44 protein-coding genes and 1 pseudogene (1 of these 45 running past the window's edge) are annotated in these 57,671 nt (G+C 41.9%); 17 read left to right on the top strand and 28 right to left on the bottom strand.

Annotated features, from left to right (window positions below; all coding sequences use genetic code 11):
* On the bottom strand, positions 1 to 349 hold the 5' portion of the coding sequence (locus tag PAT01_RS02335) for an MJ1255/VC2487 family glycosyltransferase (RefSeq protein ID WP_138577697.1). It extends 689 nt beyond the left edge of the window; 349 of the gene's 1,038 nt are visible here — the first part of the coding sequence; it begins with the start codon at positions 347 to 349; its stop codon lies beyond the left edge, outside the window.
* Entirely contained in the window at positions 346 to 885 is a 540-nt protein-coding gene (locus PAT01_RS02330) for a phosphatase PAP2 family protein (RefSeq protein WP_138577695.1), read from the bottom strand. The genes PAT01_RS02335 and PAT01_RS02330 overlap by 4 nt, the downstream gene beginning before the upstream one ends.
* A 202-nt stretch (positions 886 to 1,087) precedes the next feature.
* On the opposite strand from PAT01_RS02330, the gene rraA reads away from it, so the two are divergent.
* Both rraA and PAT01_RS02320 read left to right on the top strand, forming a co-directional pair.
* Positions 1,088 to 1,585 (top strand): ribonuclease E activity regulator RraA, encoded by a 498-nt coding sequence (gene rraA / locus PAT01_RS02325; protein ID WP_004589330.1) that lies wholly within the window; start codon positions 1,088 to 1,090, stop codon positions 1,583 to 1,585.
* A gap of 77 nt (positions 1,586 to 1,662) precedes the next feature.
* Positions 1,663 to 2,709 (top strand): formimidoylglutamase, encoded by a 1,047-nt coding sequence (locus tag PAT01_RS02320; protein ID WP_154944690.1) that lies wholly within the window; start codon positions 1,663 to 1,665, stop codon positions 2,707 to 2,709.
* Positions 2,710 to 2,911: 202 nt separating this feature from the next.
* Here the strand turns inward: PAT01_RS02320 and PAT01_RS02315 are convergent, their stop codons facing one another.
* Both PAT01_RS02315 and hutI read right to left on the bottom strand, forming a co-directional pair.
* Complete coding sequence (locus PAT01_RS02315) at positions 2,912 to 4,576, bottom strand: GGDEF domain-containing phosphodiesterase (RefSeq protein WP_154944688.1); 1,665 nt, start codon at positions 4,574 to 4,576, stop codon at positions 2,912 to 2,914.
* Positions 4,577 to 4,698: 122 nt separating this feature from the next.
* Positions 4,699 to 5,946, bottom strand: a complete 1,248-nt coding sequence (hutI, locus tag PAT01_RS02310) for an imidazolonepropionase (RefSeq protein ID WP_154944619.1) — start codon at positions 5,944 to 5,946, stop codon at positions 4,699 to 4,701.
* 111 nt (positions 5,947 to 6,057) lie between these two features.
* Here hutI and hutC point away from each other — a divergent pair, with 111 nt between their 5' ends.
* The 3 genes from hutC to hutH all read left to right on the top strand — a co-directional run bounded on the left by hutC (position 6,058) and on the right by hutH (position 10,062).
* On the top strand, positions 6,058 to 6,765 hold the full coding sequence (gene hutC, locus PAT01_RS02305) for a histidine utilization repressor (protein ID WP_154944617.1): 708 nt from the start codon (positions 6,058 to 6,060) through the stop codon (positions 6,763 to 6,765).
* Between the two features lie 67 nt (positions 6,766 to 6,832).
* Positions 6,833 to 8,506: a urocanate hydratase gene (gene hutU, locus PAT01_RS02300; RefSeq protein ID WP_154944614.1), complete on the top strand. Its 1,674-nt coding sequence runs from the start codon at positions 6,833 to 6,835 to the stop codon at positions 8,504 to 8,506.
* Positions 8,507 to 8,508: 2 nt separating this feature from the next.
* Entirely contained in the window at positions 8,509 to 10,062 is a 1,554-nt protein-coding gene (gene hutH / locus PAT01_RS02295; RefSeq protein ID WP_154944612.1) for a histidine ammonia-lyase, read from the top strand.
* On the opposite strand, the gene PAT01_RS02290 is transcribed toward hutH, so the two are convergent.
* Positions 10,040 to 10,810, bottom strand: coding sequence for a Rossmann-fold NAD(P)-binding domain-containing protein (locus PAT01_RS02290; protein WP_029773385.1), 771 nt, complete (start codon positions 10,808 to 10,810; stop codon positions 10,040 to 10,042). The genes hutH and PAT01_RS02290 overlap by 23 nt on opposite strands.
* Before the next feature lie 116 nt (positions 10,811 to 10,926).
* Between PAT01_RS02290 and PAT01_RS02285 the strand changes: the two genes are divergently transcribed.
* From PAT01_RS02285 to PAT01_RS02270, 4 genes are all read left to right on the top strand, one after another.
* Positions 10,927 to 12,954, top strand: coding sequence for a methyl-accepting chemotaxis protein (locus PAT01_RS02285; RefSeq protein ID WP_154944610.1), 2,028 nt, complete (start codon positions 10,927 to 10,929; stop codon positions 12,952 to 12,954).
* 431 nt (positions 12,955 to 13,385) lie between these two features.
* Entirely contained in the window at positions 13,386 to 16,094 is a 2,709-nt protein-coding gene (gene secA / locus PAT01_RS02280; RefSeq protein WP_064386276.1) for a preprotein translocase subunit SecA, read from the top strand.
* 60 nt (positions 16,095 to 16,154) lie between these two features.
* Positions 16,155 to 16,553, top strand: a complete 399-nt coding sequence (gene mutT, locus PAT01_RS02275) for an 8-oxo-dGTP diphosphatase MutT (RefSeq protein ID WP_154944608.1) — start codon at positions 16,155 to 16,157, stop codon at positions 16,551 to 16,553.
* Positions 16,554 to 16,558: 5 nt separating this feature from the next.
* Positions 16,559 to 17,626: a phosphotransferase enzyme family protein gene (locus PAT01_RS02270; protein WP_154944607.1), complete on the top strand. Its 1,068-nt coding sequence runs from the start codon at positions 16,559 to 16,561 to the stop codon at positions 17,624 to 17,626.
* A gap of 154 nt (positions 17,627 to 17,780) precedes the next feature.
* On the opposite strand, the gene PAT01_RS02265 is transcribed toward PAT01_RS02270, so the two are convergent.
* The 3 genes from PAT01_RS02265 to pmbA all read right to left on the bottom strand — a co-directional run bounded on the left by PAT01_RS02265 (position 17,781) and on the right by pmbA (position 22,056).
* The gene (locus tag PAT01_RS02265) at positions 17,781 to 19,856 is read right to left on the bottom strand and encodes a M13 family metallopeptidase (protein WP_154944605.1); all 2,076 of its coding nucleotides are present in this window, start codon (positions 19,854 to 19,856) and stop codon (positions 17,781 to 17,783) included.
* A gap of 250 nt (positions 19,857 to 20,106) precedes the next feature.
* Positions 20,107 to 20,589, bottom strand: coding sequence for a DciA family protein (locus PAT01_RS02260; protein WP_004589317.1), 483 nt, complete (start codon positions 20,587 to 20,589; stop codon positions 20,107 to 20,109).
* Positions 20,590 to 20,706: 117 nt separating this feature from the next.
* The gene (gene pmbA / locus PAT01_RS02255; RefSeq protein WP_154944603.1) at positions 20,707 to 22,056 is read right to left on the bottom strand and encodes a metalloprotease PmbA; all 1,350 of its coding nucleotides are present in this window, start codon (positions 22,054 to 22,056) and stop codon (positions 20,707 to 20,709) included.
* Positions 22,057 to 22,200: 144 nt separating this feature from the next.
* On the opposite strand from pmbA, the gene yjgA reads away from it, so the two are divergent.
* Both yjgA and hemN read left to right on the top strand, forming a co-directional pair.
* Positions 22,201 to 22,734, top strand: a complete 534-nt coding sequence (yjgA, locus tag PAT01_RS02250) for a ribosome biogenesis factor YjgA (protein WP_154944601.1) — start codon at positions 22,201 to 22,203, stop codon at positions 22,732 to 22,734.
* 112 nt (positions 22,735 to 22,846) lie between these two features.
* Complete coding sequence (gene hemN, locus PAT01_RS02245) at positions 22,847 to 24,220, top strand: oxygen-independent coproporphyrinogen III oxidase (RefSeq protein ID WP_154944599.1); 1,374 nt, start codon at positions 22,847 to 22,849, stop codon at positions 24,218 to 24,220.
* A gap of 107 nt (positions 24,221 to 24,327) precedes the next feature.
* Here hemN and PAT01_RS02240 read toward each other — a convergent pair whose 3' ends face one another.
* The 3 genes from PAT01_RS02240 to PAT01_RS02230 all read right to left on the bottom strand — a co-directional run bounded on the left by PAT01_RS02240 (position 24,328) and on the right by PAT01_RS02230 (position 26,820).
* Positions 24,328 to 24,843 carry a DUF2489 domain-containing protein gene (locus PAT01_RS02240; protein WP_004589313.1) on the bottom strand — a complete coding sequence of 172 codons (516 nt, stop codon included), beginning with the start codon at positions 24,841 to 24,843 and terminating at the stop codon, positions 24,328 to 24,330.
* 12 nt (positions 24,844 to 24,855) lie between these two features.
* Entirely contained in the window at positions 24,856 to 25,446 is a 591-nt protein-coding gene (gene yihI, locus PAT01_RS02235; protein ID WP_154944597.1) for a Der GTPase-activating protein YihI, read from the bottom strand.
* A 741-nt stretch (positions 25,447 to 26,187) separates the two neighbouring features.
* Positions 26,188 to 26,820 (bottom strand): c-type cytochrome, encoded by a 633-nt coding sequence (locus tag PAT01_RS02230; RefSeq protein WP_004589311.1) that lies wholly within the window; start codon positions 26,818 to 26,820, stop codon positions 26,188 to 26,190.
* Between the two features lie 280 nt (positions 26,821 to 27,100).
* Here PAT01_RS02230 and yihA point away from each other — a divergent pair, with 280 nt between their 5' ends.
* Entirely contained in the window at positions 27,101 to 27,760 is a 660-nt protein-coding gene (yihA, locus tag PAT01_RS02225) for a ribosome biogenesis GTP-binding protein YihA/YsxC (protein WP_154944595.1), read from the top strand.
* Between the two features lie 10 nt (positions 27,761 to 27,770).
* Here yihA and PAT01_RS02220 read toward each other — a convergent pair.
* The 3 genes and pseudogenes from PAT01_RS02220 to polA form a co-directional block, all read right to left on the bottom strand.
* A pseudogene (locus tag PAT01_RS02220) lies at positions 27,771 to 28,288 on the bottom strand (DUF1285 domain-containing protein).
* A complete protein-coding gene (locus tag PAT01_RS02215) occupies positions 28,285 to 28,872 on the bottom strand; it encodes a YceI family protein (protein ID WP_024032161.1) in 588 nt (195 codons plus the stop codon). The pseudogene PAT01_RS02220 and the gene PAT01_RS02215 overlap by 4 nt, the downstream one beginning before the upstream one ends.
* Positions 28,873 to 29,578: 706 nt before the next feature.
* Positions 29,579 to 32,308: a DNA polymerase I gene (gene polA / locus PAT01_RS02210; protein WP_154944593.1), complete on the bottom strand. Its 2,730-nt coding sequence runs from the start codon at positions 32,306 to 32,308 to the stop codon at positions 29,579 to 29,581.
* A 524-nt stretch (positions 32,309 to 32,832) separates the two neighbouring features.
* On the opposite strand from polA, the gene elbB reads away from it, so the two are divergent.
* The 3 genes from elbB to PAT01_RS02195 all read left to right on the top strand — a co-directional run bounded on the left by elbB (position 32,833) and on the right by PAT01_RS02195 (position 36,834).
* Positions 32,833 to 33,480: an isoprenoid biosynthesis glyoxalase ElbB gene (elbB, locus tag PAT01_RS02205; RefSeq protein WP_154944591.1), complete on the top strand. Its 648-nt coding sequence runs from the start codon at positions 32,833 to 32,835 to the stop codon at positions 33,478 to 33,480.
* Between the two features lie 203 nt (positions 33,481 to 33,683).
* Positions 33,684 to 34,079, top strand: a complete 396-nt coding sequence (locus PAT01_RS02200; protein ID WP_004589305.1) for a c-type cytochrome — start codon at positions 33,684 to 33,686, stop codon at positions 34,077 to 34,079.
* A 181-nt stretch (positions 34,080 to 34,260) separates the two neighbouring features.
* Complete coding sequence (locus PAT01_RS02195) at positions 34,261 to 36,834, top strand: sensor domain-containing diguanylate cyclase (RefSeq protein WP_154944589.1); 2,574 nt, start codon at positions 34,261 to 34,263, stop codon at positions 36,832 to 36,834.
* Here PAT01_RS02195 and rep read toward each other — a convergent pair.
* Positions 36,827 to 38,845 carry a DNA helicase Rep gene (rep, locus tag PAT01_RS02190; protein ID WP_004589303.1) on the bottom strand — a complete coding sequence of 673 codons (2,019 nt, stop codon included), beginning with the start codon at positions 38,843 to 38,845 and terminating at the stop codon, positions 36,827 to 36,829. The two genes, PAT01_RS02195 and rep, sit on opposite strands and share 8 nt — an antisense overlap.
* 161 nt (positions 38,846 to 39,006) lie before the next feature.
* On the opposite strand from rep, the gene ubiK reads away from it, so the two are divergent.
* Positions 39,007 to 39,270 (top strand): ubiquinone biosynthesis accessory factor UbiK, encoded by a 264-nt coding sequence (gene ubiK, locus PAT01_RS02185; protein ID WP_004589302.1) that lies wholly within the window; start codon positions 39,007 to 39,009, stop codon positions 39,268 to 39,270.
* 80 nt (positions 39,271 to 39,350) lie between these two features.
* On the opposite strand, the gene PAT01_RS02180 is transcribed toward ubiK, so the two are convergent.
* The 8 genes from PAT01_RS02180 to ilvG all read right to left on the bottom strand — a co-directional run bounded on the left by PAT01_RS02180 (position 39,351) and on the right by ilvG (position 48,506).
* Positions 39,351 to 39,998 (bottom strand): Rossmann-fold NAD(P)-binding domain-containing protein, encoded by a 648-nt coding sequence (locus tag PAT01_RS02180; protein WP_138577675.1) that lies wholly within the window; start codon positions 39,996 to 39,998, stop codon positions 39,351 to 39,353.
* A gap of 8 nt (positions 39,999 to 40,006) precedes the next feature.
* Positions 40,007 to 40,666 carry a carbonate dehydratase gene (can, locus tag PAT01_RS02175; protein WP_024032154.1) on the bottom strand — a complete coding sequence of 220 codons (660 nt, stop codon included), beginning with the start codon at positions 40,664 to 40,666 and terminating at the stop codon, positions 40,007 to 40,009.
* A 64-nt stretch (positions 40,667 to 40,730) separates the two neighbouring features.
* Complete coding sequence (locus PAT01_RS02170; RefSeq protein WP_138577673.1) at positions 40,731 to 41,906, bottom strand: methyltransferase; 1,176 nt, start codon at positions 41,904 to 41,906, stop codon at positions 40,731 to 40,733.
* Between the two features lie 62 nt (positions 41,907 to 41,968).
* A complete protein-coding gene (locus PAT01_RS02165; protein WP_039972499.1) occupies positions 41,969 to 42,955 on the bottom strand; it encodes an ABC transporter substrate-binding protein in 987 nt (328 codons plus the stop codon).
* A gap of 144 nt (positions 42,956 to 43,099) precedes the next feature.
* A complete protein-coding gene (ilvA, locus tag PAT01_RS02160; RefSeq protein ID WP_138577671.1) occupies positions 43,100 to 44,653 on the bottom strand; it encodes a threonine ammonia-lyase, biosynthetic in 1,554 nt (517 codons plus the stop codon).
* 2 nt (positions 44,654 to 44,655) lie between these two features.
* Complete coding sequence (ilvD, locus tag PAT01_RS02155; RefSeq protein WP_154944587.1) at positions 44,656 to 46,512, bottom strand: dihydroxy-acid dehydratase; 1,857 nt, start codon at positions 46,510 to 46,512, stop codon at positions 44,656 to 44,658.
* Between the two features lie 105 nt (positions 46,513 to 46,617).
* Positions 46,618 to 46,860 (bottom strand): acetolactate synthase 2 small subunit, encoded by a 243-nt coding sequence (gene ilvM / locus PAT01_RS02150; protein WP_004589295.1) that lies wholly within the window; start codon positions 46,858 to 46,860, stop codon positions 46,618 to 46,620.
* Complete coding sequence (gene ilvG / locus PAT01_RS02145; protein WP_004589294.1) at positions 46,857 to 48,506, bottom strand: acetolactate synthase 2 catalytic subunit; 1,650 nt, start codon at positions 48,504 to 48,506, stop codon at positions 46,857 to 46,859. Before ilvG ends, ilvM begins: the two co-directional genes overlap by 4 nt.
* 866 nt (positions 48,507 to 49,372) lie before the next feature.
* Between ilvG and PAT01_RS02140 the strand changes: the two genes are divergently transcribed.
* Positions 49,373 to 50,251, top strand: coding sequence for a TraB/GumN family protein (locus PAT01_RS02140; RefSeq protein ID WP_004589293.1), 879 nt, complete (start codon positions 49,373 to 49,375; stop codon positions 50,249 to 50,251).
* A 36-nt stretch (positions 50,252 to 50,287) separates the two neighbouring features.
* Here the strand turns inward: PAT01_RS02140 and PAT01_RS02135 are convergent, their stop codons facing one another.
* From PAT01_RS02135 to PAT01_RS02115, 5 genes are all read right to left on the bottom strand, one after another.
* Positions 50,288 to 51,700: an ATP-binding cassette domain-containing protein gene (locus PAT01_RS02135; RefSeq protein WP_154944585.1), complete on the bottom strand. Its 1,413-nt coding sequence runs from the start codon at positions 51,698 to 51,700 to the stop codon at positions 50,288 to 50,290.
* A gap of 77 nt (positions 51,701 to 51,777) precedes the next feature.
* The gene (locus PAT01_RS02130) at positions 51,778 to 53,502 is read right to left on the bottom strand and encodes a response regulator (protein WP_154944583.1); all 1,725 of its coding nucleotides are present in this window, start codon (positions 53,500 to 53,502) and stop codon (positions 51,778 to 51,780) included.
* 158 nt (positions 53,503 to 53,660) lie between these two features.
* Complete coding sequence (locus PAT01_RS02125) at positions 53,661 to 55,994, bottom strand: fatty acid cis/trans isomerase (protein ID WP_154944581.1); 2,334 nt, start codon at positions 55,992 to 55,994, stop codon at positions 53,661 to 53,663.
* The gene (locus tag PAT01_RS02120; RefSeq protein ID WP_029774302.1) at positions 55,991 to 56,356 is read right to left on the bottom strand and encodes a hypothetical protein; all 366 of its coding nucleotides are present in this window, start codon (positions 56,354 to 56,356) and stop codon (positions 55,991 to 55,993) included. Before PAT01_RS02120 ends, PAT01_RS02125 begins: the two co-directional genes overlap by 4 nt.
* Positions 56,357 to 56,474: 118 nt before the next feature.
* Complete coding sequence (locus tag PAT01_RS02115; RefSeq protein ID WP_154944579.1) at positions 56,475 to 57,272, bottom strand: VOC family protein; 798 nt, start codon at positions 57,270 to 57,272, stop codon at positions 56,475 to 56,477.
* Positions 57,273 to 57,671: the final 399 nt, after the last annotated feature.

Genomic DNA, 57,671 nt, shown 5'->3' with positions numbered 1-57,671 from the left:
CTACAGGCACGCCTGCACGCTTTGCCGCCCAGGCTGAAATAGGCTCAAAGTCATTTAAGACAAAATCGTATTTTTTTACATTAAATGATTTTATATCGTTAACTAACTTACACACACGGGCATTTTTTAATGTTTGATAGCTTTTTACTTGGCCGTTTTTAGTGCTAAACGATAACCCACGAAACGTTTTGTAATCAGCAAAGTCCTGCATATCAAAGTAGTCTTTTTCAGGGCGTCCTGAAAAAACGTAATCTACATCTATACCTAACTCTTTAAAACAGCTTGCCATAACACGGGCGCGCGTAATGTGGCCATTACCTGTGCCTTGTATGCCGTATAATATCTTCATACAGGCACCACCAAAGCTAGCGCAAATAAACCACATGAACTGCCAATAACGGCGCCTATTATTATATCTGCCGGAAAATGTACGCCTAATACTACGCGAGAAACCGCCACCCCCGATGCCCAACTAAACCAAAGCCACGCATACTCTGCAAAAAAGTGACTCAATATTACCGCAACTAAAAATGCTGCTGCACTGTGCCCAGAAGGCAAACTAAATTTGTCACTAGGCACAATATACGCATTACTGACTAAGCAATCACAGGGGCGGATTCGGCCGAAGCTACGTTTTGCTAAAAAATAAATAGGCCTTTCAATTGCAAACCCCAGTAACACCGATATTGGCAATAACTGATGCTGATCATTGGCACTTAGCCACCAAACAGCGCCACACATAAGTAAATATAAACCACCATTACCACTTTTAGATAAACCAAGCGCAGCCGTTTTCAGCCATTTGGGTGAATTATAATTAAACAGAGTTAAAAAGAGTTGTTCATCCATTTGAGCCATTTTTTTAAGCACGTTATTGTCGTTCATTATTCACCCTTAGCTGCACAATATCTAACCACAGTTAAAGCTTAGTGGCAGAAAATAACAATTGAGTGACGCTTTTAAGACACTATTGTTGCCATTTCTAATTTCGGCATTTTTTGAATAAATTTACTGCTATTAAGTCGTTGTTATTGCATATAAGGAGGGTATACTGAGGGTAACTTATGTACCCTTTGAGGATAAAATAATGGATTACAGCACTTCTGACTTATGTGACTTTTTTGCCGATGTGGTTGACGTGCTTGAACCGATGTTCATCAACTTTGGTGGTCGACACACGTTTGGCGGCCGAATTAAAACGGTTAAATGTTTTGAAAATAATGAACTGATCCGTGAAATACTCTCACAAGACGGTACTGATCAAGTACTACTTATCGATGGTGGTGGCTCAACACGACGCGCCCTTATCGACATTGAACTTGCAGAGCTTGCGCTTGATAACAACTGGAACGGCATTATTGTATTTGGTGCTGTGCGTCATGTAGATGAGTTAGAAGAAATTGATTTAGGTATTCAAGCGATTGCTTCAATTCCTGTTGCCGCCGACAGCGAAGGCGCTGGTGAAGATGGTATTGGCGTTAACTTTGCTGGTGTGTCGTTTTTTGATGACGATTTTATCTATGCAGATAGTACTGGCATTGTATTATCAGCAGAAGAACTTGAACTAGAAGTTATCGAAGAATAAAGTAACAAGCAGTGCTCAATAGAGCACTGCTTACGCCACCACGAATAACTTTTGCTGCTCAATACGGATTCAACACAGTGCACCCTACCTTAAAAGTGTATGATGAAAACGCCGTTAAACCCTACTGCTCCACACGCGTTAACGAAACGAAAACCTGGCAGTCTGTTGCCCTATTAGACACCCATGTAAATGTACAACAAGCCCTTAACGATGCAGCGCAATTTGGTATTCGCTACGTATTAATTGGTATATGTGAAGATATAGGCCCTCGCGCTAACTTAGGCAATGGCGGCTCACACCAAGCTTGGCCCGCTTTTTTACAATACTTTTTGAACCAACCAGTTAACCAGTTTAACGCGACCCAGCAGGTATTGCTGTTAGGCGAAATTGACGTTGATGATGTAATGGCGCAAGCGCAAGGCTTAAATAACCAGCATGCTGAAGAGCTGGCTCAACTACGCAAACTATGCGCAACAATAGATGAGCGAGTAGAGGCGGTATTAACGTTTATATTTAATGCGGGCCTTGAGCCTATTATTATCGGCGGTGGGCACAATAATAGCTTTGGCATACTCAGTGCTTTAAGCAAACATAGTGGGGCCTCAGTTAACGCTATAAATTTTGATCCCCATGCAGATTTACGGCCTTGCGAAGGTCGCCACAGCGGCAATGGTTTTAGCTATGCTTTGAAGAAAAATGCATTGCAGCAATATCATATTATTGGCCTGCATGAGCAAAAAAATAACCAAGCCATTTTTGACTTAATCGCACAAAATCAATGTAGTTATCACAGCTATCAAGCTATTAATATACGCCGAGAAATATCACTAACCGATGCCGTACAGCACGCCTTAGCAACGTTTAATAATGCGCCACTTGGCATTGAACTCGACTTAGACAGTATTTCATTTTTACCGGCTAGCGCGTATACATGCTGCGGCTTTAGCGTTAGTGATGCTGAGCATTATGTGTATTTAACAGCAAAACACAGCACCGCCCGCTACCTACATTTGTGTGAAGCTGCACCGCTAAATCACCCAGCTGGGTTAACAGCAGGTATGCAAAGCTGTGGGCAAATTATTAGTGCATTAGTTAATGCCTACTTACATGCAAAAACGCGTTAATTTTAATTAGCTTAATTAACCGCTGCATATTTAAGGCCACCAAATTGCCTTACTAGCTTAGCTAAAAATGGTGAGTTAATTGAGCTTACTATTGGCAGGTGTATAACTCACTTTTGCACGCTATATGCTCATAAGTGAGTAATTCTATCGCAGCTAATTGCAGAATTTTCCTTACAAAATAATTATTGCAGCTGGGCATAACTTATTGTGTTTGGTGGGCCTGCCACTGCTTTAGCCAACTCATTAAGCCAATGCTGCTTAACGGGTGGCCAAAATAATAACCTTGTGCTGCGTGCGCTTTTAAACTTTTTACAAACTTTAATTGGTCTAAGGTTTCAACGCCCTCAAAAATAACCTTGGTATTTTGTTGGTTATGCATTTCAACCATACCGCCTACTAGGCTGCGTATATTATTTTGATTGCTAAAATCTGCAGTAAGCGATGGCGCTACCTTAATGTATTCAACAGCTAGATTTGGCAGCTTAGAAAGAACAATGGGGTTATCGCCTAACCCATCAACGCATATTTTTAAGCCTATATTATTTAATCGGGCAATCATCGCACGGCCCTTATTATCTAAATCTGTGAATATATGCAGCGGGCATTCGACAATTAAATCTCCGTGTTGTAAGTTGTGCTCACTCACCACACTATCTACAAACTCAACAAACTCTTCGTTAAGCATTTCGGGGCCAAATAAGTTAATGCTCAGCGGTATAGCAATTCCCTCGATGCGAAGTGCCATGGCAAGCTCTGCAGCTCGCTCTATAACAAATTTAGCCAGTGGGTAAGCTAAACCCGCAATATGAATATCATCAATAAATCGGTGGGCAGATAAAATACCTTGTTGAGGGTGCTGCCAACGCAACAGAAGCTCTAAAAACTCAATTTGGCCGTCGTCATTGCGGATAATAGGCTGAAAATAAAGCTCAAGCTCGCTTACAAAATCAATATTAGCCAGCTCTTTTAAACGGGCTTGCTGCTCAAGTTGCTCAACCATCATTTGTTGATGGTACACAACCACTGCTTTTTTAGGCTGACTATCAAGGGCTAAGTATGCACACGATACTAAGTTATCAAAGTTAGCGTCTTGCTCATCGCAATTAACGTAACTCGCCCTTGCTTTTACCTCTACGGTACAATTAGCAACGTTAAACGGTTTAAGTGTTGCGCCAATAATTTGCTCAATGATGTGCTCATGGCTATGTTTGTGCACAGCTAAGCTGCAAATAAAGGCAAAGTTAAGACCGCCTAAATGCGCCAATTTTTCTTGGCTACCTAAATCAATCACATTGTCGTTATTTAGTAAGTCTTTTATTCTGTTGGCTGATTGTGCCAACAACAAATCCCCAAAATCTCTGCCTATGTGCTGATTAACTTGCTCAAACCCTTCTAGACGAATAATCACCAGTGCTGCTTCTAGCTGTTTTTCTTTACACCAGCTGTAATAGCCCTGGCGTAACTGCTGTTTATCTGCAAATGCAGCAAGAGGAGAGTCATCTTGGTACGGCTCAGGCTCATTAATGTTATGCGAATCTTCAACTTTAGGCTCTTCTTCCTCGCTCATTAGCCCTACAACCGCTAGCAGAATAATAGCCACCACCACCCAAAATAGGGGCACGTCCATGAGTAAATGCGCTGAAAACAACACCACAAATAGCAACCCTGAAACGGCGCTTGTGATAATCATGCTCCAACTATTACGCTCAAACGCTTGCCATAAATGAAAGCAAAAACCAAAAGCGAGCAATATTGCTAACCAAGCAGCCCCGCTACTTAAAATGGCTAAACCGACAGCGCCTGTACATAAGTAACTAAATTTAATACTGGTATTTTTAACCGCAAATAACGTAGCGACCATCGCCATTAACAGCGCGCCGCTAAAAAATATTGGAAAGTTACTGTCAGTCAAAATACTCAAGCTTACGCCACTCCATTAGCAATAAAATTTAATAAAAGCATGTTAAATATGGACAAAAATAATACAAACTAATTAATTCTACCCAAAATCCATAGATTTAACAGTTTATTTACGCCAAATTGGTAACTTAATTGTGCAGGGTGACCTATTTGCCAGTGCGCAATATCAGCCCTTGCTCCAACCTTTAGCACGCCTCTGTCTTTTAAACCTAGTGCCTGCGCTGCATTGCGGGTTACTCCCGCAAGGGCCTGCTCAGGGGTGAGCCTAAATAAAGTACATGCCATGTTCATCATTAAATGCACAGAACATAAAGGCGAGGTGCCTGGGTTAAAGTCACTGGCAATAGCAATAGGCACATTGTATTTTTGCAGCAAATCGATGGGAGGAAGCTGTGTTTCTCGTAAAAAATAAAAAGCCCCAGGTAATAAAACAGCCACAGTGCCAGCCTCTGCCATGGCTTTTACGCCGTTTTCATCAAGGTACTCAATATGATCAGCTGAAAGGCCTTTATACTCAGCCACCAGCTGTGCGCCCTGCTGATTAGAAAGCTGCTCAGCATGGCATTTTACCGGCAAGTTATGTTTTGTAGCTGCATCAAACACTTGTTTTGTTTGTGCAAGACTAAAGCCTACATTTTCACAAAATACATCCACAGCATCGGCAAGGTTATTAGCCACTACCTGCTCAAGCATCTGCGTACATACTAAATCAATGTATTCATCTGCACGGCCTTTGTATTCAGGGGGTAGCGCATGAGCACCTAAAAACGTGGTTTTAATATCAATAGGGTGATGCTCATTAAGCAAACGCGCCACTTCTAAAATTTTTATTTCGTTTTCAACATCAAGCCCGTATCCCGACTTTATCTCAGCAGTCGTTACGCCCTCGGCAAGTAAAGTGTTTAAGCGATCTTTTGCATCAACAAATAACTGCTCATGATCTGCCGCGCGAGTGGCCTTAACGGTACTGGCTATACCGCCGCCTTGCGCAGCTATTTGTTCATAGCTTACACCTTGTAAGCGCTGCTCAAATTCCTCAGCTCGGGAGCCTGCAAATATTAAATGTGTATGGCAATCAATAAGCCCAGGCGTTATCCATTGCCCTTTAATACTTAATGTAGGGGTAGCAAAGGCATCAAAACTGGGTAAGTTTGATTGCTCACCTAACCATACAATTTCGCCGTTTTTAATCGCCAGTGCCGCATTTTCTATAGCCCCATAAGGTGCATCAATTGTGCTATCCATGGTTGCTATGTTGGCATCAGTCAGTAATAAGTCGAGATCTTCTAAGGCGTAACCCGTTGTTTTATTTTGCATACTTAGCTCCCTAATGCGCTTAAAATACAGTCTAACAATACACCTTGTATATACAAGATAATTATGCCATCTTTATTAAATAGTTTATTTTAAGTACAGCTAATAATAGTAATGACCACACCTAAATTTGCACAAATTAAACAATTTATTGTCGATAAAATAAAAAATGGCGCATGGCAAGAAAACCAACGTGTCCCTTCAGAAAATGAGCTTAGCAGCCAATTTTCTGTAAGCCGTATGACCGCACGACGTGCACTGAGCGAATTAACAGATGCCGGTATTTTAACGCGCAGCCAAGGGTTAGGTACGTTTGTAGCCAGTTTTAAATCGCAGTCGTCACTACTTGAAATTAAAAACATAGCCGATGAAGTAAAAGAACGTAACGGGCAATACAGCTGTAGTGTGCAGGTGCTTGAATCAATCAATGCGGTAGCACCCATAGCCATTGCGCTTGGCGTTGAAGTAGATAGCGTGGTGTATCGCAGTGTGCTTGTACACAATGAGAACGACAAACCACTGCAAGTTGAAGAGCGATTTGTAAACCCAGCTTTAGCCGCGGGTTATTTACAACAAGACTTTAGCGCCCTCACCCCGCATGAATACTTATCGAGGGTAGCGCCGCTCACACAAGCGCGCCACACAGTGGAAGCGGTTATGCCCAACTCGCAAATGTGCCAATGGCTTAACCTGTATAACGAAGAGCCCTGCTTACAGGTTATTCGTCGTACTTGGTCTACAAAAGGCATAGTAAGCTTTGCTCGCTTAGTATCACCGGGCAGTAAATACCGTTTGGGCGGGCACTTAACATTTAAAAAATAATAACAACGTAACGCTCAAGGGCGTTTTTTTGTAGCTGACCATCTTGTATATACAACAGGAGAAATTCATGAACAACCGGCTCGACACACACCGAGAAATCCGCGCGCCTCATGGCGATAAAATTAGCGCTAAAAGTTGGCAAACAGAAGCCGCTAAACGCATGTTAATGAACAATTTAGACCCTGATGTGGCAGAGCACCCTCACGCGTTAGTGGTATATGGCGGTATTGGCCGTGCGGCAAGAGACTGGCCAAGCTTTGATAAAATAATTGAAACCCTTGATAGGCTCGAAAACGACGAAACCCTGCTTGTGCAATCGGGTAAGCCCGTGGGCGTATTTAAAACACACGAAAACGCGCCGCGCGTTCTCATTGCTAATTCTAACCTGGTGCCACATTGGGCAAATTGGGAGCACTTTAATGAGCTCGATAAAAAAGGCTTAATGATGTATGGGCAAATGACCGCGGGCTCTTGGATTTATATTGGCTCACAAGGCATAGTGCAAGGCACTTACGAAACCTTTGTAGCAATGGCAAAACAACACTTTGGCGGTAATGCAAAAGGTAAATGGGTTTTAACAGCAGGCCTTGGCGGTATGGGAGGTGCCCAACCACTCGCCGCGACGATGGCAGGTTTTAGCGCATTAGTTGTGGAATGCGACGAAACCCGTATCGATTTTCGAATTAAAACCGGCTACGTTGATGTAAAAGCCACGACACTTGAGCACGCGCTTGAGCTAGTTACCGATGCTTGCATTAAAGGCAAGGCGTTATCGGTAGGCTTATTAGGTAACGCTGCCGATATTTTTACTGCACTGGCAAACAGTAATATTACCCCTGATATAGTGACCGACCAAACCTCAGCGCACGACCCACTCAACGGCTACCTACCGCAAGGTTGGAGCATGCAACACGCAGCAAAAATGCGAGAACAAAACCCACAGGCAGTGGTTAAAACCGCTAAACAATCTATGGCGGTGCAAGTAAAAGCCATGCTAGCACTTCAAAAAGCCGGTGCTGCCACTACCGACTATGGCAATAACATTCGCCAAATGGCATTTGAAGAAGGCGTTACCAACGCATTTGATTTTCCGGGCTTTGTGCCTGCTTATATCCGTCCGTTATTCTGTGAAGGAATTGGCCCATTTAGATGGGTTGCGCTTTCGGGCGACCCCGAAGACATTTATAAAACCGATGCAAAAGTGAAAGAGCTTATCCCAGAAGATACTCACTTACATAACTGGCTTGATATGGCGCGTGAGCGCATTCAATTTCAGGGTTTGCCAGCGCGTATATGCTGGGTTGGTTTAAAAAACCGAGCTCGCCTTGCACTGGCCTTTAACGACATGGTTAAAAATGGCGAGCTTAAAGCGCCGGTTGTAATTGGTCGCGATCATCTCGACTCTGGCTCTGTAGCAAGCCCCAACCGTGAAACCGAAAGTATGCAAGATGGTTCAGACGCCGTTTCTGACTGGCCGTTACTTAATGCTTTGCTTAATACTGCGGGTGGCGCAACGTGGGTGTCGCTGCACCATGGCGGCGGAGTGGGCATGGGCTTTAGCCAGCACGCAGGCGTGGTTATTGTTGCTGATGGTAGTGAACAAGCCGCGCAACGCATCGCTCGTGTGCTTTGGAACGACCCTGCTACCGGCGTTATGCGCCATGCTGATGCAGGCTACGACATCGCTAAAAATTGCGCGCAAGAGCACCATCTAGATCTCCCTATGCTAAACAAGGAATAGTCATGATTTCACACACTCTCACACCAGGGCAGTTAGATTTAAGCACCCTAAGAAAAATTAATGACTCTGCTGTCACACTTAACTTAGTCGATGGCGCCAGTACACAAATAGCGGCCAGTGCACAAACTGTTCAAAACGTAATAAACAAACGCCAAACGGTGTACGGTATTAACACCGGCTTTGGCTTATTAGCCAATACAAAAATAGCAGATGACGAGCTTGAGCTACTGCAGCGCAGTATTGTGCTTTCGCATGCTGCCGGTATTGGGGAGTTCATGGACGACAGCACTGTAAGACTAATGATGACCTTAAAAGTAAACTCTTTGTCTCGGGGCTACTCAGGGATACGCCTAGAGGTGATCGCATTTTTTATGCAACTACTGGGCAGTGAAGTGTACCCGTGCGTGCCACAAAAAGGGTCTGTGGGTGCTTCGGGCGATTTAGCGCCTCTTGCTCATATGTGCCTTCCACTATTAGGTGAAGGCAACATGCGCCACAAAGGTGAAATTATAAGTGCTGCTCAAGGGCTGAAAATTGCCAATCTTTCACCTCTTACATTAGGCGCAAAAGAAGGGCTGGCACTGTTAAATGGTACACAAGCCTCTACCGCGTTTGCGTTACAAGGGCTTTTCAAAGCAGAAGATTTATATGCACAAAGCTGTGTTATAGGCTCTATTAGCATGGAAGCCGCAATGGGTAGCCGTGCGCCCTTTGATGCACGCATTCACGAAATACGGGGGCAACGCGGCCAAATTGATACGGCCAGTGTATTTAGAGAGCTACTTAGTACTGAATCACAAATTAGCCAATCTCACGTAAACTGCGAAAAAGTGCAAGACCCTTACTGCCTTCGCTGCCAACCTCAGGTACTCGGCGCGTGTTTAACACAAATACGCCACGCCGCAGAAGTGTTGTTATGTGAATCAAACGGCGTTACCGATAACCCGCTGGTATTTGCCGATGTGGGCGATATTATATCTGGTGGTAACTTTCATGCAGAGCCCGTTGCTATGGCAGCTGATAACTTAGCCATTGCGATTGCCGAAATAGGCGCGCTGGCAGAGCGAAGAATCGCGCTACTTATTGATTCAAACCTCTCTACACTGCCACCTTTTTTAGTTGAAAACGGCGGAGTTAACTCAGGTTTTATGATTGCACAAGTAACCGCAGCTGCGCTTGCCTCCGAGAACAAATCGCTTGCTCATCCCGCCTCGGTAGACAGCCTGCCAACATCAGCAAATCAAGAAGATCATGTCTCTATGGCAACCTTTGCAGCAAGGCGCTTAAAGGAAATGGCCAATAACACCCGCGGGGTATTAGCAATTGAATGGCTTGGAGCTGCTCAAGGGCTTGAGTTTAGAGCCCCACTTAAACCTTCACCGCAAGTAGAAAAAGCAAAAGCTCTGCTGCGCGAGCATGTAAGTTACTACGATAAAGACCGCTACTTTGCCCCCGATATAGACGCAACCAATACGCTTTTAGCACAAGGGGCATTGTGCGACTTTATTCACCACAACCCACTACCATCGCATTTTAAATTCCATGCTGATAGCTAAAGCCTAACGCTTCAATTGCTGAGCCAAGTACTTTGCGCTCAGCACTTTCATTACTGGTAAAGGTTGGCATTTCGCCGCCATGCTCTGCACACTTTTGTGCATAATAATTCGCTTTAGTTGGGTGCGATGGATTTACCACGTTATAAATATTTTGCCCCGAATTATAGTTTTCTATTACCGCAAAAATGGCGTTTATCACATCTTGTTGATGCACCATATTAACCACCTGCTGGCTCGATGAATTTAATTCTTTACCAGCAACAAAGCGCCCCGGCTCGCGGTTAGGCCCTAATAACCCTGCTAAACGCAGTACTTTACCATCTTGCTCAAGCACCTTTTCTTCGCCATCGTATAGTTTTATTTGTCGCTCATTGGTACAACTTATTTCACTGCTTTCAGTGTAAACACCCGGCTCTTGGTCGTACACACCGGTAGATGAGCACAAAATAAAGCCCTTTGCATTTAATTGTTTAGAAAGTGAAAGTGCAGCGCTTAGTGTTTCTGGGTAGTTACTTTCACTGTGTCTGCTTCGTGGGGGGATTGCACACACCCAGTAAGCATCGTGTAAATCTATTTGGTGTATTAGTTGCCCATCAATCAAGACAAATTGACGCTGAAAATCGTCTGTGTGCTGATCACTTCTATGCGTACCTTGTACCTGCCAACCCGCCTGTTTAGCTTGTAGGCACAAAGTATGACCCAACCAGCCTGCGCCTAATACTACTAATTTATTAGCTTTTGTTTCCATTTTTGCATAACCCTTCATTTTAAACGCATAATTAGTGCTTTTTATCTAACTTCATAGAGATTTAAAGTAAGATATGATTAGATACAACCTACTAAAAAACAATAATACGTGCACTTATGCTAAATAATTTATCATTACGGAAGAAAATATTATTATTGATTGGTGGCACCATCACCATTTTGCTAATTATTGCTTCAACATTTTTTGTAAATCACATCGCTAACCTTTCCAGAGTAAACATTGAGCGCGAAGCTCAAAGCTACCTACAAAGCGAACAACTTTCAATGCAAAGCTACTTTGCAAAGTATGGCAAGCTGGTTTCTACGTTTGTTAATAACCCGCATTTAGTTAATTTTTTTGAAAATTGGGATACTCGCGATCAGCCGATTAAAAATGCCCCCGGCTACAACGAAGTTAATCAAGACTTTGTACGCATTAGCTCAAATGACGAAAATGTACTGTCGGCGTTTTTCGCATCAGCAACCACCGGTGAATACTTTAAAGAAAACGAGCGTACCAGTCATTACAATGGCCAACCTTACTACGCCTATAAACGTGGTTGGTGGCAAGAAGCCCTGCAAATTAATAAACTTTACGTAGGCCCTATATCGGTCGATTTAACCACTGGGGTTGCCTCAGCAGTTGTACAACAGCCGGTATACAACGCACAGCGTAAACTTATTGGTATGGGCGGCGTTGATTTACAGCTTAATAAAATCAACGATATGGTTGAAGGTATTCGCTTTAACGGCCAAGGCTATGGCTTTTTACTTGATGGCAATCAAAAGGTTGTACACTTTTCAAATGCTACCGGCCATAAGCTGTCTAACACCGACGAAGGCCCTAAAGGTAAAGAAGGGCTAGATGGCCTTGAAAGCCAGTTTAATAATACTTCAGGCTTTACAGAGCTTAACGCACAAATGCGTAATAACCTCGAAGGCAGTCAATTGGTGACCTTAAAAGGAGAAGAGTATTATGTGGTGTACCATCGCTTACAACTAGAGCAACCTTATCTAGATTGGTATGTAGGTATACTGATCCCAACCAGCATGATTGAAGCCCCCGTTAATGAGGCGGTTACCACCACAATCACCGCAGTGGTGATTATTTTAGTGATCATTCTAGCGATGATATTATGGGCAACCCACATGATCTCGCAGCCTATTACCACCTTAACTAATATAATGCGTGATATTGCATCGGGCGAAGGCGATTTAACTCAAAAGATTAATATTACCAGCCAGGATGAGGTCGGCCAGCTTGCCAATCACATGAATACATTCATTGATAAGCTGCGCGCCATGATGTTAGAAACAGCCGCACAAGCTGAGCAGTTAACCAATGCCGCAGCGCAACTTAAAAACGTGTCTGCTCAAACCAACACCGAAATACAGCAAGAAAAACAACAAGTAGACAGCGTTAGTGCCGCCGTGACCGAAATGGCCAGCACTGTACTTGAAATATCGCGTAACGCACAGCATACCAACAGCGCCGCCGAAGAAGTACAAGCCATTACTGCCGAAGGGGCTGACCGCTCAACTCAAGCACAACGTGTGATGACCGAACTTGCGCTACACATAGGTGAAGCATCTAAAGTGGTAGCAGGACTTGAACAAGAAAGTAATAACATTGGTGCATTGGTGGATGTAATTAACTCCATTGCCGATCAAACCAACTTACTTGCTCTAAATGCCGCCATTGAAGCTGCGCGAGCAGGTGAGCATGGCCGTGGTTTTGCGGTAGTTGCCGATGAAGTACGTTCACTGGCAAGCCGTACGCAAGAATCAACAGACGATATCCGTAATATGATTTCTCGCTTACAGCAAATTGCCCAACAAGCGTCGGTAATGATGCTACAAGGGCAAGAGCAAACTGAAGGCTCAGTATCGCAAACAAAAGAAGTGCTAAGTTCATTACAAAACATTGCTCAGTCGGTAACTAAAGTGCAAGACCAAAGCCACCAAATTGCCACTTCAACTGAGCAACAAACCGTTGTCGCAGAGGACATTAATACTAGCCTTGCAGCAATTAATGGCTTAGTAAACAGCACCGCAGATCACGCACACATTTTAGCAGATGAAGCGCGCGATTTAAGCGACCTTGCTGTTGCCTTAAACAAAACGGTTAATCAGTTTAAGCTTTAAATACACAGCGTAATAAGGTGGGTAACTAAGTATGAAATTAACCCACCTAGGGCGTGTTGAGCTTTGTGGATTGAATGAATTTCAATCACCCAAGGCCTGCATGCCCTAGCACTCTTGTTTTTAAATTTTTTAACACCATATCTTCACAACTTGCTGCTATTTTTTAGCGTAATTAAATCAGTTAAAGTGGTTTTTACGCATCAGATCAAATTTTTCTGTTTTTAATACACATCTTTTAGTTGAGATAGTTTGTTGTTTGGCAGAGTCTGGTATAGTAGCACACGTATTAAACAGTGCTTTGAGGCTCTTTAATACAAAATTGCTAATTAATATGTTCTACAGGTTATGTAAAAGTACATATTAATTACCAATTGTAAAAAATGGGTTAGCCGACACTCGGTTAACAAAGAATACATTGTAACGGTTTTATCATGATATCTAATTTATTTACCAAGATTTTTGGTAGTCGCAATGACCGCACTATTAAAAACCTAAGAAAGACGGTCGCGCTAATTAATGCGCTAGAAACGCAATTAGAAGCGCTTTCTGATGAAGATTTAAGAGCTAAGACAGCTGAGTTTAGAGAACGTTACGATAACGGACAAAGCCTTGACGACATTCTACCAGAAGCATTTGCTGTGGTACGCGAAGCGTCAAAGCGTGTAAATGGCATGCGTCACTTTGACGTACAGCTATTAGGCGGCATGGTTTTACATCAAGGTCGTATTGCAGAAATGCGCACCGGTGAAGGTAAAACCCTCACAGCCACACTTCCAGCCTACTTAAATGGCTTAACAGGCAAAGGCGTGCACGTAATTACCGTGAACGACTACCTTGCTAAACGTGATGCTGAAACAAACCGCGAGTTATTTGAGTTCTTGGGCCTAACTGTGGGCTGTAACGTACCTGGCATGATGCCACAACAGAAAAAACAAGCTTACAGTGCCGATATTACTTACGGTACTAATAACGAGTTTGGTTTTGACTACCTACGTGACAACATGGCATTTAGCATTGATGAGCGCGTACAGCGTCCATTGTTTTATGCGGTAGTGGATGAAGTGGATTCAATCTTAATTGATGAAGCGCGTACGCCACTTATTATCTCAGGCCCAGCTGAAGATAGCTCTGAGCTATACATCGAAATCAATAAAATTGTGCCGCTTTTAGAGCTTCAAGAAAAAGAAGACGAAGAAGGCATTGAAGGCGATGGCGATTACACAATCGACGAAAAGTCTAAGCAAGTTCATTTAACTGAGCGCGGTCAAATTAAAGTAGAAGACCTACTTACTGAACGTGGCTTAATTGAAGAAGGCGACTCGCTTTACTCAGCCGGTAGCATTACCTTACTGAGCCACGTGTATGCCGCACTTCGTGCCCACAAGCTTTATCAAAAAGATGTTGATTACGTTGTTAAAGAAAACGAAGTTATCATTATCGATGAGCACACAGGACGCTCAATGGAAGGTCGTCGTTGGTCTGAAGGTTTACACCAAGCTGTTGAAGCTAAAGAAGGTGTAAAAATTCAAAACGAAAACCAAACACTGGCTTCAATCACTTTCCAAAACTACTTCCGTTTATACGAAACCTTAGCCGGTATGACAGGTACAGCCGATACTGAGGCATTTGAGTTTCAATCTATTTACGGCCTAGACACGGTTGTTATGCCAACTAATAAGCCGATGATCCGTGATGATCGTGCCGATTTAGTTTACCTAACACAAGAAGAAAAATACGAAGCTATTTTAGCCGATATTAAAGATTGCCAAGAGCGCGGACAGCCTGTGCTTGTAGGTACTATTTCGATTGAAAGCTCTGAGTATTTATCGCAGTTTTTACGCAAAGAAAAAATTAAGCACAACGTACTTAATGCTAAATTCCACGCGCAAGAAGCTGACATCGTATCGGATGCTGGCTTACCAGGTACTGTAACAATTGCAACCAACATGGCCGGTCGCGGTACCGATATTGTGCTTGGTGGTAACTGGAACAGCGAAGTTGAAAAACTAGAAAACCCAACAGATGAGCAAATTGCTGAAATTAAAGCGGCGTGGAAGATTCGCCACGATGCAGTAATTGACGCTGGCGGTTTACACATTATTGGTACTGAGCGTCATGAATCGCGCCGTATAGATAACCAATTACGTGGCCGTGCTGGTCGTCAGGGTGATGCCGGCTCTAGCCGTTTTTACTTATCGATGGATGATGCGCTAATGCGTATATTTGCCGGCGAGCGCATGACTAACATGATGCGTAAACTAGGCATGCAACGCGGCGAAGCCATTGAGCACCCTTGGGTTAACCGTGCAATTGAAAACGCTCAGCGTAAAGTAGAAGCACGTAACTTTGATGTACGTAAACAATTACTTGAGTACGATGATGTAGCAAACGATCAACGTCGTGTTGTTTACTCTCAACGTAACGAACTGCTTGAAGAAGGCGATATTTCAGAAACCATTACAGCAATCCGTGGTGATGTACTTGCCGGTGTTATTGATCAATACATTGCACCACAAAGCCTTGCTGAAATGTGGGATATCCCAGGCCTTGAAGAGCGCTTAAAACAAGACTTCCTGATTGAGCTGCCTATCACGCAGTGGTTAGCTGATGACAATAAACTATACGAAGAAAAACTTCGTGAGCGTATTGAGCAAGCGGTTGAGCAAGCTTACAAGCAAAAAGAAGAGCAAGTTGGCGACTCTGTACTACGTCAGTTTGAAAAAGCGATTATGCTTCAAAGTCTTGATCAGCACTGGAAAGATCACCTTGCTGCAATGGATCATTTACGCCAAGGTATTCACTTACGTGGCTATGCACAAAAGAATCCTAAGCAAGAATACAAGCGCGAGTCGTTTGAGCTATTCACCGAAATGCTTGAAAACTTAAAAGTTGATGTAGTGGGCATTTTAAGTAAAGTACAAGTTCGTGCCGAAGAAGATGTTGAAAAAGTAGAAGAGCAACACCGTAAAAGTGAAAATGCCCCTCGCGAGTACCAACACGAAGAAGCTGAACATGTAGGCGGTGAAGCACCTCAAAGCGCAACTGTAATGGCAAGAACAGCGCCTAAAGTTGGCCGTAACGATCCGTGTCCGTGTGGATCAGGACAAAAGTTTAAGCAATGTTGTGGTAAATTAAAGTAACGACGCATTGTATGTAATTAAAAAGCGACGCTAGCGTCGCTTTTTTTATGGAGAAAAAACATGACAACAAAAATTGTAAATGTAGCGGTAGGCGTAATAAAAAAAAATAACGCCACCTTTATCTGCAAGCGTGCTGATGAGCAACATCAAGGTGGCTTATGGGAATTTCCAGGCGGGAAAGTAGAAGCTGGCGAGAGCGTATTTGCTGCACTTAAGCGTGAATTAAGTGAAGAAGTTGGCATTACTATTCATAGCTCTAGCCAACTTATGGTAATTGAACATGACTATGGCGATAAATGTGTAAAACTTGATATTCACGTTGTGAGTAACTTTAGCGGTGAAGCACATGGCGCCGAAGGGCAACCAAGTGAATGGGTCGCTATTAATCAGCTTAGTAACTATGAGTTCCCTGCTGCTAACGCCGAGATTATCGAAAAAATACAAGCGCGATACGCCTAAAGTACATGAATACAGCAATACAAAATAAATTAAGTGAGCTATTAGCGCTAAACCCTGAGCTTACTCAGGTGAGCTCTTTAGGCAGCGGACATATAAACACCACGTGGCTGTTAACTAATGCTGCGCAGCAATTTGTTGTTCAAAAGCTCAATACTCATGTATTTAAAAAGCCAGCACAACTGGTCAATAACGCCCAGTTAATTGAGCAGCACCTAAGCGCTAAACAACAAGCAAATACTTACCCGCTCGACATTGTTAAGCATATAAGTACTTGCCAAGGTGAATACCTTATTACAATTAACAACGCGTACTATCGCGTGCTTAATTTTATTAGCCAAAGTATTAGCGAAGATGTGGTTACAGAGCCCCATCACGCACAGCAAGCCGCATTTGCATTTGGCACCTTTACACGTGCCTTGCTCGATTTTGACGCATCAAGTCTCTACCCTGTTATTACTGACTTTCATAACTTAGCTATGCGCTTTGAGCAGCTTAATACAGCTATTAGCACCGCCACTAAAGAGCGGCTCCAGCAGTGTAAAAACGACATTGACTACTGCATTGCACAACAGCATTTAGTAAAAGAACTCGCTGACGTAACAGCCGATTTGCCCACCCGGGTGTGCCACAACGACACTAAAATAAATAATATGCTGTATTGCAGCAATACATATAAAGCAAAAGCAGTTATCGATTTAGATACGTGTATGGCAGGCTTTTTATTGTATGACTTTGGAGACATGGTGCGCACATTTTGCTGCGCTGAGCCAGAAGATTCGATTAATCTTGATAAAGTGGTTATTCGCAAAGAGGTATTTACTGCGCTTGTTAAAGGCTACCTTGCCCCCCTTAAATCGGCTATTAGCAACAAAGAGCAAGCAAGTTTGCTGCTTGGCGCTAAAGTTATGCCGTTAATGCTCAATGTGCGGTTTTTAACTGATTACTTAAATAACGACGTGTACTTTAAAACCACCCATGCAGAACATAATTTAGAACGTGCGCAAAACCAGCTTGCTTTGTATAAAAATATTTTAAGTAATCAAAGCTGGATGCATAAAACACTCATGCAGTAGCCCTGAATTAAGTATTATTGCGCATTGGTATTAGTACTCAGTATTTAAATATAAAAAAGCCAGTAAGCTAAACACTTACTGGCTTTTATTTATCAACCTAAATGCGGGGTAATTTATCTCTTAACCAGATTCAGGTTAACTAACAGGCTATCAATTACCAAATTTTTACGCGGTCTTCTGGTTTGATATACATTTTGTCGCCTTCTTTTACGTCAAACGCTTGGTAAAACTCAGGCATGTTCGACAAGATACCGATAACACGGTAGTGACTTGGTGAATGCGGGTCTGTCATTAAGCGGTTACGTAGCTCTTCATCGCGGTACTTACGACGCCAAATTTGTGACCAACCCATAAAGAAACGCTGATCGCCGGTGTAGCCATCAATAACGGGCGCTTTGTTCTCACCTAACGATAATTGATACGCCTTATAAGCCACCGTTAAACCACCTAGGTCGCCAATGTTTTCGCCAAGGGTAAGCTCGCCGTTAACACCCGCATCTTCAAATGGTTTATATTCGTTGTATTGCGCTACTAACGCGCCGGTACGCTCTTCAAACTGTTTAAGGTCAGACTCACTCCACCAGTTACGTAAGTTACCGTCACCATCGTATTTAGCACCTTGGTCGTCAAAACCGTGACCTAGCTCGTGGCCAATTACTGCGCCAATTGCACCGTAGTTTACAGCGTCATCGGCTTCTAAATTAAAGAACGGTGGCTGTAAAATAGCAGCTGGGAATACAATTTCGTTATTTACAGGATTGTAGTAAGCATTAACTGTTTGTGGCGTCATGTGCCACTCAGAGCGGTCCGCTGGCTTGCCTAATTTAGCAATCATGTCGCTATAAGCCCACTGGCTGTAACGTATGTAGTTACCCACTAATTCATCAGGGTTAATGCTCAGCTGTGAGTAGTCTTTCCACTTATCTGGGTAGCCAATTTTTGGGGTAAATTTGTTTAGCTTTTCTTGGGCTGCAAGCTTGGTTTCAGGGCTCATCCACTCAAGGTTTTCAATAGCAACGCCGTAACCTTTAATAACGTTATCTACCAGCTCTTCCATACGTGCTTTTGCTTCAGGCGGGAAGTTATCTTTTACGTATACTTTACCTAAAATTTCGCCAAGTACGCTGTTAGATGCATCAACCGCTTTTTTCCAAAGTGGCGCTTGCTCTTTTACGCCGCGTAATGTGGTGCTATAAAAATCAAATTTAAGATCAACCAAGTCAGTGCTCAGTAACTGCGCGTAACCACTTACAAAATGAAACTTTAAGTAGTTTTTCCACGTTGCTAAATCTGTTTCTTTGTACACATCAGCAAACCCTTCTAAGTAGCTTGGCTGACGTACAATAATGTCTGAGGTATCTACCCCAGCACTTTTGAAAAATGCTGCTAAATCAAAGTCGCCTGTTAGCTTATTTGCCTCAGCTACGGTCATTTTATTGTATGACTTAGTTGCATCACGGCTTTGTACTCTACTCCATTGCGCCTCAGCTAAAGCGCTTTCAAATGCGATAACGTTTTTCGCGGCATCAGCGGCATTTTCAACGCCTGATTTAGCTAAAATATCTGTTATGTATTGCTCGTAAGATGCGCGAATTTTAGTAAATTTTTCATCATCTTTTAAGTAATAGTCACGATCAGGTAAGCCAAGTCCAGATTGCGATAAGTACAGCGCGTATTCACTTGAATTTTTAGCGTCGTTATTTACAAACCAGCCAAATGGTAAGCTAGCGCCTTGCTGCTGAATTTTAGCCATTAAAGGAGCAAGATCAGCTTTTGAATCTAGGCTATCAATGGTATTAAGTGAAGGTTGTAAAGGTGTAATACCTAACTCATCACGTGTATCTTTATCCATGTAGCTTTTGTAAAAAGCGCCAATTTTGTACTCATCGCTGCCTTTTTTAGCACTGCTATTATTAGCGGCACTTTCAAGCGCTGTTTTCATCGCTTTTTGCGACTCGTCGTATAACTGTGTAAACGAGCCGTAGTTCGACTTATCGCCAGGGATCTCTGTTTTAGCAAGCCACTGTCCATTCACATGGTAATAAAAGTCATCTTGTGCACGAACCGACTCATCCATATTGGCAAGGTTTACACCTAGCTCAAGCGTTTTTTCTGCCGGTGCTGTAACAGCAGCGGTCTCGGCCACTTGCGTTTCTTGTTGTTTTTCACCGCAACCTACTAGGCCCAGTGCAAGTGCGATACTTGCAGCGGTAATAGTTACTTTTTTCATAATTATTCCGTTTGTTAGTAAAGAATAAAATATCTATTTCATTAAACTATTGCATGCCAGAGAAAAAATAAAAGCGCCCTGCAATGCTTTCACTTAATGAAATTAATATTTAGGCGGTTAAAACAACACGCCGAATTTGTATGATAAACCCCATTAAAGAAACAATAAAATAGAATATGTAACAAAGTATTTTCTATGAGACGAGGTAACAAAATAGCCCTACCAACAACCATAATCGCACTTTTGGGAGTTATTTTTTACCATGGCGAGCAAGGCGCTCTAGCTTTTCTTTCAGCGAAGGTGGCGCTGATGCGGCAATGGCATTAAGGTAATCTGAAGTTTGCTGGCTCATTTTTCTTGAATTACCAGGTGCTTTACCTGCGGGGCCGGGTTTATCTGCAGTTGGGCTTAAGCGCGCTGTTGCTTGAGGGTTTGCAACAATTTTAATTTGTCCGAGCTCTGCCATGCCCGCCGCTCTAAAATGCGACTGCATATCCATTTTTAAATAATTAAGTTTAAGGGCAATTGCCGCCGATACAGCTTCAATCATCAACGTGCCATCGCGGTAATTACTCACACGGCATTTTTCAGCAAGCTTTGGGCCTAAAAACTCTTTAAGCAACACCTGTTGCTTATCAAGCGCTTGGCTTTTACCTGCATAGGCCGATAAGCGATTATTAAGGCCTGCCATAATGTCAGTCAGGGGTTTTGGTGCGTACCTATCTTTAGCCATTCAACACCTCAAAAATTTAAATAAAGCAAGTTTAAGCCAAGCGTTTAAATGCTCGGCTTAAATATGTGCTTTTATATTATACCAATTCGCTTAATTACGTATTATTGCAAATTGCTATTATGCGCCTGCTATTTGCATTTGCTCTATAAGTACTGAGCCGGTTTGAATGCCGCCTCTGCGCTCAATATCGCCCCCTATGGCCGAAATACCTTTAAACATGTCTTTTAAATTTCCGGCAATGGTAATTTCACTAACAGGGTACTGAATTTCACCGTTTTCTATCCAAAAACCAGCCGCTCCACGCGAGTAGTCACCCGTAACGGTGTTTACGCCTTGCCCCATCAGCTCGGTAACTAATAAGCCTGTTCCCATGGTTTTTAATAAAGCCGATAAATCGTTGTGCGTTTGCTCAACTAACCAGTTATGAATACCGCCTGCATGGCCTGTTGGAGCCATATTTAGTTTACGCGCTGCATAACTTGCTAATAAGTACGTTTGCAGCTCACCGCCTTGAATAATTTCACGGTCAATCGTTTTTGCCCCTTCGCTATCAAAAGGCGACGACGCTAATCCTTTTAATATATGAGGACGCTCAGCAATATTAACGTTCTTACTAAATACTTGAGTGCCTAAGCTGTCGAGTAAAAAGCTCGATTTACGATAAAGCGCCCCGCCGCCAATTGCCGACACTAAATGGCCAAACAATGAATTGGCAATATCGGCTCTAAAAATAACAGGGACTTTCATAGTACCCAGCTTTTGGCTATTTAGTTTAGCCAGAGTTTCGGTGGCGGCTTCTAGGCCTACCGCAGCAGCGTCGTTAAGTCCGCCCTGATCGCGAGCAACAGTATAAGCAGAGTCGCGCTGCATGTGCTCGCCTTCTTTGCCTATTACCATAGTGCTAATGCTGTGGCGCGTACGTGGAAAACCAGCAATTAAACCATGGCTATTACCATACACACGTAAGCCTTGGTGCGATGAAAAACTTGCACCATCTGAATTAACAATGCGCTCATCAGCATTTAAAGCGGCTTGCTCTGCAGCGTGACATAGCTCAATACCTTGCTCAGGGCTTACATCCCACGGGTGATATAAATCAAGGTCCTTAGGGGCAAACTCGAGTAATTCTTTATCGGCAATACCATTAAAAGGGTCATCTGAGGTAAATTTGGCAATATCAATGGCTTTTTCTACTACCGTGCGCAGTGTTTTTGGGTTTAGATCAGCAGTAGACGCCGAGCCTTTATTATTCCCTACATAAACACTGATACCTAAACCACCATCTTGGTTAAACTCTATGGTTTCTACTTCACCCATGCGTGTGCTTACCGATAAACCCGATGTACTAGACATAGCAGCTTCTGCGGCAGTGGCACCCAATTTTTTAGCATGCTCGAGCACTTCAGCTACGGCATCTTTTACTTGAGAGATTTGAGAATAAATTGGATCGTGTTGTTGGCTTTTCATAAATTAAGTCCTGAGCCTTAAGGCAATATTGCACGCATTTCTTATCTTTAAATGCTAACACACTCACTGCACCACATCAGCTAATATTAATCACTAAAAGAATCGCGTATAATGGCAAAAGTTATTTTTACTTAAGAGCACCCCATGGCGAAGAAAAAAGGCAAGCCTGCTGAAATTGAAGAAGAAATTATTTACGTATCAAAAAGTGAACTAAAGCGCGACGCGCAAGAGTTTCATCAGTTAGGTTCTGAAATTGCTAAAATGGGGAAAAAGCAACGCGAACGCTTACCACTCAATGACGATTTGAAAGCAGCCATGGTAGTTGCTGATAAAATCAGTAATAAGAGCGATGCGTACCGCCGCCACTTAAATTACATTGCTAAAACGCTACGCACAGTAGAAAACGTTGAAGAAATTAAAGCCATTATTGACGTAATGCTTAATAAAAATAACCAAGCTGAGGTTTTAATTAAAAAAATTGAGCAATTACGTACCGACTTAATTGAGCAAGGCGATGATTTAATTAACGAAACTATTGAGCAATACCCGACCCTTGAGCGCCAAAAAATGCGCCAATTGGTACGCAACGCCGCTAAAGAAGTTAAAGCTGAAAAGCCAGGCAAGGGCTATAAAGAATTGTTTCAATACTTAAAAGATGCCCACAACATGACGTATTAACAAAAAATACTCTTTTAAAAAGGTGCTTAGGCACCTTTTTTGTTGTAGATCAAAACCCCTCCCTTAAAAGCTTTTTATACTCAACACCTCATTAATACATAAGGTGCGCGTGATGATAAAGCTTCCAAAATGGGATCAAACTCTTATAAATAAGTATAACGTGTCAGGGCCGCGCTATACCTCCTACCCCACCGCTTTATCTTTAAGCGAGGGGTATCAGCAACAAGACCTTGTTAGCGCTATAAAATCATCCTCTAGTCGCTCACTTTCTTTGTATATTCACATCCCATTTTGCAGTGAGCTTTGCTATTACTGCGGATGTAACAAGGTGATCACACGCCATCAGTCTAAAGCCGATGTGTATTTAGATTATTTAACAAAAGAAATAGCAGCACATGCCCCTTTATTTAAACACTACACAGTGGAGCAATTGCATTTAGGGGGTGGTACGCCAACCTTTTTAACTGTAAAGCAAATGACGCGCTTAATTAACTTATTAGAGCAGCACTTTCACTTTACCCGCAACACTGAGCGAGGCATTGAAATAGACCCACGCTCCCTTGCTAAAGATATGCTTATACACTTACGGGTTTTAGGCTTTAACCGCGTATCCTTTGGTATTCAAGATTTTAACGATGAGGTACAACAAGCGGTTAACCGTACACAGCAAGTAGATACCGTTAAAGCACTGATAACCCAAGCCCGCGAGCTTGGCTTTAAGTCTATAAATGCAGATATGATCTATGGCCTACCTAAACAAACACCCCAAAGCTTTGAAAAAACAATAGCGCAATTAATTGCCTTAAGCCCAGATAGAGTCTCTGTATTTAATTACGCGCATTTACCAGAGCGCTTTGCTGCGCAACGTAAAATAAAAGAGGCTGACTTACCCAGTGCCCACGACAAGCTAACCATGTTTAAAAACACCTTGGCGCAAATGACCTTTGCAGGCTATCAGTTTATTGGTATGGATCATTTTGCAAAAGCCGACAACGAACTTGCAGTCGCGCAAAATAAAGGGCAGTTACATCGTAACTTTCAGGGCTATACCACCCACGGTAATTGCGACTTATTAGGTTTAGGGGTCTCGTCTATTTCGCAAATTGGCACGACCATTTTACAAAACCAAAAAGTGCTTAAGCATTATTATCACGAAATAGAAACGCAAGCCGGCAGTGCTATACATAAAGGAATGCATTTAACGCACGATGATGTAATACGCGCAGAGGCTATTAAATCACTTATTTGCCAGTTTGAATTAGACACACACGCATTTGCGAAAAAGCATTCTATACATTTTAATGAGTATTTTGCGGATGCGCTGTTGGCGCTAAAGCCTTTAATAGACGATGACATGGTGCATATAAACGATAAGGTAATACGCGTCACGCCTCGCGGAAATCTATTTATTCGTATTATATGTATGTGCTTTGATGCTCACTTACAAAAGCAAATAAGTAAAACCCGTTTCTCACGAGTGATTTAATTAGTGCTATAGCAATTCGCTTATCACGTTTGAGGTGGTAAAAACGTGTCGATAAGCAGGCATAAAAAAAGCAGACCTGAGTCTGCTTTTTGTATTTTCTATAGGGTTTAATTAAACACGATGTTTTCGCTGCCCGGCGCAGCTTTAAACTCAACAATGATTTTGTCGCAATCTGCTTTAATCTCATCACTAAAGTTTTCTTCAGCTCGCCAACGTGCTGTATCTTGCTTAAAAATCTCTTTTTTAGAGTATTTTTTGCGTGCATCGTGAGTCGGCATTTCTTTCACAACGTTATACATTTTATAAATGCCTGGGTACGCTAGCGTTAAATCTCGCTCATCTTCAAAAGCGTACTGAGACATTAAAACCCAAATTCGTAAACAGCCTTCAGAGTACTCACATTGCTCTTCAGCCATTGCACGAGCAATTAGATGAATGCTATCTGCAAGTTTAGCGTTACGCTTTAAGCGCGACTGCTTAAGCTTTTGCTGTTGCTCTGCTTGCTTTTGCGCAATTAACTTTTTTTGCGCGTTAAGCTTATAGAGCAACTGACCTGCATAAAATGCTAAGCCAGCAATAATAACAGCACCTACAAACAAGGCTACAATCACTGCGGTACTCATTAAGCGCCCTTACTATTTGTCGTCATCATCTAGCCACTCATTGGCTAAATCATCTGAAAGGTACTTATCGAAATCTGAGTTACCGTCGCTTTCGAAGTTATCTTCAAAATCATCTTCAAACTCGTCTTCATCTTCGATACCTAGTAACTTACAAAGTACTTGGTGGCGAGCAATACGGCTATTAAAGTACTTCGCATCTTTACCCGTCAGCATTTCACCTTGCTCATGGCGCTCAACGAGCTTAAGTAAACGCTCATCGTTTTCAAGCGCTTCTAGCTCTTGCTCAGGCGTAAGCTCTGGCTCTGTAACCTTTTTAAGCTCAACTGTTGGCTTTAAGTTACGCTTCATTTCTACTTGCGGCTGTGGTGCACTAGCCACTAAAGGCACGGCTTTTTTACTGCCGACGCGCTTATCTTTTGGCGCTGAGTTTGCTTTTTTAGTATCGCTATCTAATAGCTCAGGTGCATTACGAGAACCAGGCTTAGCGCCCTTTGGCTTTTTAACTCGTTGCTCTTTTAACGCACGCATTTCTTTAAGCTTATCTTGGCTTAAACGAACAGGGCCGTTTGAAGGAATTTTGCGTGATTTTTTCTTTCTACTCATATCTTGATCATCTCACTTAAGAGGTTTTGAGCGAGGCACATAACATGAGCATCGCAGTGCTGGCCTAGCCAGAAGAATTCGATTTGCGCATTAAAGCTTGGGTTGCTCGTTGAATTAGCGCATTAGCTTATTGCTAAACGGTGGGTATTGTAACAGGACAAATAAAAAGGCGGTAGAGAAAACATCTCTACCGCCTACTAATCTGAGCGCCATTATCTGGACACTTCTCCCTTCGACTTTTTTTAGTCTTTATTATTTTTATTATTATCAGTCCGTATTGTTATTATTTTAACCTTCCTTGTTACATTCCATTTTGTTTTTATTATTAAACTTCCTTGAGATTTTATTATTTACGGTCATCCTGACGCTTTCTTGTTATTTCCTTTTGTAGCACCTTCAATGTGCTATTCAGTCGTGTCGCGCCATTTTCCTTTAGCATAATCCATGTTGTTATTGTTGTTTTGCGACAGTGGTTAATTTACCCGTTAATATTTTTGTTACAACTGGTTTATATAATTTTTCTTACATAGAGCGCATATAAAAAACAAAAAACTTATAACAAACATAAATTTAACTGTAAAAATATTTTTAAAATAAGTTATTTCTTACAAAACAGCATGGCAAATGTCTCACAAACTAAAGGGTGATATCGTTAAAATGTGGACACAAAAAAAGCAGCGTAAGCTGCTTTTTAATCATATTACATAGTATTACACTAGCTAATACTAAATAAATACGACTTTAGTGTAAGCCACCTAAGTATTGAGATAGTACTTCAATATCTTTATCAGTTAGCTTTTTCGCTATATCTTGCATCATACCGTTATGGTCGTTTTTACGGGTTCCATCACGAAACTTCTCTAGCTGAGCTTTAATGTACTCTGGGTGCTGAAAAGAAATTTTAGGAAACTTAGCAAGAGACGAACCATTGCCTCGCGGACCATGACACGCCGCACAAGCCGGAATACCACGTTCAGCATCGCCTGCTTTGTAAAGCATTTGACCAACTTCAACCACGTCTTTAGGGGTGGCGCCTTCAGTCATGTTCAATGAAGAAAAATAAGCAGATAGGTCTTTCATGTCTTGTTCGCTAAGTGGCATAGCCATCGCGCTCATTACAGGATCCATACGGCCTTCTTTACCGCCTGAAGTCATACCTAATTTTAAATCCTTAAGTTGTTTAAGGATGTAATCTGGGTGCTGGCCTGCAAGTTTAGGGTAAATATTAACCGGTGCATTACCGTCTGGGCCGTGACAAGCCGCACACGTTGCTGATTTTTCTTTACCTGCGTTTACATCGCCATCAAATGCTGTTGCGTTGCTTGCTGACAACGCACCAAGCAATATTGTTAAAGATAGTGCTATTTTTTTCATGGTGAATTCTCTGTTTCCGACCCTGTATCATCTACAATATGGATGTTGTAATTCATGTATTCTACACGATAAAAAATTCTCTGGCACGTTTTCTACTCATATTAAGCTTATAATTTATAGGGTTTTGACCTAGATTAACCTTTAAGCAGCTTTAATAGTGCCATTTATAGAGTTTTTAGGTGTTTAAATACGCTTTTTAATACATCCTTTATAGTATAAAATACGCGCCCTGAGTGAATTTAGCTCAATAAGATTAACTTTTACGTTTTTAGGAGAGCCTGTGCTCAAATCTCGTATCAAATATAATACTGCGTCTTTTGTAACAAGCGCGCCAGACATCACTAAATTACCTGCTGATACGGGAATTGAAGTCGCGTTTGCAGGTCGCTCTAATGCAGGTAAGTCAAGTGCTCTTAATGCACTGACAGATCAAAAACTTGCTCGTACCAGTAAAACGCCAGGTCGTACGCAGTTAATCAACACCTTTGAATTAGGTCAAGTAGATGATATGCGCTTAATCGACTTACCCGGTTATGGTTTTGCTAAAGTACCTATTGAAATGAAAAAGAAGTGGCAAAAGTCACTGGGTGAGTACCTACAAAAACGTCAAAGTTTAAAAGGTATTGTTATATTAATGGATATTCGCCACCCATTAAAAGATTTAGACAAAGATCTAATTAACTGGGCTATTGGCAGCGAAATCCCAGTACTGGCGCTTTTAACTAAAGCCGATAAGCTCAAGCAAGGTGCGCGTAAAGCACAAGTACTGCAAGTACGCCGTGAATTAAGTGAACTAGACGGTGATATTACTGTACACGCTTTTTCATCACTTAAGGGAACAGGTTTACCGGAAGTCGCTAAAAAGCTAGATGAGTGGTATTTAGGGCCAATTGTGGCTGTTGCACCACCGCAAAGCGATGAAGACAGCTCAGACGCTTAAAAATAAGCACCTACGAAAGATAAAACTTTCCCCCTGCTGATTTTATAAAATAGCCGCGCTCATCAGCGTCGGCTATTTCAGCCCACTGATAAAACACACTCCGTGATACCCGCGCGCTACACCCATAAGGTAATTGCAAATAAGGCACCGCTGCATTTTTATAGTTTTTTATATAAAGAGGCTGCTCAGCACTGATTAACCATTGCCGTGCTAAATTATCTACACAACACATAACCTGCCCTTGCGCTGTGCTTTCAATATGCCAGCTTACGATAACGAAAGGCGCATCTTGCACCTCTATCGCTATTTTTTCGATGGGTGTTTTTAAATAAAACTGCTCACCTTCTTTGCATAAAAACTGGCAAACAGTTTTACCATCGCAGGACGAGTAATTTCGCTGCCATCGTAAAACCACTGCCCTTGCTCGTTAATCATAATCGGCAGCTCACCACACTGGGCAGGCTGCCAACTATCAAACGGTTTGCTAGGCTCGCTTAATTGCTTACTAAGCGCCGTTAACGAGATCACTGTTTTTTAAGTGTTAGCGCAAAAGTAACTGGTACGGCTGTAGCAACGGCAGGTAAACCAGCTAATTGCTGTAGCTTTTTAACGCCTTCGGTCACACCAAAATCTTGGCTATTTACAATCACAGGCGTAAACGACGACACGCTTAAATCGCCATTTTCGGCACTGCTAACAAGTACATTTATTTTTAATGGCTTTTTATTACCATGAAAATCAAGCTGTGCATCAACCTCTTTTAATACATGCTGGCCCGGCTTTTTAATATTACTTAATTGCTTTTTTAAATCCGCAGTTAAAACTGCATGAGGAAACTTAGCCGCTTCAAATACAAATTGAGTTAAACGTTCATTGCGAATAGGGATCAGTGTTTCTGCAGAGGTTAAGTCTATATTTACACTAAAAGCACCACTGTCTGAAAGTGTTCCTTCTAGGTTAGTAAAATGATGTGCCTCAGCAATCGAGTCTTTTTTAATAGAAACAAAACTTAATTGGCTCTTGTCATTGACTAGCTGCCAATCTGCATGAGCGGCATTAGACAAAGCGACACTTGATAACGATAAACCGATAATGGCTAACGTTTTAAACATAACGCACTCCTAAAATAAAATGAGAATAATAGCGCTTTCGATACTATCACCTGAAATAGGGGCAAACCACCTCAAATTAAAGACGGCGCTAAATTACTTAGCCCGTACTGTTATTAAAAAATTAATAATGATGTAGCAGCCTATAACTTAGGCTTTTTTGGGGCATAGCGCAACATCCACGCTAATAATTGCGTGAGATAGACTTGCCTACGTTTGCATTATAACTGCTTTATACATATACCCGTTTGAAGGCGCGCAAGGTATGGCACAAAAAATAATAAACATAAATGAGCATAAAGTGTGAATAGTAAAAAAGCGCTTAGAGGAGCCATTTAGCTTTAAAGGGCAATCTAATGAGGAAGAAAAAGCAGCCTGCTTAAAACAAGCAGGCCGATATAGCAAACTGGGGAGAAGCTATCAATTTGTTGCACCTTTTCAGATGCATCATCAACAGGATGTCCTACAGGATGAGGACGCGCGCACTTTAGCAAAAGCGCGCATAAAAATACAATGATATTCCGCCAAAATAGTTCGAATTGACGAACATATAACTATTTAATACAAATAGTTGCTTAAATTAACCTACTTTTAACTAAACTTTATTTACGCGTAGAAATACTTATATCTATTCGCTTAATTGAGTGAGTTATTTAGAGGCAATAAAAAAGCGCCTTGCGGCGCTTTTAAAATGTAAGCATGTTTTAGGTTAGTGGGCTTGTTCCCAGTTTTCACCTTCGTCAGCTTCTACAATTAAAGGGACATCTAAGCTAGCCGCTTGCGACATTAGCTCACAAATCTGCTTTGTGTATGCTTGCGCACAATCGGTTTTAATCTCAAACACCAATTCATCGTGTACTTGCATTAGTAACTTAATGGTATTGGGAGCTTGTTGATTAACCCAGCTATGCACGCTCAGCATTGCTTTCTTAATAATATCAGCGGCTGTGCCTTGCATTGGTGCATTGATTGCTGCACGTTCGGCGCCTTTACGGCGAGTTCCATTACGTGCATTAATTTCGGGTAAGTGTAAACGACGCCCAAAAATAGTTTCTACGTACCCGTTCTCGGCGGCTTTTTCGCGGGTTGTTTCCATGTACTCAAGTACCCCAGGGAAACGCTCAAAGTATTTATCTATGTAGTGCTGCGCTTCGTGGCGTGGTACATCAAGCTGACGCGCTAAACCAAAGGCTGACATGCCGTAAATTAACCCAAAGTTTACTGCTTTAGCTTTACGACGCATATCTGTGGTTACATCCTCTAGCTCAACCCCAAATACCTCAGCAGCGGTTGCACTGTGTACATCTAACCCATTAGCAAAGGCATTTAGTAGCCCTTTGTCTTGTGATAAATGCGCCATAATACGCAGCTCAATTTGACTGTAATCGGCAGCCACAATTTTATAGCCTTGTGCCGCTACAAATGCCTCACGTATACGGCGTCCTTCTTCAGAACGAATAGGGATATTTTGTAAGTTAGGATCGGTAGAACTCAAACGCCCTGTGGCCGTAACAGCTTGATGATAAGAAGTATGCACGCGCTGTGTTTTCTCATTAACCATTAGTGGTAATTTATCGGTGTAGGTTGATTTAAGCTTAGATAAACCACGGTGCTCAATAATCACCTTAGGCAATGGGTAGTCATGGGCAAGTTCTTGTAGCACTTCTTCAGCCGTTGAAGGTGCACCTTTAGGTGTTTTTTTAATGACTGGCAGCTCAAGTTTTTCAAATAAAAGTACTTGCAGCTGCTTTGGCGAGCTTAGGTTGAATGGTTCGCCAGCTATCTCAAACGCTTCTTTTTCAAGTTCAAGTAAACGCTCGCCTAAACGCTGGCTGTGCGCCGCCAGCATGTTGCTATCAATTGCTACGCCGGTACGTTCAATATCAGAAATAACATTCACTAATGGCATTTCTATTGTTTCAAATACTGACTTTAACTTCTCATCAGCTTCTAATTTTGGCCAAAGTACTTGGTGTAAACGCAGTGTAATATCGGCATCTTCTGCTGCGTAAGGCGCAGCTTGCTCAAGCTCAATTTGATTAAAGGTAAGCTGCTTTTTCCCTTTGCCGGCTATATCTTCAAAGCTAATGTTTTTATGGCCTAAGTATTTAAGCGCTAATGAATCCATGTCATGGCGAGTGCCCACGCTATTAAATACGTACGACTCAAGCATAGTATCAAACTTAATGCCATTGAGCTCATAGCCTGCATTAGCCAGTACGCTCTTGTCGTATTTTAGGTTTTGCCCTACTTTAGCTTTGTTAGCATCGGCGAGGATTGGCCCAAGCTTTTGCATTACATATTCAAGGCTTAATTGCTCTGGTGCACCCGGGTAGTCGTGTGCAATTGGTAAGTAAGCTGCTTCGCCTGCTTTTACAGCAAAGCTCATACCTACTAACTGCGCTTGCATGTAATCAAGACTGGTTGTTTCGGTATCAAAGGCAAATAACTCAGCGCTATTTAGCTGCTCAATAAGCGTATCAAATTGTGATTCGGTTAAGATAGTTTCGTAATGTGCATCTTCTACTTTTGGCAGTTCATTTGCCTCAGTAGGGAGCGCTTTTTCTGCATCTTTTGGGTTATCAAGCAGCTCAGCTAACCAACGGCGGAACTCACACTCACCATACAGTGCAATAAGCTCATCTTTATTTGGCTCTTGTACTTTAAAGGTATCTAGGTCTGACTCTACCTCAACATCACATTTAATGGTGGCAAGTTCATAACTAAGTGGTAAATGATCAAGGGCGTTTGCAAGCTTCTCACCAATCTTGCCTTTAATGTCGCCAGCATTATCAATTACACCTTGAAGCGATCCATATTTTTGTAGCCATTTAACAGCTGTTTTAGGTCCACAGCCTTCAACACCTGGGATGTTGTCAACCTTATCACCCATTAGCGCTAAATAGTCGATGATTAGCTCAGGACCCACACCAAATTTTTCAACAACGGTTTGAGGATCTGAAATGCTGTCGGTCATGGTATTGATTAGCGTAACATGTTCATTAACTAGCTGAGCCATGTCTTTATCGCCTGTAGAAACCAATACATGGCGCTTTTGCTCAGTTGCTATTCGCGAAAACGTACCAATAACATCGTCGGCTTCAACCCCTTCAATACTAATTAGCGGAAAGCCCATCGCTTTAATAATACTGTGCAGTGGCGCTATTTGCGTTCGTAAATCGTCAGGCATAGGCGGACGGTTAGCTTTATACTCGCTATACATGTCGTTTCTGAACGTTTTGCCTTTGGCGTCAAACACCACCACCATGTGGCTCGGATCATATTGTTTGATCAAACTTTTAAGCATGTTTACCACGCCATAAATAGCGCCAGTTGCTTCACCTTTAGAGTTGGTTAAATGCGGTGGAGAATGATAAGCACGAAATAAATATGAAGAGCCATCAACTAAAATTAGCGGGTTTTCGGGGATCTGAGCCATGGTGAATTTGGATCCTAAATACAAAAAAGTAATATTATTACAAGCATGCCATAAGGTTGTGAATAAAACGACAGTGAATTACGCTTAGTAGCCATAATTATTGCGGAGCAACCTGTGGATAACTTTGTAGATAACAGCCACAAGCTATTCCTCCAATGCATAATAAAATGCTTAGAAAAATAAATAACTGCTTGTTTTGTTTAAAAAAGATAATACGAGGTTCTTTTTTTATTATTTTAAAACCAATGTGGAAAAAGGTTTTCTAACTGATACATCCGCTGTTAGTCACTTTAGTTATTTGTATCCATTTAAATAACCGGAGGAGTATTCTAGCATAATGGATCAAAGATCATAGCGATCCTTTATAATTTTTTTTACGAGCGCACTGGCAAAAATGGCATAAACCGCAATACAACTTGCACTGCGAATACTTTTTAAACTAAAAAATTATTTTAGTGTGTGTTTTGGCCCGTGTTAAACTTCATCCAAACGACTTATTTAAAATACTTGAGGAGCACAAAAGCATGAAAAAGATAGCTGTAATATTAGCCGGCTGTGGTGTGTACGATGGCAATGAAATAAACGAAGCAGTATTAACACTGCTGCACATAGCTAAAAACGGTGCTGCATATCAATGTTTTGCTCCTGATATAGAACAACTTCACACTATTAATCACCTCACCGGTGAAGAAATGCCAAGCAACCGTAATGTACTCACTGAGGCAGCACGCATTGCCCGTGGTGATATAAAATCATTAAGCGAATTAAAGGCATCTGAATTTGATGCGTTAATAGTACCAGGGGGATTTGGCGCCGCTAAAAACTTATGTGATTTTGCCGTTAAAGGCGCTGATGCGCAGATAAACGACCTAGTATTAGAGGCCTGTAAACAATTTGCTAATGCACAAAAAGCCGCTGGCTACATGTGTATTGCGCCGGCTTTAATTCCGTTTATATATCCCAATGCTACTTTAACCATAGGTAATGATGAACAGACCGCAAGCGCTTTAACCCAGCTAGGCTCTACACACGCAGCCTGTGCGGTTGATGATATTGTGATTGATGAGGACAATAAACTCGTTACCACCCCTGCTTATATGCTGGCGCAGTCTATTTTAGATGCCGATGCGGGGATCGAAAAACTGGTTAAAAACGTACTAGCATTAGCTTAAATAGTGATTTACTAAGCCACCGATTATAAATGTTTGTTAACTGAAACATGCAATTTTATTGCGTTAACGCAAAAATTAGTCAGTTTTATTGATAAAAACACCAGTGGGCGTTTTATAAATTGTTACACAAAGGTATAATCGGTTTAATTTCCGTCATCTATAATCGTGATTGATCACGTTCAAATCGAAGTGAGCAAGGCAAAATGAAAAAACTATCAGCTGCAGCATTATTAGTGCTAGCAACCACCGCATACGCACAGCCATATGATAACTCTATGACTGAAGATGCGATTAAAAAACGTTTAGCACCAGTTGGCGCTGTTTATCTTGAAGGCGAGAAAGCTGCTGCAGCCGCAGCTCCTACTGGCCCTCGCTCTGGTGAGCAAGTGTACCAAGGCGCATGTTTTGCCTGTCACGGTACTGGCGCACTAGGTGCACCTAAATCAGCTGATGACTGGGCACCGCGTATCGCTAAAGGTAAAGATGTACTGCTTGATCACGCTATCAACGGTTTTAATGCGATGCCGCCAAAAGGAACATGTATGGATTGTTCTGATGATGAGATTAGCGCAGCTATTGATTTCATGACATCTAAATAATTTAATTAAACCCCTGATAAATAGGGTGATTAATTTAAAAAGGCCTATTTTTATAATAGGCCTTTTTTATTTCTAAAATAATCTTTTTAGTTGCTATTTTAGGGCATTAGTTACTTGACGGTCGCAACTAAAAGTGAAATTATACGTTTAATAAACATACAATAATAAAATAATATGATTCATGTCATCGGAAGATAAGCCCGCGGCACCGAGTAAACTAGCGCACCAAAATAAACGTCTTAAAGCGCTATTAGAAAAGTATAAGCAATCTCACCACTTACAAAATGCCCTGATCCAGCTATCAGAGCAAGCAAGCTCTGTTGCCGAATTAACCTTACTTTACCCCGCTATCCATGACATTTTACAAGCATACCTACCTAGTAAAAGCTTTTACGTGGTGCTTGCTAATCAATATACTCATGCCTTGGAACTTTCTTATTTTTGCGATGAAAAAGATGGTATATCAGTCGCCCTCAATCAAGATAATAGTTTTGAAGAAGGCGCTACAGGCTACGTTTATAAGCTTGGCAAAACCACCTGCTTTACCAAACAAGAGATGCAAAGCGCTGCACAAAACGGCTTGTTTAAAGCACTAGGCTCACCTGCTGAGTACTGGGTTGGTGTTCCTATCTATCAAGAGCAAAACATTATTGGCGTACTTGCTGCGCAAAGTTACGATAAACACCAAGATTACAGCAGCCAGCAAGTGCACTTACTCGAGGTAATGTCTTTATACTTAGCCACAGCCATAGAGCGAGTTAAAAAAAGAGAGCTGCTCGAATCTGAAGTGAAAATTCGTACCCGTGCGCTCACGCAAAGTAATGATGCGCTAAACCTAGAAATTGAACAACGAAAACGCGCACTACAACGCCAACAAATTCTGTTTAAAATATCGGAGTTGGCAACGCAAGCGCAAAACTTAGATGATGCCTATGTAAAAATTCATCAAATAATAAAAACCATTACATACGCAGAAAACTTATACATTGCACTTTATAACAAAGAGACTGGTTGGATTAGCTTCCCGTACTGTGTGGATGAATTTAAAGACAACACCGAGCCGAGGCCGTTTGCAAAAGGTTATAGTGAACTGGTTATTAGCAGCGAGCAGACCCAACTTATACACCCTAGTAGAGCCAAAGAGCTATTAGAAAGTGGTGATGTACAACGAAATAAGCCAGTACCAGAGGAGCAAATGGCCACCAGCTGGCTAGGGGCACCGCTTAAAACATCGCAAGGAGTTATCGGCTTAATTGCATGCCAAGCGTATAATAACAATCATATTTTTAGCAAAGACGACTGCGAGCTTATTACGTTTGTATCACACCAAATTGCCACGGTTTTACAAACAAAATTAGCCACTCAAGCACTTAAATCTAGCCACCAAGAGTTAGAGTATCGAGTTAACGAAAAAACAAAAGAGCTGCAGCAAGCTAACCTACATTTACAAATGCAAATTGATGAGCGTAAAAAAGTAGAGCAACAGCTTTATCATGATGCGCATCACGACTCATTAACGGGCCTGCCTAACCGCAGCTTGTTTTTAACCCAGCTAGAAAAAACACTGCAGCATTACCATCGTTTTCCTGATCATCACTTTGCTGTTTTATTTATTGATTTAGATAAGTTTAAAGATATAAACGATCAACTAGGTCACCATGCCGGCGATCAATTTTTAATAAGTGTGGCTGATTTATTTTCGCATTGTATTCGCGAACACGATTTACTCGCTCGCCTTGGTGGTGATGAATTTGTAATTTTGCTTACCCACTTAACAGAGCTACAACAAGCAGAAGATGTAGCTGATCGCATTATTAATATAATGAAAAAGCCATTTTGCAGTAAAGGTACCTGCATTCAAAGTGGTGCAAGTATTGGTATAACGTACTCAAATTCAAGTTATCAGCATACCGATGAAATTATTCGCGATGCCGATGCTGCTATGTATTATGCTAAAAATGCGGGGCGCGACCGCTATGAGCTGTTCCACCCGTTATTAACACAAACACTAACAAGCGCAGAATCTCCAGCACAGCACCATCTTGATTCACTTCCGATGAGTTTTAGAAGTGCAGATATTATAAACCTTGATGAACAACAGCAATCAGAGTCACTGTTTGAAGCCTTTGGTGAACACCCTGTATTAGGCTATACCAGTTTTGAAGTACTGAAAAAGTTTGCAACCGATAAAGAGCAGCACCTCCAAGTTGAATTAGAACTATTACAACACGCCTATTCCCATGCCTTAGCGGCAAATGTAGCCATGGTATTATTGCCATGCTCAGGGTTACTGTTAGAAGCGCTTGAATTCAATTTATTTACTGAGGTATTAAGTAAGCTGCAAGGGCAAAGCCAACTGTGTTTATTGTTTGACGACCAAGAAATACGTTACGCCTGTGCAACTCAGCTAGAAAACCTTAAAAAGCTCTCGCAGCTTGGCTACAGCATTGGCTTAAATAACTTTGCAAAAGACCGCTGTGAGCTAAATGCACTGACCGACATTACCTTCGATTATGTACTACTTAGCTCAACCTTTAGTAAACGCGTACTGCAACAAGAAAGCTTTAACTTGCAATTACAAGGTGTACTGGCAATCACTCAGCTAAAAGGCATAAAAGTTATTGCCAAAGGCCCTTCTATACTCAACTTTAGAGCCTTGCTAGATAAATACGGACTAAACTTATTTGTTGCTAAGCAGCAAGGCTTATCGGAGCCAGTAGCGGCTAATAACAACGCCGCACAGTCTATTAACTAGGTTTTTTCAGCATCGCCCTTAAGTTAGCGACCCGTGCTTGGCCTTTTTCCATGCGCTCAGCTTGCGAGCTTGGGGCTTTTTTGTTTTCAAACGCTAGGTCATCTTGCGGTAACTCTTGCACAAAGCGACTTAGCTCTGTTTGTGAGGTTTCGCCAAACTGACGACGTATTTTTGCATACGTTAGTGTCAGCTCTTGCTGGGCCCGTGTGATCCCTACGTATGCTAAACGGCGCTCTTCATCTACGTTTTCTTCGTCAATACTTACTTGGTGTGGCAATAACCCCTCTTCCATCCCAACCATAAATACGTACGGGTATTCTAAGCCTTTAGATGCATGCAAAGTAAGTAACTGTACCGCATCAGACTCATCTTCTTCCTCGTTACGCTCTAGCATATCGCGAAGCGTTAATTTGCTGACCACTTCAGGTAAGGTCATCGGTTCGTTATCGGCATCTCCGGTGAGCATATCGGTGATCCAACGATACAGCTCAGAGACGTTTTTCATGCGCATTTCTGCCGCTTTGGCACTTGGCGATGACTCATATAAATACGCTTCGTAGTTAATATTACGTACCAAGTCTTTTACCGCTTCGAGTGTATCGCTTCGCACTGCATTATCTGAAAGCTCAACAACCCAACGTGCAAACCCCGAAAGCGCATTTAAGCCACGCCCTTTAAGGCGGTAGCCTAGGTCGTTATCAAAACAGGTGGCAAATAAGCTTTGGTGTTTTTCGTTTGCAAGTGTGCCTAGCTTTTCAAGTGTAACGGTGCCTATTTCACGGCGCGGCGTATTAACTATGCGTAAAAAGGCGTTATCGTCGTCTTGGTTAACCAACAAGCGTAAATACGCCATAATATCTTTAATTTCTGAGCGCGAAAAAAACGACATTCCGCCACTAATTTTATAGGGAATGCGGTTACTCATTAATGATTTTTCAAAACCGCGTGCCTGGTGATTACCACGATACAAAATAGCGTAATCTTTATAGCTGGTGCGCTTCATAAATTTATGAGAAATTATTTCAGCAACAACTCGCTCGCACTCATGCTCTTCATCCCTACAGCCAATCACTTTAATCGGCTCACCGTAACCAAGCTCACTAAATAGCTTTTTTTCGATATCGTGCGGGTTATTGGCAATTAAAATATTTGCAGCTTTTAGAATGCGCTGGGCACTACGGTAGTTTTGCTCAAGCTTTATGAGCCTAAGCCCGGGGTAATCTTTACTTAACAGTACCAAGTTTTGGGGGCGGGCTCCGCGCCATGAATAAATAGATTGGTCATCATCCCCTACCACAGTAAAACGCGCTCGCTCGCCTACTAATAACTTAACAAGCTGGTACTGGCTGGTATTGGTATCTTGATATTCATCCACCAGCAAATACCTAAATCGTTGCTGCCAACGCTCTCGTGAGGTGGCATTACTACTCAGTAATAAGGTGGGGATCATTATTAAATCGTCAAAATCCAGTGCGTTATATGCTCGCAGCTGGTTTTGATAACGCGCGTAAAGCTGCGCAAATAACGCCTTTTGCGCATCACGTGCTTCGCGTATGGCTTGCTCTGGTAAAATTAATTCATTTTTCCAGCTGCCTATTTGCATTTTCAATAGATTAAGTAGGTCTTTGTCTTTTTTAAGCTCGTCTTCGGTTAAATCACCTAACAGCTGGTTAGTATCTTGGTCATCAAACAGTGAAAAACCTTCTTTAAAGCCAAGCGTTTTGAGCTCTTTTTTAATTATTTCAAGCCCTAGGGTATGAAAGGTTGATACCCACAGCCCTTTCGCTTCTTGCTTATTAAGCGTTTGTAATACACGCTCGCGCATCTCTTTGGCCGCTTTATTCGTAAACGTTACCGCAGCAATATTACGTGCTTTGTACTCGCACTTTTGCACCAAATAAGCAATTTTGTTAGTGATTACGCGCGTTTTACCTGAGCCTGCACCCGCGAGTACTAAACACGGACCACTAATATATTTTACTGCTTCATCTTGTTTTGGATTGAGTTTCATAACGACCATGGAGTTTTAAAAGGCAGCTAATTTTACCGTAACCACAGATACAGGCATAGCCATTAGATTAATTAATTCCATTGTGGTGATCATGTATTAAATACCTTAGGTATAAGGTAATATTAGTCATTATCATTTTAGGGCAACAGCAAGGGACGATTATGATCAATCCAGCAAAACTTGAAGAAATTGCTAAGCAAATCACCAACAACATGCCGCAAGGTGTAAAAAACCTAGCAGATACACTGGAAGGTAAAACCAAACAAGTTTTACAAAATAAGCTGGCTGAAATGGACTTTGTTAGCCGCGAAGAATTTGATGTGCAAAGCCAAGTACTTATTCGTACTCGTGAAAAACTCACAGAGCTTGAAGCAAAAGTTGTGTTACTAGAGCAACAACTAAATGCTAAAAATAACGCCGAGTAGCACGTATTTACGTATGTATACTCAGCCACAAAAAAAGCAGCCAAGGCTGCTTTTTTGCTTTTAGTTTTAACATTTACCCACTATGTATTAAAAAGTGCCTCTAATACATAGTATTGCAGTGGTTGTTGCTGCGCCAAACTTACAGCGCACATTTTTAGCGCCACTTGCTTACCCCTAATGGGTTTATAACGTTTTAAAAAAGGAAGTTGAGTAATAACAGGTAACACAAATGCGCCTATTTGCTCAGCTATTCGCGTATCGTTTCGCTCACCTATTAATAAAGACGGCTGGAATATACTTACTTTTGCAAAGCCCAGCGTTTTTATGTGCTGCTCAAGCTCGCCTTTCATTTTTAAGTAAGGGCTGATGCTGTGTGCATTAGCGCCGCTTGATGACACCAAGCAATAATGACTCACTGCATTGTTAGCCGCCATTTGCGCCGCAATAAACTGATAATCAAAATCAACTTTACGCTGCGCCGCGGTTGAGCCAGCCTGCTTTTTAGTAGTGCCCAAACACGAAAAAAACACATCCCCTTTAAATAACGCGCAGTAGTTGGTTAAACAATCAAAATCAATAACCTGATTAGTGAGCTTAGTATGTTCAACGTCCAGCTTACGGCGAGTTATAGCAATCACATGGCCAAACGCAGGGCTTTGCAGTAAAAGCGTTAATAGCTCACTCCCCACAACCCCTGTTGCCCCTATGATTATCGCCGTTTTAGTCATTGTTTAAATTACTCGCAACCGGCTTTAGCGAGTACATGTGCAACGGCTTTTTTATACACATCGCCTTCTTCATCAGCGCAGGTTACAACCGATGATAAGTCGTGCAAGTGGCCGTTCTCTAATCCATATACCCAACCATGAATTGTGAGCTCTTGCCCTTTATCCCATGCATCTTGAACTATGTTTGTTCTGCACACGTTGCGTACTTGCTCAATAACGTTTAGCTCTATTAAGCGGCTTAAACGCTGTTGCTCATCCATTGCATTAAGCTGCTCTAAGTGTTTTTCTTTTACATCGCCAACATGGCGTAACCAATTATCAATAAAACCAAATTTGGCGTTATTTAATACCGCTTGTACACCGCCACAGCCATAGTGGCCAACCACCATAATATGTTTTACTTTAAGCACCTCTACCGCGTATTGCATTACCGATAAACAGTTATGGTCAGTATGTACCACCACATTAGCTACATTACGGTGTACAAATAATTCACCCGGCAGTAAATCAACAATTTGGTTGGCAGGAACACGGGAGTCTGAGCAGCCAATCCACAAGTACTCTGGGTTTTGTTGCATTGATAATATTTTAAAAAACTCAGGGTTGGCTTCGGTTGTACGTGCAGCCCAACGTTTGTTGTTTTCGAATAAATTTTTTAGCTTTCTCATTGCATCTCTTATTTAGGACGGGATAGAAATTACACCCCAGAAAAGACAAATAATGAGCGCCTTTTTAGTTGGTGTTTGCAAGAATTAAAATATTGCGAGGAGTTAATTGTTTCTCACAAAAGGTGGTAACTGAAACGTGATAACCTTGCTGTTGCAAATATAAAGCACGATCGAGCACAAGCCAAACTTCTATTGCTCTTCTAAACACATGTCGAACCAGTTCGATTCGCTCTGTTACTTTTTTACGCGCCTTACCAATTAATAAAAACTTATCGTAATCAGTATCTTGAGGGATACTTATAGACTTTTTATCCCCCGCCCAAGCGCAAAACTGTGCAAACGTATCAGAGAACACGGCTTTGTTAACTGAAGGCACACTCACGTAATAATGTTCATGAGTGAGTGACTTTCGAAGTGCGTCAAACCCTAAGCGCCATTCCACCTCAGTTTTTCGTATTTTAGCTACACGTGAAGGGGCTGTAACTGTTTCTTGCAGCGCCAATTTTAAATCGCGGTGCGTTAAATTAAGCTTACTAGCAAGGGCAAGCTCACTCATTGCCTGATAACGACTATCGGTAAATAAGTGATAACAGCACGGCGAAAAACTAATACGTTTTACCCTAGCGGCGCTGGCGTGTTGCATAAATGTTTGGTGCAGTGCGCCACATGCATGCAGTGCCACCGCATGTGTGTCGGTATTAAAAAAATGGCGAGTTTCATCTTCAAGTACATTAGCTTGGCTAAATTTCATCGCTAAACCTTGCTTGCGTGCACTGTGCTCTCCTTGCTCGCAAAGGTGCCCTTGTAGCTCAACACTGTGTACGCTTTGCGCGCCGTTATAAGCAAGCATTCGGCCTAAATGCCCTTTACCTGCGCACCATTCAAGTACAGGCTGTGTATTACTCGTTAATGCTGAAACAAAGTCTTGCAGTTGCTCAAACTTACGCCCTTTAATACCGTTACTTATCCAAAACGGGTATTCACTACGTTGCTGCTGGCTTTTTGGTAAATTACACAGCTCAGGTAGCTGCTCTACCCCGGCGATAAATGGGCTAAAAAATTGATAAAGCTGTTGCTGATCGTTATCAAGCCTTGCGACATCTGCATCTGATAAGTTATTTAACGCCGCTTGTAGCTCAGGCCACGGTAATTCATCAAAATCAAATGCTGTACATTGCCAATATTCGCGGGTATTCATTAGCACTGCATCGAGTGCTGCAAACTGCTCAGCTAGGTTCATAACAACTTAAAATAGTAAAAAGACGTTTAATTATACCAGTTGCGCAGAGCAGCATTAAGCGGTTATTTTTTTCCAAGTATTAAACGCAAATAAAGGGGGATCGAAATAATACTCACAATAAAGGCGGCTATTAGCATCCACGACAGTTGTAATCGCTCTGGCTCTTGGTATTTATAAACAAACCCAGCTTTGTGCTCGTCAAATTGCGTTTGCTTAATACCATAATAATCTGCAATTAAGCGCCACTTGGCCATCGACATATTCCCTAAATGGGTCGTAGGCGGCATTATGTAGTCTTTCAATACTTCGGCTTCATAGGCTAGCTGATGAAAACTTTTGTTTGGCGCATACACTTGCTGAGTAATTGCAATGGCTTCATCCATATTCATCATCGCATAGCGCCAACCTTTTAAGCTCGCTTGGTAAAACTTTTCGACCGTTTGCGGGTGCTTTTTAAGCATTGATTCGCTGGTAAATAACACATCACCATACACATCCATGCCATAGCGCTGTGGGCATATAAGGCGGTGCGATACCCCTTGCTGAGTCATAAAGTAAGGCTGAGTGGTGACATACACTTGCATTGCATCAAGTTTGTTTTCTTGCCACGCTTGTAGCGCAGGCTCATCGCCTTCGTATACTTCTAAGGTAGCAATATCAATACCGCTGCGTTTAAGCATAACTAGCAGCTCGGTACTGTCTTTTTTACTCACTTCGGTAATACGTTTAGCGGTAAAATCGCGAGGATGAAAAATATCAGAGCTGTCTTTTACCATCCAACAGTACGGGGAAAACTGTAAAATAGCCGCCATTGCTACAAACGGTTGGCCGTTTACTCTTTGTTGTAAAATACCCGAATGCGCTACGCCAAACTGGGCTTCTCCACTTGCTACAGGCGTGAAAGTGTCAGGCATTTTAGGATTGGCTTCGCGTATGGTTACATCAAGTCCGGCGTCTTTGTAGTAGCCTTTTTGCTGAGCCATGTAATAGCCGGCGAACTGAAACTGGTGGGTCCATTTTAGTTGTAAAGTGACTGATTCTTGAGCCATTAGTTGGCTGCAAAAAAGCAAAATTACAAATATTAATCCTTTAATAAGCAACTGGGTGTTCCAAATAGTAGTCATTAGCTGTAACTATATTTAAAACACACGATAAAGCAAGCATGCAAACGTGCATACTTGCTTATAAAAACCCTAAGCTGAGGCTAAATTGTCAACGTTTGGGCTTTGTGGCTGAGAGGTTAAAAACTGCGTAAAACACGGGTTATGTGTTTCATCTTGTACACTGTAACCTAAGCGATTTAAGTGCTCGTTAAACATATCAAATTGGCTTGGCTCAATAGCAAAGCCCGCCAGTACATTTCCGATAGACCCCCCATGATTGCGATAATGAAATAAAGTAATATTCCAATTGCTACCTAGGGTATCTAAAAAGCGCGCAAGGGCTCCTGGGTATTCCGGAAATTCAAACCGTAATAACCTTTCGTGTAACTGCTCCGGTGCTTTACCCCCTACCATATAACGTACGTGTAATTTAGCGAGTTCGTTATCTGATAAATCGTAAAATTGGTAGTCGTTGTTAGTTAGGTCTTGTTTTAGCTCGTTGAGTTCTTGCTCACCCTGGCGCAGGGCAATACCTACAAATATTTGCGCTTCACCTGGTCCTGCATAACGGTAGTTAAACTCAGTAATAGCCCGACCACCTAAAGAGGTGCAAAACTGCTTAAAGCTGCCTTTTTCTTCTTTAATGGTCACCGCAAGTAGCGCTTCGTTTTTTTCACCTAGCGCAGTACGCTCAGCCACATAACGTAAGCGATCAAAGTTTAAGTTAGCACCCGAAAGCACCGCTGCTAAATGCAGCCCTTTTAAGCCCGATTGCTGGCTCCACTTTTTAAGCCCTGCGGTTGCAAGTGCACCTGAGGGCTCTGAAATCGCGCGAGTAGAGACAAAAATATCTTGCATGGCGGCACAAATTTCATCGCCACTGACAGTTACAACTTCATCGCAAAATTTTTGCGCTAAGCGAAATGTTTCGCTGCCAATAACTTTAACCGCTACGCCATCGGCAAAACTGCCAACACGGTCAAGCTCAACAGGCTCGCCCGCTTTAAGCGCGGCTTGTAAACATGCACTTTCGTCAGCTTCTACGCCAATGACTTTTATATCAGGGCGTAATGATTTGATATAAACCGCCATACCAGCAAGTAAGCCACCACCGCCAACAGGGATAAATACCGCATCAAGCTCGTTGAGTTGCTGCATAAGCTCGCGAGCCACTGTGCCTTGCCCCACAATTACGTCAGGGTCATCAAAAGGCGGTACAAATACGCCATTGCGTTGCTCTGTTAGTTCAAGTGCATGTGCTTTTGCAGCATCAAAATGATGGCCATGTAAAACCACTTCACCGCCCAGCGCACGTACCGCACTTACTTTTATTTCAGGCGTGGTAACTGGCATAACAATAGTGGCTTTATGGCCAAGATGTGAAGCACTAAGCGCCACACCTTGTGCATGGTTACCCGCAGATGCCGTAATAACAACAGACCCTTTTGGTAACTTGTTTAATTTATTATAAGCACCGCGTAACTTAAACGAATACACGGGCTGTTGATCTTCACGCTTTAACCAAACATGGTTGCCTAATTTATCACTGAGGTCGCGCATTTCGCTGACCTCAGTTACTTTAGCTAGCGGTTCCATATTGGCCTGAATAATAGCGCGAAAATAATCGAGCTCTTGAGAAACCATAATTAGCTAAGCTCCTCCAGTTTGGCTAAATCACGTACTGCGCCCTTATCGGCACTGGTTGCAAGTAATGCATACGCTTTTAATGCCGACGATACATAGCGGTCACGATCAAGCGGCTTATACGCTTGCTTACCACGCGCTAATTGCTTTTGTTTACGTGCTTCTAGCTCTTCATCACTTAATGCAAGGGTGATTTCACGTGTTGCGATATCAATGATAATTTTGTCGCCATTTTCAACATACGCAATAGCACCGCCACTTGCCGCCTCTGGCGATATGTGGCCAATTGATAAACCAGAAGTGCCGCCCGAGAAACGACCATCGGTGATCAAGGCACATTTTTCAGCAAGGCCTTTTGATTTTAAGTAGCTCGTTGGGTAAAGCATTTCTTGCATACCTGGGCCGCCTTTAGGGCCTTCGTAGCGAATAACCACAACATCACCGGCTTTTACTTCGTCGTTTAAAATGCCTTCTACTGAATCATCTTGTGATTCGTACACCACGGCAGTGCCTTCAAAATGCAGCATTTCGTCAACTACACCTGCACTTTTAACAATACAGCCATCAACCGCTAAGTTACCTGAAAGCACAGCTAAGCCACCATCTTGTCTAAAGGCATGCTCAACACTACGGATACAACCATGCTTTCGGTCGTTATCGCCTTCATCCCAACGGCACTCTTGGCTCATTGCTTTTGTAGTACGAATACCGGCAGGGCCTGCACGGTAAAACTTTTGTGCTGCTTCGTTTGTAGGGTCAGTCGCATCCCACTTTTTAACAAGCTCACCCATCGTCATACCCGCTACGTGGTTTACCGATAAATCAACTAAACCTGCTTTACCTAGCTCACGTACAATTGCCATCATGCCACCAGCGCGATGCACATCTTCTATGTGGTACTCAGGTGTAGCTGGGGCCACTTTACATAAAAATGGTGTTTTGCGAGATAGCTCATCAATGTGCGACATATCAAAATCTACACCGGCTTCTTGTGCCGCTGCTAATAAATGCAATACAGTATTAGATGAACCACCCATAGCAATATCAACCACCATAGAGTTCATAAAGGCTGTTTTGTTTGCAATTGCACGCGGTAACACGTCGTGGTTGTCTTTTTGGTAGTACTCGCGACACAAGTCAACAATGCGAGCGCCGGCTTCTACATACAGTTGCTTACGATCTTTATGAGTTGCAAGCGTTGTGCCGTTACCCGGTAGTGCAAGGCCAATAGCCTCTAATAAACAGTTCATTGAGTTGGCAGTAAACATACCCGAACACGAGCCACAGGTAGGACACGCAGAGCGCTCTACTTGCTCTGAATCAGCATCACTTACTGTTTCATCAGCGCCTTTTACCATGGCATCAACTAAATCTAGTTTAATATCGATGTTAGCAAGTTTGGTTTTACCCGCTTCCATTGGCCCGCCCGATACAAAAATAACCGGTATATTTAAACGTAGCGCTGCAAGCATCATCCCTGGGGTGATTTTGTCACAGTTAGAAATACAGATCATCGCATCAGCGCAGTGGCCGTTAACCATGTACTCAACAGAGTCTGCAATTAAGTCGCGAGAAGGCAGTGAGTAAAGCATACCACCGTGGCCCATTGCGATACCGTCATCAATTGCGATGGTGTTAAATTCTTTTGGAACGCCGCCCGCTTGCGTGATTGTTTCCGCCATTAGCTCACTAAGCTGATTAAGGTGTACATGCCCTGGTACAAATTGCGTAAACGAGTTAACTACAGCAATAATAGGTTTACCAAAGTCGGTGTCGGTCATGCCTGTTGCGCGCCATAATGCACGTGCGCCTGCGCGTTTACGTCCTTCAGTTGTTGTTGCACTTCTTAATTTAGCCATAGTTACCTCTGTTTTGCCGCTGTGTAAGCGGGCATTCCTCATTCTAAAAATTGTTGAGTTACTGATGGTTATATTCAGTAACGCGTAAATGTGTTTCGTTAGCAGTTACACTGCTTGTTGCTGTAAATTTTCTAAGCTGATTTCTTTCACGTCTACCAACTTATTTAGCTGGCTGGTTAATAGATGAATAGGCTTATCGCTATCAACCGTCATTGCTATCGTATATTGAGCTTCATCTGTATTAAGCTGAAAATGCGTAAGGTCAAAACCACGGTGACGCACAACACGTAAAAAGCGCTCCACCGCAATACTTTGGTTTTTCAATGCAATAGTTAAGCTGTGTTTCATTGTGCTTTCTCCGTAATCATTTCGTCATTTGCAGCCCCTGGTGGTACAAGCGGCCATACGTTTTCTTTATCATCTATACAGGCATGTAAAATATACGGCCCTTCGCTGTTTACCAGTGCAGTGATTGCATCGTCTACTTCGTTGGCTTTAGTAATAGTTTGCCCAGGAATACCAAATACCGCCGCTAACTGAACAAAATCAGGGTTATCTGAAAGATTGGTTTCAGAGTAACGCCCTTCAAAAAACAGTTCCTGCCATTGACGAACCATACCTAAGCGTTGGTTATCTAATATTAGTATTTTTACTGGTAAATTGTTACGACGTATAGTGGCAAGCTCTTGAATGTTCATCATGATTGAGCCATCACCCGACACCGTTATTACAAAATCATCTGGGCGTGCTACCTGTGCGCCAATAGCCGCTGGTAAACCAAAGCCCATAGTGCCTGCGCCACCACTACTTAAGTGATTACTTGGGTGGTTAAATTTCATATGTTGCGCCACCCACATTTGGTGCTGGCCTACATCGCAGCACACCACGCCTGTTTTTGGCATACGCTGGCTTAACTGGTTCAATAAATACGGGGCAAATACTTTTTCGCCTGGGTAGTCGTAACGCCATGCGTGTTTTTCGCTCATGAGCTTATTTGTATCGCACCATGCTTTAGGTGTTACAACACACTCAAGTGCGGGTAATGAGGTTTTTAGATCAGCAATTAAGGACGCTTTAGCAGGTTTGCGTTTACCTACTTCGGCCGCGTCAATGTCTAAGTGAATTACTTTTGCTTTGGCTGCAAATTTGGCTAAGTTGCCCGTTACGCGGTCATCAAAGCGCGCGCCTATACATACAAGTACATCACACTCTTGTACTGCTATGTTAGCCGCTTGTGTGCCGTGCATGCCTAACATTCCTAAGTAGTGCTCGTAATCTGGTAACACACTGCCTAGCGCTTTTAATGTTGATACCGCTGGCATTTGTGTTTTGTTTAAAAACTGCATTAACTCATTTTGCGCATCGGCGGCTTGTACGCCACCACCTACATACGCTACTGGCTGCTTTGCTTCAGTTAATAACTGGTTTGCAATGGCTACTTGGTTTAAATCAAGTTGTGGTAAATATTCATCAGCAGCTAACCAAGGTTTAAAAGGTACTTGCGCCATTTGAATATCTTTTGGAATATCTACAAGCACAGGGCCTGGGCGACCACTTTGAGCTAAGTGCATGGCTTCTTGTAATATTTCAGCTAAGTCTTCTGGGCGCTCTACCATGTAGCTATGTTTAGTACACGACAGTGACATACCTAGTACATCGACTTCTTGAAATGCATCTGAGCCAATAGCGGCAGTCGGTACTTGGCCTGTAATTGCTAATAATGGCACTGAGTCCATCATTGCATCGGCAAGAGCTGTTATTAAGTTAGTAGCGCCAGGGCCTGAGGTAGCAAAACAAACGCCTAATTTGCCTGTGCTGCGAGCATAACCCACTGCGGCAAAGCCAGCACCTTGCTCGTGGCGAGTAAGGTAATGCTTTACAGGCGCGCCATACAGCGCATCGTAAATGGGCATAATAGCTCCGCCAGGGTAGCCAAATACTTCATTTACGCCGTGCTTGGCTAATAAATCGATTGTTAGTTCTGCGCCTGTCATTAATTAATCCTCATTCCTCAGTGACAACCCAATTACCTACTTACTTAAAAAACTTATAGCTAATACCAATCCGCAATAATACTTAATTATTTTTAGGGGGCTAAAAGTGTCGCTATCTGCGTTAAAAAATTCTCATTTAGAACAACTAAATAGCGAATTTTTTGCCTAGCTATCAACACGTTTATCTATCCTCAAAATAGATCACTTAATTAAGCGAATTGGTATAAAATCTTTAAAACTTTGTGCTTAAAACTAAAAAGCCCTCCGAACGGTTAGGTGCGGAGGGCTTTTTAATGCTTAAGTTTATAGCACTACGAAGCCCTCGCGGGAATAATCACCACGATAATAATCAGGACTAGGTTAAGTGCATTTGTAAGCATGTAATTAATACCAAAATGTGTTCATTTGTTACGAAGTAATACTCTTCGCTCTGTATATGTATTTGTACCGCGCTGAGGCGAGTAAGTCAACACCAAACTTAATTCAACAAAAGAGCAAAAAGCGACTTTAAACGGATTTTAAATTCACAATAAAAGGCTTAAATGAAAAATTTATACCTTAATTTGCAGCAAGTAAATTCACTAGCCCCATAATAGCCATATAGGGCTTGATTAATTTTTGATACATTGTAGTACAAATAACAGCGCAGCACGGTAAATAACTTAAAACTTTGCTAATTAGGCAGGTTTACTCCGCAAGCCCTATTACGCACCACTCAATTACACTCACCCTATTTAAATAAGGTGCCCTAGTGCAACTAAACTCATAAGCGCATTTAAAAGTGTTGAATATAACCAAATAGGTTTATTAAAGCGCTTTAATTTAAGCTAGTATTTAGGCAACTCAATTAGATTTAAGGACAAGCCATGCAAGCCCTCTCTCGAATTAGTCAGTTCTTTATACTGGCACTTTTTATAGCAACTAGTTTTAATAGTGTCGCAGCGCCGGCATTATTTAAAGTAGAAAAAAACGGTACTAGCTCTTACTTGTTTGGCACGGTTCACGTAGGCGATGCCAGCATGAAAGGCTTACCAGAAAAAGTAACTAAGGCTATAGATCAAAGCGAGCAAGTTGTTGTTGAAGTAGATATTAGTAAACTCACGCCTTTGCAAATGCAGCAGCGTTCAATGCCCTTTATGATGCTTAAAGATGGCAAAACATTACAAACAGAACTCTCAAAACAAAACTACAATAAGCTTAAAGATTACTTTGCTAAAAAATCGATTGATATAGCTATGTTTAATGGCCTCAAACCTTGGGCTGTAATGGTAACCATGATGCAAATTGAATTTCAAAATGCAGGGTTTTCTGACCAAACAGGTATAGACAAGCAAGTACTTGCTTACGCTAAAAAGCAAAATATCACGATTGGAGAGTTAGAAACGCTAGAGCAGCAACTGCAAATGTTTGATGGCATGGCTTTGCTTAGTAATGAAATGATTGAAGAAACGTTTGAACAGCTTGCCGATATTAATACTTATTTTATTAAGTTAGTAAACGCCTGGAAAAATGGTGATATGGATACGCTGACTGAATACTACAACATGAGTTTTGACGAGAGTAACTACGGTGAAATAAGCGAGCAAGTTATGCTAGTTAACCGTAATAATAAATGGGTGGAGCAATTAGTGCCTCGCTTAACTAACGAAAAACTATTTATTGCTGTAGGCGCGCTGCACTTACCAGAGCAACACGGTTTAATTAAACAGTTAACTGATGCAGGCTTTACCATTACTCGCCTATAACGTGGCGTTAAAGGTTGGGCATATTCAGCCCAGCCTTTAATTAAAATCTTCCATTTTTAAGTAATGCTCAATCCCTTTAATTTTGTCTGCCGCATGGTGATTTACATAAATAACGGTGCTGGTATTTGCGGCACAAATTTTCTCTATTAATATTAGTACTCGCTGTCTATTTGCTTCATCAAGCCCCAAACAAGGTTCATCTAAAATAAGTAACGTGGGGTGTTTTACCATAGCACGCACTATTAATAGCATACGCTGATCGCCGTATGAAAGTTGCGTAAATGAGCTATTTTGTTTATCGCTTAACCCAATCAGCGCTAACCATTGCTTAGCTGTATTTACCTGTGACTCTGTTGGCTTTTGATATAAACCAATGCTGTCGTAAAATCCAGAAATAACCGTATTCAATGCCGATATACTTACTCGATAATCCATATGCAGTGCATTTGATATATAGCCAATATGTTGTTTTATATCCCAAATACTTTCACCACTTCCGCGTTTAAAACCAAATACCTGAATATCATTGCTGTAGCATTGAGGGTTATCGCCAGTGATTAAATTTAATAAGCAGGTTTTACCTGAGCCATTTTTACCACTCAATTGCCAGTGTTGATGTTTATTAATTTGCCAATTGAGATTTTTAAATACATCAACCCCAGCGTAGCTAACCTTTGTATTACTAAGCTTAACCAATGTATCGGCGGTATACTCTGCACGGCCTTGGGAGTCATCCGGTTGAGGTATTTCTAAAGCGGTATGGGTTAAATGCAGTAGTTTAAGCAAGTCAGCACGCTGCTCTGCGTTTGGATTATTAAGTACATGCTGCAACTGCCCCTGATTTACATAAGCGTAATGAGTAATAAACGGTGGGATTTCATCAAGCCTATTTAACACAAACACAAAGTTAATTGTTGAGCTAAGTGTTTCTAATAAAGTGTTTAGCACCTCAGACGAATGTTTATCTAAGCCATCATATGGCTCATCTAGTACCACTAAATCAGCATGACTACTTAGCGCATTTATAAGTAGGAGTTTACGGGTTTCGCCGGTAGAGAGATCTCTAAAATGCCTCTCTAAAAGGGCGCTGTAATTAAAGGCATCTATTAGTTTTGTACGTAGCTCATGATTGTAGCTACTATTTTGAGGGAAGATAAAATCTTTTACTAAGCTGTGATGTTCATGCTCAATTTCGTTTTTGATTAACTGCTTTTGCACATCAGATGACACAAGCTGCGTGCTATTAAAGGTACTTTTAAAAGTACCACTTTGCTGCTTAGCTTCACCCGTTAATGCGGCGCTCAATGCCGATTTACCTGCGCCATTAGCGCCTAATAATAGCCAGTGCTCACCAGCATTCACTTGCCAACTTAAGTCATTAATTGTGAAACGGCTTTTACCTTGCCCTTTTAAATAACCACTAAATTGTTCAAATACAATACTTTGCACAATACTGCCTTCACCATAAGCTAAATAAACAACTTAACGTATAGTAAATTGCTTTAGCAAGCGTATTTAATTGCGTATTAATTTATTTCATTAGCTATGCACACATTTACTAATGCATCAGCCACTGCCTGCTTACTTATGGGTTTATGAATATGCTCACTCGCGCCATATTCATAAATCAAGTCCATGTCTTCGGCTGAAGTATTTGCTGTAACAACGATTATGGGCATGGTTTTATTTAGCTCTTTGCGTATTTTTTTAGTCGCTTCAAAGCCATCCATGACCGGCATGTTTAAATCCATAAACACCACGTCATAGTCAGCCTTACCTACCTTTTCGCAGGCTTCTAGGCCATTTACAACGCATTCATAGTCCACACCTAACGTTGCCAAAATACGTGTGAGTAACAAGGTGTTTAATTCATTGTCTTCAACCACAAGGCAAAAAAGCTTTTTTTCGACTTCTCTTTCTGTTTGCTGGTTAGTAATTTCAATCGGCAAGTTAAGCGTAACATGAGCGCCACTCGCTGCGTTGTTTTTAAATGAAAGCGAACCATGCAGCGCTTTAACAACATACTGCGCCCGTGTTAATCCCGTTCTTAGGCCTTGAAAGTGGTTAGTTTGTTTAAATGAGTCAAACTCCAGTTCTGTTATTTCGCTAGAAAAACCACACCCACTATCATTAACTGTTAATTGTAATTGCGAGTTTTGCATGTTTGCAGCAACTTCAACCTCGCCCTTGTCGGTAAACTTTATTGCATTGCTAATTAGCTCGGTTAATACATGCTGTAAGCGCTGATGATCTAACTTACAAAAACAATTAAGAGACTCATCAAAATGAGTGATTAATGTTAACCCTTTTTGCTGCGCTGCATACTCATACGCCAATACCACTTTGTTTATGGATTCTAAAAGGTTTTCGTTTTTAAGAATTGGCGCCCACTTTCCTGTGCTTAGTGCTTGTAGGTCTTGTAGCTCATCAAGCATAGATAGAAGTCTAAGGGCGCAGTAGCTTGCTTGCGTTTTAATATTTTTCTGCTCGGCATTGATGGTTAGCTCATCAATCGACGTAATTAATCCCTGTAACGGTGTTCTAAATTCGTGGCTTGCTCTGGCAATAAAGTGCTCTTTGTTTTGGCTCATTTGCGCTACAAAGTCCTTTTGTTTTTGAAGAGCTGTTAAGGTGCGTTCCACCTCTTTTTCCATCGGCATAAACACAAATCTTAGCTCAACGAGCAATAACACCATGGCGACTAACCAGCACAGCAATTCTAAATTAGACACGCGGTTAACTTTTTTTACTGCGTGTTGCTCAAATAAAGTAACCGCGCGGTCAAGCTTAGCTAGCAGGTTTTCTACATGTGCTACGTTGAGCACCTGTGTGTCTACCTCGCCTTTTTGATACAGCAGCCAGCTAGCTTGGGCAATAAATTCATTCACTTCGCTATCTAGATTAGCTGGCTCAGCAAAGTATAACTTTACTAACTCTGGCGTTAAATAACGGTAACTACTACCTTGCTTGGTAAGTAATACCTCATGAGCTGTTTTAAATTGTGCGAGAGAGTGTTCGAGGGAATTGGTATGGGTAGCAACATCGATTCGTGATGAAAGAAGTGCATTGCTATGCCAAGCAATTTTTTGCGAGAGCATGCGCTGCTTACCTGCCATATTAATAATTTTGGCATCGTACTTTTGTACAGAAAAGCCATACTGCAGCAATAATGCTGAGCCACTTATTAACAGAGCAATAGCAATAAGCGCCCATCGGTAACGCTGTCTTACATTGGCAATAATTTTAAACATACAAGGCCGCTTTTTTATTTTAAGTGTAGCCTATATATAGAAAACTCAACATCAGCTTTAGTAATTATATAAATAAAAAGCCCAGTAACATGACTGGGCTAAATGTATTAAGTGTGAGGCAAAAAGGGCAATACTTGCGACACTTTTGTAATTACCAGTTAGCGATTTTCTAATCGGTTGTAGTCAAACATACCAAATTCAACGCCGCGATACTCTTTAGCTAATTGGTGCATTATGTCGCTGTATTTCCAAAATTCTGGATGTGAGCGACGAATACCAAATTTTACTTTTAATGCAGCATAATCTGCTTCAATTTGCATCATAGGTAATAGCTGTGCAAACTCACCCACTTCATTTTGATCATTTAAATACCAAATAGCCGCAGGGTAATCGCCAATAAAACCTGGCACTAGGGTGGCGGTATCTTCATCATAAGCGCGCTGCCCATCTTCATTTAATAAGCTGGAAATATTGTAATGCGCGTTGTGATGAATAAGCGTGTAAGCTTTATGTGAAGCATCGTCTTGCTTAACCAAAATATACGATAACTGCGGTAATAAATTTATAGCCTTAGCTGGCATATTGTTCAGTGCATTTAATGGCGTGGGTACTTTTGTGTAGTCGTAGTGCTCACTCAGTACTGGCGCTAAAGTTTGCTTAACTAACCCATACAGCTCGTGTTGTGGGTCATCCGTTTTATATTCAATACCGCTAGGTTGGCTAAACTCTCGATTGTTTTTAAAAAACTTAGATAAGCTTGGCGGAGACTTTCTATACCAGCTTTTTTTAATTTGATGGCGCTTCGCTTCAGGTAATAAAGCCAAAAAGTTTTGCTCACCCTCTAAACGTAAAAAGTCCATGTATAGGCGGGTCACTAATTGGTGGCCGATATTTCCGTATACATCAAAGCCTGCAACAAGTAAGTAATGAATACGCTCAAATAGCGCATAATCTAACACCCACATAGTTTTAGGCTCTTGACCAATAAAGCCTTTCACTACCGTAGCACTATCAAAGTGGCGAAATATTGTAAGCGCGGCATTTTTGTTATGGCCTTCACCTTTCCACAATAGGTCGGTGGTTAAATGCTCTCCGTTTTTAAACATCTCGTTAGCCAGCTCAACTTTGGCTTGTAAGTACTTTTTCTCACGCACTGAGTATTTAACCCAGCTAGAGATAGGCAATGCATTGCTTTCTTCTGCTGCAGGTAATTCAAGGGCTTCTTCGTGCTGAAGTAACATATCTTCCACTGCTGGAGTCGCGACTTTTTCAGGGTCTGCAAAGGCAACCCAAAAATGATCGTTAATCACATTAAGTGCAATTTGGCCGCGGCATACAGGGCCCTTAATAAAGCCCATAATAATTAGCTCAGCTTCATCAAGCATAAATTGATACTTAGAATTAATAGGAATTACTTCAAACGTTTTAAAAGGATTAGATGCCGCCTCGCTCTTATAACTTGGCATTTTAGTAACCGTATAATCGGGAGCTATAAATTGCTCATAAATACGTGCAAGCTTTGCATCATCAAGCTTTAACGGTAAATGTGTTTTTGATAAAACAGTTGAGCGGTCCTGTAGTAAACGGTAATACACACGGCTTACTTTAGGGTCATCGTATGGTCGGCGCGTATTAATTAACTTAATTTCTTCGCCTGGCGGCGTACTTGAACGAACCAGTTTAAAAAAGCTCTGTGGTTTATCAGAACCAAAATAAATATGGGCTAAAAACCAATGCTCGTAAATATAACGTGCGGCTAATTGGTATTTTAAGCTGTCTTGATTTAAAAACGCTTCCCAGTTTTGAACGTTTGTTAGCTCGGCTTTGGTGGGCGGTTTAATATGCGCCATTTTTCCACCGTCTTTAAGCCACTTTTGTAAATGATAAAATTCCTGGCTAGACACGCCCGGCAAACCGTAAGGCATACCGCCATGAGGCTGCTCTGCAGCTAAACGATCGAATTCTCCCATAGTGGCGCACGTTTGAGAGCGGCTAAGTGAAAAGTCAAATTCGTCATCAAGAATTTCATTCTCTGGTAAGGGTGCACTTTGCTTAAGCACTAATGAATTAAATAACACCCCACCGGCAAGGTTTGCTTCTGGGTTTTGGTCACGTTCGTTAAGTACTGGAGTAAAGCCCTTTTTACGCCATTGCTCAGTGCTGGTTGCATCAAATAATAACCGGCTTGGTGTAGTGGCTAATAGCCGTGTACCATCATAAACAAGCTCTTTGCTTAGCCCTCTATCTATCCCTTCAGGGGAAGAAAGCTTTAGCTGACATGGCGCATCATAACAGCCATGGCATACTACACAGCGTGTATCTAGCACAGGTTTTACTTCTTGCAAAAACTCGGCACCAGCACCTGTATCATGCGGCACTATACGCTGCTGCGTTTGTTCATCACCAAATAAGTCGTTGTAGTGAGCATTGCCTAAATAAGCACACCCGCTGAGGATAATAAGGACGAATGTACTGATCAGAATTTTTTTCATTCTTCATCCTCATCACCCAGGTCGAAGGTTGGCATCATATCCATTTGTGGAGAGACAAAAGTCTGGTTGTCGTGGGTATTTAACACCACACTTAACAGTGGGCCGTGGGTCAGCGTTATTTGTGCATCGTGCTCTTGGTTTAATAACGCATTAAATTCGCTGCTATGCGGCGCAAGCTCATACTCTTTTAAACTAATAGCGATACTGCTATCAGGTGCTGGGTTTTGGCATATCTGCGTCAGTAGCTCATCATCAAGAGCAAATGAAATGTCTAAATCGGGCTTTTCTACATCTCGCTCACTAAGCGACTCATTTAAAATAAATAACGGTAAGGTTAATTTACTATCTTGTTCAAATTCCATTGTACTCTCTTGCTGACTGACGGTGTAATTACCCGCCATTATAGCAAAAAAGCACATAATTACTGCGCCTAAATAACCACACTAAAGTCTAAAATTTAGCCTTAAGCGCCGTTAATGACTAAGCTTTAATATCATCCATTGCCGATTCGATAATAGAAAATACAGCCCCTTGAGGGTCGCAAATGACACTAAAACGCCCTACATCAGGGATATCTGTGGCAGGTACACATACTTGCCCTCCAAGAGTCGCCGCTTTTTTTACATAGCTATCGCAGTTATCCACGGCGAAGTAAATCATCCAATGGGGAGGTACGTCTTGTGGCCATTCATCAGTCATTTGTAGCATGCCTGCTACCGGCTTACCTGCGACTAAAAACAAGGTGTAATCCATACCTTCCATAGGTTTTGTTTCACTTTTCCACCCCAGTAGTTCACAGTAAAAATGACGGCTTGTTTCACTATCGCGCGTTGCCATTTCATGCCAATAAGGCGTGTTGAGCTCAAAAGGACGCTTACATCCTATATGCTCTTTACCTTGCCACAACGCCACCGTGGCACCCGCGGGGTCTTTAAGCATTAACATACGCCCTGCATCCATAACATTATGAGGGCCTGCTATAATTTGCGCACCGAGCTCTTGCGCCTTAATTGCACATGCATCAACATCATCTACGGCAATATAGGTAAGCCAGTAGCTAGGCGTAGAGGCCACTTGCTCTTTAGGCATTTGATACATGGCAGCAATATCGTCACCTTGCTTTTGTAGCATAGTGTAATACTCATCATCGCCAATGGGCTGATCGTCATTTCCCCACTCAAACAACGAGGTATAAAAAGCTTTCCCGTCTTGCCAATTATGAGTACACAGTTCAGCCCAGCAAAATATACCTTTCGGATAGTTATTTTTATTATTCATCGCCCATTTCCTGTTGTAAATTTAAGCCATTTTTAGCTTAGGCTAATACCCTGTAAGTGTCGATAGTTATTCACTGAATAAGCCCCCTTACACACCAGTGACCACTTGTACTCGGGCTTTGTAAAGCCAACCCAAACAACATTATTTACATTAACGCCAAGCAGCTAAAAGCTGATAGCTAAAAACTAATCACTTTTCTTCAGGCAATAAAAAAGGCCACCGAAGTGACCTCTTTTTAGTATTCATTAGCTAGGCTAATTATTACTCATTGAACGTTGCTACATAGCACCTACGCCTAAAGGTAATAGCGCCACCTTCACATGACGTAAATTTCAGGCATTAAAAAACCCGAGGCTAAGCTCGGGTTTTTATAGTATTAATTAACTTAAACGTTAACTA

It is taken from the genome of Pseudoalteromonas atlantica, from assembly GCA_007988745.1.
GTDB classification, from domain to species: domain Bacteria; phylum Pseudomonadota; class Gammaproteobacteria; order Enterobacterales; family Alteromonadaceae; genus Pseudoalteromonas; species Pseudoalteromonas atlantica.
Note: the sequence above shows the minus strand (reverse complement) of the source record. Positions and strands in the feature narration are given on the sequence as shown.

Coding starts and splice junctions, on each gene's coding strand:
- PAT01_RS02330 (WP_138577695.1), bottom strand. CDS start 885: ATGAACGACAATAACGTGCTTAAAAAAATGGCTCAAATGGATGAACAA.
- rraA (WP_004589330.1), top strand. CDS start 1,088: ATGGATTACAGCACTTCTGACTTATGTGACTTTTTTGCCGATGTGGTT.
- PAT01_RS02315 (WP_154944688.1), bottom strand. CDS start 4,576: ATGGCGATGGTCGCTACGTTATTTGCGGTTAAAAATACCAGTATTAAA.
- hutI (WP_154944619.1), bottom strand. CDS start 5,946: ATGCAAAATAAAACAACGGGTTACGCCTTAGAAGATCTCGACTTATTA.
- hutC (WP_154944617.1), top strand. CDS start 6,058: ATGACCACACCTAAATTTGCACAAATTAAACAATTTATTGTCGATAAA.
- hutU (WP_154944614.1), top strand. CDS start 6,833: ATGAACAACCGGCTCGACACACACCGAGAAATCCGCGCGCCTCATGGC.
- hutH (WP_154944612.1), top strand. CDS start 8,509: ATGATTTCACACACTCTCACACCAGGGCAGTTAGATTTAAGCACCCTA.
- PAT01_RS02290 (WP_029773385.1), bottom strand. CDS start 10,810: ATGGAAACAAAAGCTAATAAATTAGTAGTATTAGGCGCAGGCTGGTTG.
- PAT01_RS02285 (WP_154944610.1), top strand. CDS start 10,927: ATGCTAAATAATTTATCATTACGGAAGAAAATATTATTATTGATTGGT.
- secA (WP_064386276.1), top strand. CDS start 13,386: ATGATATCTAATTTATTTACCAAGATTTTTGGTAGTCGCAATGACCGC.
- mutT (WP_154944608.1), top strand. CDS start 16,155: ATGACAACAAAAATTGTAAATGTAGCGGTAGGCGTAATAAAAAAAAAT.
- PAT01_RS02270 (WP_154944607.1), top strand. CDS start 16,559: ATGAATACAGCAATACAAAATAAATTAAGTGAGCTATTAGCGCTAAAC.
- PAT01_RS02265 (WP_154944605.1), bottom strand. CDS start 19,856: ATGAAAAAAGTAACTATTACCGCTGCAAGTATCGCACTTGCACTGGGC.
- PAT01_RS02260 (WP_004589317.1), bottom strand. CDS start 20,589: ATGGCTAAAGATAGGTACGCACCAAAACCCCTGACTGACATTATGGCA.
- pmbA (WP_154944603.1), bottom strand. CDS start 22,056: ATGAAAAGCCAACAACACGATCCAATTTATTCTCAAATCTCTCAAGTA.
- yjgA (WP_154944601.1), top strand. CDS start 22,201: ATGGCGAAGAAAAAAGGCAAGCCTGCTGAAATTGAAGAAGAAATTATT.
- hemN (WP_154944599.1), top strand. CDS start 22,847: ATGATAAAGCTTCCAAAATGGGATCAAACTCTTATAAATAAGTATAAC.
- PAT01_RS02240 (WP_004589313.1), bottom strand. CDS start 24,843: ATGAGTACCGCAGTGATTGTAGCCTTGTTTGTAGGTGCTGTTATTATT.
- yihI (WP_154944597.1), bottom strand. CDS start 25,446: ATGAGTAGAAAGAAAAAATCACGCAAAATTCCTTCAAACGGCCCTGTT.
- PAT01_RS02230 (WP_004589311.1), bottom strand. CDS start 26,820: ATGAAAAAAATAGCACTATCTTTAACAATATTGCTTGGTGCGTTGTCA.
- PAT01_RS02215 (WP_024032161.1), bottom strand. CDS start 28,872: ATGTTTAAAACGTTAGCCATTATCGGTTTATCGTTATCAAGTGTCGCT.
- polA (WP_154944593.1), bottom strand. CDS start 32,308: ATGGCTCAGATCCCCGAAAACCCGCTAATTTTAGTTGATGGCTCTTCA.
- elbB (WP_154944591.1), top strand. CDS start 32,833: ATGAAAAAGATAGCTGTAATATTAGCCGGCTGTGGTGTGTACGATGGC.
- PAT01_RS02200 (WP_004589305.1), top strand. CDS start 33,684: ATGAAAAAACTATCAGCTGCAGCATTATTAGTGCTAGCAACCACCGCA.
- PAT01_RS02195 (WP_154944589.1), top strand. CDS start 34,261: ATGTCATCGGAAGATAAGCCCGCGGCACCGAGTAAACTAGCGCACCAA.
- rep (WP_004589303.1), bottom strand. CDS start 38,845: ATGAAACTCAATCCAAAACAAGATGAAGCAGTAAAATATATTAGTGGT.
- ubiK (WP_004589302.1), top strand. CDS start 39,007: ATGATCAATCCAGCAAAACTTGAAGAAATTGCTAAGCAAATCACCAAC.
- PAT01_RS02180 (WP_138577675.1), bottom strand. CDS start 39,998: ATGACTAAAACGGCGATAATCATAGGGGCAACAGGGGTTGTGGGGAGT.
- can (WP_024032154.1), bottom strand. CDS start 40,666: ATGAGAAAGCTAAAAAATTTATTCGAAAACAACAAACGTTGGGCTGCA.
- PAT01_RS02170 (WP_138577673.1), bottom strand. CDS start 41,906: ATGAACCTAGCTGAGCAGTTTGCAGCACTCGATGCAGTGCTAATGAAT.
- PAT01_RS02165 (WP_039972499.1), bottom strand. CDS start 42,955: ATGGCTCAAGAATCAGTCACTTTACAACTAAAATGGACCCACCAGTTT.
- ilvA (WP_138577671.1), bottom strand. CDS start 44,653: ATGGTTTCTCAAGAGCTCGATTATTTTCGCGCTATTATTCAGGCCAAT.
- ilvD (WP_154944587.1), bottom strand. CDS start 46,512: ATGGCTAAATTAAGAAGTGCAACAACAACTGAAGGACGTAAACGCGCA.
- ilvM (WP_004589295.1), bottom strand. CDS start 46,860: ATGAAACACAGCTTAACTATTGCATTGAAAAACCAAAGTATTGCGGTG.
- ilvG (WP_004589294.1), bottom strand. CDS start 48,506: ATGACAGGCGCAGAACTAACAATCGATTTATTAGCCAAGCACGGCGTA.
- PAT01_RS02140 (WP_004589293.1), top strand. CDS start 49,373: ATGCAAGCCCTCTCTCGAATTAGTCAGTTCTTTATACTGGCACTTTTT.
- PAT01_RS02130 (WP_154944583.1), bottom strand. CDS start 53,502: ATGTTTAAAATTATTGCCAATGTAAGACAGCGTTACCGATGGGCGCTT.
- PAT01_RS02125 (WP_154944581.1), bottom strand. CDS start 55,994: ATGAAAAAAATTCTGATCAGTACATTCGTCCTTATTATCCTCAGCGGG.
- PAT01_RS02120 (WP_029774302.1), bottom strand. CDS start 56,356: ATGGAATTTGAACAAGATAGTAAATTAACCTTACCGTTATTTATTTTA.
- PAT01_RS02115 (WP_154944579.1), bottom strand. CDS start 57,272: ATGAATAATAAAAATAACTATCCGAAAGGTATATTTTGCTGGGCTGAA.